Below are 57,671 nucleotides of genomic sequence, written 5' to 3'. Positions count from 1 at the left end.
CGTTTGCCTAAATGACCACGCGCGCCTTCAGCAAACAGCGTGTATTTGGCACGCAGCTCCATGCCCGGCATATAGCCATCTTTCGGCGTGCCGTCAGCGGCGACGCCCATATCGCCTATCAAAATGCCGCGTACGGCATCTTCTTCAATAATGACGTCCTGGGCGGCGAAGCCGGGGAAAATTTCAACACCCAGCGCTTCAGCTTGCTCGGCAAGCCAGCGGCACAGATTACCAGCACTGATCACGTAGCGCGTTTGATCACCGCCGGTATTGTGCATGCTTTTGGGGACCAGCGAATTGGGCAGCTTCTGTGCCTTTTGGGCATCTTTGAGCAGGTAAACATCATCGCGAATGGCGGGAGTGTTCAAAGGGGCGCCACGCTCTTGCCAGTCGGGAAAGAGTTCATTGAGCGCCCGTGGCTCAAACACCGCGCCAGATAAAATGTGCGCACCGACTTCAGAGCCTTTTTCCACGACACAAACGGTCAGTTCTTGTTCGGCTTCATTTGCTTGCTGCATCAGGCGGCAGGCAGCGGCAAGCCCAGAAGGACCCGCGCCTACAATCACTACATCAAAGTCCATGACGTCGCGTTCAACATTTTCCACCTGGTCTCTCCTTATTCTCATAAGTGCAGTGCCTTATAAAAACACGGCCTTAATATAAAACGGTCGTTTGCTTCTGGTTATGCTCCATGATAGGCATAATACCGTGGTCAGGTCACGCCTACGATGCTAAAAGCGCGTTTCATGCTCAGTGGCCCAAACGTAGCCCTGTTTGGTGATTGTTCGACTATAGCGGTAGCGAATGGGTATTGTTGCCATTGGGCAGGCTGTGGCAAATTAACAAGGTTTTGTAACTGCGTGCCTATCAAACGCTTGCATGAATCTCTTCGGCATCGTCATCGCGTATGGCGAGGCTGACTCTTTTATAAGCGGTGTCCGCTGGGCGGGTGCCGACTTTGGTTAACGGCTTTTGCCACCAGCCAAGCGAGGAACCTATGAAAGTACTCGTCGCGGTTAAACGCGTCATCGACTATAACGTCAAAATCCGCGTCAAAGCAGATCACTCTGACGTTGATCTTACCAATGTCAAAATGGCCATGAATCCCTTCTGCGAAATTGCGGTGGAAGAGGCGGTACGCCTAAAAGAGAAGGGCGTTGCTACTGAAGTGGTGGCCGTCACCGTTGGCCCCAAAGCCGCCCAGGAACAGCTGCGTACCGCGCTGGCGCTGGGTGCTGACCGCGCTATTCACATCGAAACCGACGAGCGAGTTGAGTCGCTAGCAGTTGCCAAGTTGCTGGCCAAGGTGGTTGACGAAGAGCAGCCCGGCTTGGTCATCCTGGGTAAGCAGGCGATCGACACCGACAATAACCAGACGGGCCAGATGCTGGCTGCCTTAACCAACTTGCCGCAAGGCACGTTCGCCTCAGAAGTGGCCATTGATGGTGATACGGTTAACGTTACCCGTGAAATCGATGGCGGCTTGCAGACTGTTGCGCTGACGCTGCCTGCCATTGTGACAACCGATTTGCGCTTGAACGAGCCACGCTACGCCAAGCTGCCGGATATCATGAAGGCTAAAAAGAAACCGATGGACGTCAAAACCCCTGCCGATTACGGCATTGAGGTGGCATCCAGGGTAAGCCTTTTGAAAGTCGAGTCCCCGGCAGAACGTAAAGGCGGTATTAAGGTTGCGTCGGTGGATGAATTGATCGATAAACTAAAAAACGAAGCCAAAGTTCTTTAAGAAAAGTTCTTTGAGATAAGTTCTTCAAGATAAGTGCTTTGAAAGGAGCTGATCTAATGAGCATTTTGGTACTTGCCGATATCAATGACGGCCAACTCGCCAGCGCCACCGCTCACGTGGTAGCTGCCGCCAAAGCCATCGGTGGCGATATTGACGTTCTGGTGGCTGGAGAGGGCGTCCAGGCTGCCGCTGAAGCAGCCGCCAAGCTTGATGGCGTCAGCAAGGTGCGGGTTGCAGATAACGCTGTTTACGCTTACCAACTGGCTGAGCCCATGGGCGCGCTGCTGGTGGAGTTAGCCAGTGGTTACACCCATGTGCTGGCGAGCGCCTCCACAACCGGTAAAAATGTGTTGCCGCGTTTGGCTGCCCTAAAAGATGTTAGCCAGCTTTCCGACGTCATTGGCATTGAGAGCGCTGACACCTTCCTGCGTCCCATTTATGCGGGGAACGCCATCGCCACCGTGAAAAGTGATGATGCGCTGAAAGTAATTACCGTACGCTCCAGCGCGTTTGATGCCGTTGCCAGCAGCGGCAGCGCTACGCTAGAAGCGGTCGATGTGGTGGTTGAAAATACCCAGTCAAGCTTTGTTAAAGAAGAACTTGCACAGTCCGACCGACCCGAGCTGGGTGGCGCCAAAGTGGTTATTTCAGGCGGCCGCGGCATGGGCAATGGCGAGAACTTCAAGCTGCTGGACGGTATCGCCGACAAGCTGGGGGCGGCCGTAGGCGCCTCACGGGCAGCGGTAGATGCAGGCTTTGTTCCTAACGACATGCAGGTCGGGCAAACCGGCAAGATCGTGGCACCTGATCTCTATATTGCCGTAGGTATTTCGGGCGCCATTCAGCATTTGGCGGGCATGAAAGACTCCAAGGTCATTGTCGCGATTAATAAAGACGATGAAGCACCGATCTTTCAAGTAGCGGACTATGGTCTGGTAGGCGATTTGTTCGAGATTCTGCCTGAACTTGAGAGCAAGCTGTAAGGCGTTTCTGGATTGACTTGGTTTACCCAAGCCGGCTTATTAAAAGCCGGCTTTTTTAGGAGAGTAAATTAGATAAACTGCCCGTAGTTGGCTAAAGTACGGGCAATGTGAGAAAGTGCCGCCAAAGCGGTTGAAAAAGGTGTGGGCTGACCACACCTATCATGATGAACGCAACGCAAGCCACTCAAGGAGATGATAATATGGCACATACACTTCCCGAACTGCCGTACGCTTATGACGCACTCGAGCCGCATATTGATGCGATGACCATGGAAATTCACCACTCGCGTCACCACCAAACGTACGTCAATAACCTCAACGCTGCACTTGAGGGCACAGGCCTTGAGGACGTTGCGATTGAAGAGCTCGTCTCAAACCTGGACCGTGTGCCGGAAGCCAAGCGTCAAGCGGTTATTAACAACGGCGGCGGCCATGCCAACCACTCCATGTTCTGGCAAATGATGTCGCCGAACGGTGGTGGTCAGCCTCAGGGCGATGTTGCCAATGCTATTGATAGCGAACTAGGCGGCCTGGACTCCTTCAAGGAAGAGTTCAAAAAGGCAGCCGTAGGTCGTTTTGGTAGCGGCTGGGCATGGCTCTCCGTGACTCCCGCGAAAAAGCTGGTTGTTGAAAATACGCTGAACCAGGATAACCCGTTGATGCACGGCAACACGCCGCTGCTCGTCCTGGATGTATGGGAGCACGCCTACTACCTGAAGTATCAGAACAAGCGTCCTGACTACGTTGCTACGTTCTTCGACGTCGTTAACTGGGAAGACGTAGAGCGTCGCTATCAGGCTGCTATCGCTTAATTTAGCGCTATGTCGGGCAGGATGCCAGCCGCTGGCGCCTGCACAATGCCGCCCCCTCTGTGGGGCGGTTTTTTTGTTTCCAGACCGTAGGCTGGGCATGAGCTGTCAATAACCTGTGGATGAAAAAATACTATATATGCTTGAATTGATTTTCCCATGGTCTATATATAGTATGTGTGATGTCTTCAGAGGGGGGGAGGTACTAGATATGCTCTGCCCGAAAAATACCGCTATGAAAAGGGGAAAATGACCATGGCAATCCAGATTTATAGCAAGCCTGCTTGTGTTCAGTGTACTGCTACCTACCGTGCTCTGGATAAACAGGGTCTAGCGTATACCGTTATTGATATCACCGCTGAGTCAGGTGCCCAGCAAGAAGTAGAAGCCCTTGGCTACCGCCAGCTTCCAGTGGTCGTTGCTGGTGATGATCACTGGTCGGGTTTCCGCCCGGACCGTATCCAAGCGTTGGCGTAAAATTGCTATGTTGGTGGACGCCGCCGCTGCAACACCCCAGGTCGGCAGCCTAATTTATTTCTCCACCAAATCAGGTAACACTCATCGTTTTGTACAAAAACTTGGTCTGGCCGCACAGCGTCTTCCGCTAGGGCGTGATGAACCGACGCTACATGCCACAGCACCTTATATATTAATCACGCCCACCTACGGGGGCGGCGAGGCAAAAGGTGCGGTGCCAGGGCAAGTTATTCGCTTTCTTAACGATGAGCAGAATAGACGCTTTATTCGCGGCGTCATTGCTGCCGGTAACACTAATTTTGGTGATGCGTATGGCCTGGCTGGTCGCGTTATTGCAGAAAAGTGCCGTGTGCCATTGCTGTATCGATTTGAATTATTTGGCACCGACGATGACGTGGCCAAGGTTCGCAAAGGAGTAGAAGAGTTTTGGAAACGACAAACCTAGTCACGAAAAACCAGGCTGAACCCAAACGGCCGGCTACGGGAGCTTCCGAAGCGCGTACTTTGGATTACCACGCGCTAAACGCGATGCTTAATTTGTACGGTGCCAACGGTGAGCTACAGCTGGATAAAGACCGTGAAGCAGCACGTCAGTACTTCCTGCAACATGTTAACCAGAACACCGTCTTTTTCCACTCGCTGGAAGAAAAGCTCGATTACCTGATGGAAGAGGGCTATTACGAAGCGGAGATGCTCGGCCAATACAGCTTCGCTTTTGTTAAAGCGTTGTTTGAGCAGGCGTATGCCTACAAATTCCGTTTTCCAAGCTTTTTAGGTGCCTTCAAGTACTACACCAGCTATACGCTAAAAACGTTCGACGGTAAGCGTTACCTTGAGCGCTATGAAGACCGCGTATGCATGGTGGCACTGACCCTGGCGCGCGGCGATGAAGCGCTGGCAAAATCCTTGGTTGATGAAATAATCAGCGGTCGTTTCCAGCCAGCGACGCCTACCTTCCTGAACTGCGGCAAGCAGCAGCGCGGTGAGTTGGTATCGTGCTTCTTGCTGCGTATTGAAGACAACATGGAGTCGATCGGTCGCTCGATTAACTCAGCGCTACAGCTTTCCAAGCGGGGCGGCGGTGTTGCCTTTTTGTTGAGCAATATCCGTGAGTCCGGCGCACCCATCAAGCGTATTGAAAATCAGTCGTCGGGTATTATCCCGATCATGAAACTCTTGGAAGATGCCTTCTCCTATGCGAACCAGCTGGGTGCTCGCCAAGGCGCTGGCGCGGTTTATCTGAATGCGCACCACCCCGATATCCTGAGCTTTTTGGATACCAAGCGTGAAAATGCTGACGAGAAAATCCGCATTAAAACGTTGTCGCTGGGCGTGACGATTCCGGATATTACGTTTGAGCTTGCCAAGCGTAATGACGATATGTACCTGTTCTCGCCTTACGACGTTGAGCGTGTTTATGGCGTCCCGTTTGGCGACGTCAGCGTTACCGAGAAATACCATGAGATGGTCGCGGACGCGCGCATCCGTAAGCACAAAATCAATGCGCGGGCATTCTTCCAGACACTGGCAGAGCTGCAGTTTGAGTCGGGCTACCCGTACATCATGTTTGAAGATACGGTCAACCGGGCGAACCCGATTGCTGGTCGTATCAATATGAGTAACCTGTGCTCGGAAATTCTGCAGGTCAACACACCTACCGAATACGACGATGATCTTGGCTATCGCCAAATGGGGCAGGATATCTCCTGTAACCTGGGATCGATGAACATCGCCAAGGTAATGGACGCCGGCAATATTGGCGAAAGCGTTGAGATCGCCATTCGCGGGTTAACCGCGGTTTCTGAAATGAGCAATCTACGTAGCGTACCCTCTATTGCCGAAGGTAATGCCAAGTCACGCGCTATTGGTCTTGGTCAGATGAACCTGCACGGTTACCTGGCTCGCGAACACATTTATTATGGCTCTGAAGAGGGGTTGGACTTTACCAACCTGTATTTCTACTGCATCGCCTTTCATGCCATCCGCGCATCGAACCGCTTGGCGATTGAGCATAACGATACGTTTGCAGGCTTTGAAGACTCCAAATATGCAACGGGCGAGTTCTTCGATAAATATACCGACCAGGAGTGGCTGCCACGCACCGATAAAGTACGCGGCCTGTTCGAGCGTAGCGACATCACGCTGCCTACTCAGCAGGACTGGCAGGAGCTCAAGGCTTCGGTAATGGCCCACGGCCTTTATAATCGCAACTTGCAGGCGGTGCCGCCCACGGGCTCTATTTCCTATATTAACCACTCGACCTCAAGTATCCACCCGGTAGCGGCCAGGATCGAGATTCGTAAAGAAGGCAAGCTGGGGCGTGCTTATTACCCTGCGCCGTTCTTGAGCGAGTCCACGTTTGATTACTTCCAGGACGCTTATGAAATTGGCCCTGAGAAGATTATTGATACCTACGCTGAGGCTTCCAAGCACGTTGATCAGGGGCTCTCATTGACGCTGTTCTTCCCGGACACTGCGACAACGCGTGATATCAATAAGGCGCAGATTTACGCGTGGCGAAAAGGTATTAAAACGCTCTATTACATTCGTCTGCGCCAAAGCGCGCTGGAAGGTACTGAAGTGGAAGGCTGTGTTTCCTGCACGCTTTAATACCCGTGCCTGGCAAATTGCCAGCATTTGATATTCTGTACTTGATGCGCCGTATGTAATACGGCGCTTTTAATGAGAGTTATTTCATGACTACCACGCAACGCTTATCGCGGGTGAATGCGATCAACTGGAACCGTCTTCAGGATGACAAGGATCTTGAAGTATGGAATCGCCTGACCAGTAACTTTTGGCTGCCGGAAAAAGTGCCGCTTTCCAACGATATTCAATCGTGGAACACACTGACCCAGCAGGAAAAGCAGCTAACCATTCGCGTGTTTACAGGCCTGACGCTGCTGGATACGGTCCAAAGCAGCATTGGTGCTCCGGTGCTAATGGAAAATGCTCGCACACCCCATGAAGAGGCGGTATACACCAATATTGCGTTTATGGAGTCGGTGCATGCGCGTTCGTACAGCTCGATTTTCTCGACGCTATGCGCCACGCGCGATGTGGACGATGCCTTCCGGTGGAGTGAAGAGAATCCCACGCTCCAGGCTAAGTCAGAACTGATTCTGGAGCGCTATCGCTCTGATGACCCGTTGATGCGCCAGGTGGCCAGCGTATTTTTGGAGTCCTTTTTGTTCTATTCGGGCTTCTATCTGCCCATGTACTGGTCCAGCCACGCCAAGCTAACCAACACCGCTGATCTTATTCGTTTGATTATTCGCGATGAAGCGGTACACGGTTACTACATTGGCTACAAATTCCAGCAAGCCTTGGCAGAAGCCACGCCCGAGCGTCAGCAGGAAGTCAAGGATTACGCGTATGAGCTGCTTCTTGAGCTGTATGATAATGAAGTGCGCTACACCGAGTCACTGTATGACGAAGTGGGGCTGTCGGAAGATGTGAAGAAATTTCTTCATTATAACGCCAACAAAGCGCTGATGAACCTGGGCTATGAGCCGCTGTTCCCCAGTAGCGTGACCGACGTTGACCCGACGATTATGGCGGCTCTGTCGCCCAGCGCGAATGAAAACCACGACTTCTTCTCAGGCTCTGGCTCCTCGTACGTTATTGGCAAAGCCATTGCCACTGAAGATGATGACTGGGAGTTTTAATAGTCTCATCCGGTAAGCGGTAAAAAGAGGGAAGGGCCATGCCAGATGTAACGCCAAACACGGCCAGTGTACTGAAAATCGCAGCGGCGGTTGTAAGTGACCTGGATGGTCGACTGCTGCTGGTGCGTAAACAGGGCACCGCTTTCTTTATGCAGCCGGGCGGTAAGATCGACCTGGGTGAAACGGCACTGGCAGCACTATGTCGTGAGCTTAAAGAAGAGCTCGGTTTGCATGTCACTGAAGACCGGCTGCTTCCTTTGGGCGTACAGAAGGCCCCGGCGGCGAATGAGCCTGGCATGACGATTGAAGCGCAGCTCTATGGGCTGGTGATTGATGAGCCGGTAGAGGCGGCCGCTGAAATCGCTGAAGCCAAATGGGTAAGCCGTGAGCAGGCGTGGGAGCTTCCTCTCGCGCCGCTAACCAAAGGCTATGTCATAAGGACCGTGTCATAAAGACATGTGCCATAAAGACATGTGTCATGTTGAACGTTTAAGACATCAAGCATCACCATTATAAGCGGGGCGCCATTTGGCGCCCTTTTTTATACCCAAAATAAAGCAAAAAAACGTCTTAATGTTAATGATAAATATTGTCATTTATTGAGATGGTGGTAGGCTAACGCGTAGAATTTAAACGCAAATCGTTCTTATACTTAATTGGTTTCTAGTGTGGCTAATGGTAAAGCTCGCTAGGCAGTAACGGAGAGTCGACGTGCTGAACAGGTCTTTCTTTGCCGTGCGTACGTGTTGCTTAGCCTTCGTGCTAGTCAGCGGTGGGCTAATGGCAAGCGATGAAACAGCGGGCCAGGCGGCCCAGAGCGTAGAAGCCCAACAAACCCAGGCGGCCCTGCAGCAGCAAATTGATGCAGCCGATGAAGAGACCCGGGGCGCGCTAGAAGAGTTACGTCGGCTAGAGCGTGAGACTCGCCAAATGGAGGCCACAAACGCGTCGCTAAGTGCGCGTTTGGTAGAAGAAGCCGAACGTCAGAAGCGTTTAAGTACTGCACTGAATACCCTGGAAGAGACACGCGCGGCGCTACCGCTTATCGAGCAGGATATGCAAGCACAGCTAACGCGCTGGATTGAGCAGGATATGCCGTTCTTGCGCGATGAGCGCTTGGCTCGAGTCGTGCACTCTGATGAGGCGCAGAGCAGCAACACCGTTGAGCGGATCAACGGCTTATTAGAAGCATGGCGAGTAGAGCTTGAATACGGCCGTGACATTGATAACTGGCGCGGACGTTTGCAAAGCCCTGAAGGCAATGCTCGGGAAGTAGATTATCTACGCGTCGGTAGAATTGGATTTTACTACCTGACGCCAGACGCTCGGGAAGGCGGTGTTTGGGATGCCGCCAACCATGAATGGCTACCGTTGGATGAGCGAGCACGGCGCGAAGTCCGCAATGGTCTGCGCATCGCCGCTGACCAGCGCACGCCGGATCTATTGAGGTTGCCGCTATCCATTACCGTTGCAGAACAGCAGAGAGGTCAGCCATGAGCGTCAATCGTCAACGTCTGCAACGCCTGGTAAGTGCTGGTTTGTTGGTGGGGCTTGTCGCCGTCAGTTTCGGCGTCTCGGCGCAAAGTGAGCCTGTTTCATCGCTACGCGAAGCACGCCAGGCCGCTGAGGCGCGTGACCAGGAGCGCTTGGCGCGCTTTTTGGAAGATCAGCAAGCGTTAAATGCAGCGCTTGAAGAGGCTCGCGCCGCCCACCAGTCAGCCGAGGAGCAGCGTGAGGCGCTGCAAGCCCAGCAAACCGAGCAGGCTGAGCAGGCCAGTGAGTTAACCGAGCGTCAGAACGAACAGGGTGAAGCGCTTTCCGGCTTGTTGGCAAACCTTGCGCGACACAGTACCGAAGTGCGCAACGCATTGGGTGAAGATAGCTGGTTAACCTTGCAAGAAGAGATACTGCCGCCTCGCCTGGATAGCGCGGAAGTGCTTGAACGTCGTCAGCTAGAAAACGTGGTCGACAGTTTGGCAACGCTGGCTGCAAAAACCGGGCAGGTTGAACGTTTGGAGCTTCCGGTCGCGGATTCCAGCGGCACGATCGCGCCCCGTAACGTGGTTCGATTGGGTGACTTCGCCGCGTTTACGGAAAATGCACTACTTCAGCAAGAAGGTGACGTCAGTCATTTGGCCGAAGCGCCGCGTACGCCAGACGAAATTCAACGTGTGCTCGCGGCTTACCATCAGGGAGAAAGCAGGGAATTCCTGATTGACCCCACTCAAGGCCCCGTTTTACAGGCGCTTTCTCAACGTCCTAGCCTGTGGGAGCGTTTCCAGCAGGGCGGGTACGTCGGTTATGTCATCGTCGTGCTGGGGGTGTTGGGTCTGCTGGTGGCGCTGGGGCAATATGCCTACTTGGTGCTACAGAGTCTTCGCGTGCGCCGCCAACGTCAGTCGCTTAATCAGTTGCAGTCGAATAACCCACTAGGCCGCGTGTTGCTTCGCTTTAAAGAGATGGATAAGCACCAAACCCCTGAAGCGTTAGAAGCACGTTTGGATGAAGCGGTACTGGCAGAGTTGCCGCGCATTGAGCGGGGTCAGCCCATTGTTAAGCTATTGGCTGCTATTGCACCGCTGCTGGGGTTGTTAGGTACGGTGACCGGCATGATTGTAACGTTTCAGGCGATTACCGTGTTTGGCACCGGCGATCCGCAGCTCATGGCAGGGGGCATTAGCCAGGCATTGGTCACCACGGTGCTGGGCCTCATTACGGCGGTGCCTTTGCTGTTTGCGCAAACGGCGCTTTCAAGCCGCAGCCGTCACTTAAGCCAGGTGATTGAAGGCGAGGCGAGTGCGACCTTGGCGGATCATTTGGAAGCTCAATCTACTGCTCATGCTACGTCGGTGAATTGATATGCCCACGCTACCTCTCTGGCTTGAACCGGTAGAGCGGTTAGTCGATGCCGGTGGTGCGGTTCTGGTCGTGCTAGCGTTGGTCGCGGTGCTGGTGTTCGGCATGGCGATAGAGCGCTGGTGGTACTACCGCATTACCTGGCGTTCCGCCCGTCGGCAGTTGATTCGTCGCTGGGCGGAGCGACGCGACCACCGCAGCTGGAGCGCGCGCACGCTACGCCACGTGTGGGCAGAAGCATTGGTGGCCAGGCTTCGTCGTCCGCTGCCCTGGTTAAAACTGCTGGTCGCGCTCTGCCCCTTGCTGGGCCTGCTGGGTACTGTTACCGGCATGATTACCGTATTTGATAGTCTCTCGATGAGTGATACGCATCAAGCGCGCGCGATGGCTGATGGCGTGGCGCGTGCAACGCTGCCTACGTTAACCGGTATGGCGATTGCGGTCGTGGGGCTTCTGTTTATTAGTCGTTTAGAGCACGTGATTCGTCGAGAAGATCAGCGGTTGCATGACCGGCTGGCACGTGCCTTGGAGGAGAGTGATGCGTAGACGCCGTTCAATGGACGCAAACGCAGAAAGCAATGAAGTCAACCTGACGCCCATGCTCGATGTGGTGTTCATTATGCTGATCTTCTTTATCGTAACGACCAGCTTCATTAAAGAGAGCGGTATCGAGATTGAACGCCCGGAATCGAGTGCGGCGAGTCCACGCCCGGAAGCGCAGGTGCTGGTGGCTATTACACCTGAAGGTGCTGTCTGGGTGGACGGTAAGCCAGTGGATGTCCATCACGTAGGGCGGGAAGTGGCCGGTATGTTGACCGAGCAAGGGTCTGCCGTGATCCAGGCGGACCGGGCATCGACGACCGGGCTGCTCATTGAAGTTATGGATCGCCTTAAAGAGGCCGGGGTAGGGCAGGTGGCCGTCGCTGCGAGCCGGAGTGCGCCATGATGCGTCATGCGGTGTCCTTTCTGGTGGGAATTACGCTGGCAGTGGGTCTGTTTTGGCTGCTGGCACTACTGGTAACGCCGCCAGAAAGCGAGCCTGAAACGCCGATAATGACCATGACCATGAATATGGTGGAAGCGCCAGAAGTGGCGCCTGAGCAAGAGGCGCCAGCGCCACAGCCTGCGCAAGCCACGCCTCAGCAGGCGCCGCCGCCCATGCCGACACCCGAGCCGCCTCCGGTAACCGATAGTGCTATTACGCTGCCTGATGTAGAGCTACCTGACGTACCCGTCGAGCCGGTGGAGATGGAGGATGAGCTGCCGGAGTTAACGGAAATAGCGCCCGAGCCTCAACCCGAGCCTCAGCCCGCACCGCAGCCGGAACCTGCACCTGAGCCATCCCCAGAGCCGCCGACGGAAGCAGCGCCAGTAGCGACGCCCACGGAGGCACCCGCTCAGCGTGAAGCGGCCCCGGTAGCCGAAGCGCCGCCTTCCAACGAGCCAGTAAGTGTCGGGCAGGTGGCGCCTACCAATCGTGTTAACCCTAATTATCCACCGCGCGCGCAGCGCAGAGGTATGGAAGGGTTCGTTGAGGTGGAATTTATTATTCGTCGCGATGGTAGCGTTGACCGGTCCTCCGTTCGAGTAACGAATTCTCAGCCACGGCGTGTATTTGATGACGCCGCCCAAAAGGCTATTGGGCAGTGGCAGTTTGCCAGCAGCCAGCAGATCCGGCGTGCCACACAGCGCATAGAGTTTCAATTGAGGTAACGGAATGCAGCGTTTAGCATGGATTCTAATGTTCAGTGTTTGGGCTTCTGCCGCTCAGGCCGATGCACCGCTTTCGGGTGACATCATTCGTGATTTGAAAACGCAGCAAGAGCAGTTGCAAAGTGGTGCGTTTGAGACCGTGGCTGAACGCGCCACCGCCCAGGCGAATCGATTGGCTGGAGGAAATGTTTCTGACCGTTGGGCCAGTGCGCTCTACCATCAGCTGGCGGCAAGCGCTTTGGCTCGCCAGGAAAAGCCTGCTCAGGCCGCTGATCATCTCGCATTGGCGCGTCAGACCAGCGGTGTGGGTGCAGAGCAGGCAGCGCGTTGGTTGCGTGAAGAAGCGTCGCTGCGACGTGTGGCGGGGCAAAATGAGCAGGCCATTGATTTATTGAGCGAATGGCTAGAGAACGAGCAGGATATCGCCGCGCTATGGCAGTTGGTGCGTTTGATGGCGCAAGAGGCGCAATGGGATGCTGCCGCTGAGCAGCTGAATCAGGCCGTTGAGCAAACACAAGCGCTTGATGAGAGCCAGCAAGCGCTGGCGCTTGCCGTACTACGACATTCAGGGCAAAGCGAACAGGCGCTTGGCTGGTTGGTTGAAGGCCTGGGCCCACAAAGCGATAGAGACGCGTGGCAGCAGGCAGCGGGGCTTGCCCAGCAGGCAGGCCAGCCAGGCGTTGCCGCTGGCTTGTGGGAAATGGCGTGGCAGTTGGGCAAGCTGGAAACAAAGGATGACTTTTGGCTACTGGTTCAGCTGCATCGAAGCGGAGGAACGCCTGCGCGGGCCGCAGAGCATGTGGAAAATGCCTTGGCGAAGGGGGAGCTTGAGCGAGATGAGCACTCGTTACGCTTGCTCGCCACGTCCTGGCAGCAGGCCAAGCACGTCGATAATGCGCTAAGTGCCTGGCAAACATTGGCTGAATATACCCAAGCGGCCAAGGACTGGCGCCAATATGGGCAGTTGGCTTATGCCTGGGGAAATGAAGAGCAGGCCGAGCAGGCGCTTTTCCAGGCAGCTGAGTTGGGCGATGAAGAAGCCAGCCAGTGGCTGGCCAATTTCAATTAACGTCAGAAGGACTGAGCGTAACCGCAAAATCGCTCCAGGTCGGTGCATGGTCGGAGGGGCGTTCCATCGCGCGCAGCTCATAATCGATCCCCGCTGCCTGAACGCAGTCGGCAAGCGGCTGTGTTACTAGAATATAGTCGATCCGTAGGCCACGTTTGGGCTCGCGGTCAAAGCCTTTGGAACGATAATCAAACCAACTGAACCACTCATTGTTCTCTGGGTAGCAAAGGCGATAGCTGTCGGTTAGTCCCCATGCTTTGATGCCCGCCAGCCATTCGCGCTCAATCGGCTGAAAACTTGCTTTGCCTTCACGCAGCCAGCGCTTGCGGCTTGCCTCGCCAATGCCGATATCCTGATCTTCAGGTGAAATGTTAAAATCACCCATAATCGCTAGACGCTCGTCCGCACGGTAATGTTCGTTGAGCAGACTTGTGAGTTGGCGGTAAAAGTGCGCTTTATGGGGAAATTTCGTCGGATGGCTAACGTTTTCACCCTGTGGGAAGTAGCCGTTCCAAACGGTGACTGATTCGCCGTCGTCAGCCAGCAAGCGTACGCCAATCATGCGCCGCTGCGCTTCTTCGCCATCATCGGGAAAGCCATAAAAGATGTCCTGGGGCTTTTGGCGGCACATTAACGCCACCCCATAGTGGCCTTTTTGCCCATGGTAATAGACGTGATAGCCCATGGCCTCTACATCGGCCAGGGGGAACTCGCTGTCCTGTACTTTGGTTTCCTGCAGGCCTATAACGTCAGGCTGCTGGGTATCAATCAAGGCCTGCAACTGATGAAGCCGAGCGCGGATGCCGTTGATGTTGAAAGAAACCAATCGCATTACGATTTATCCTCTGGCGTATGATCCGTCTCTTTGTCAGGATGGATGGCGATACTTTGGCCCTCCTGTTGGCGCGCCAGCTTGCGCTCTGCCTGAAGTTTACGCTGCTGCTGCTTTTTGGCGACAAAACGGCGTGAAGAGGTCACCTGGTCGGGGTTATCATGGCGCCACTGTTTATAGTCTTTGCGGCGCCCGGTGCGAATCGTCACCTTGTCAGCCAAAGAACGTGTTTTTTTCTTACGCGTCATGTCGCGCTCCTTATGTCGAATTAAGCCATATTCTAACAGGCTCTGGCCTACCTTCGACAGCAGGACGCGCTCTTAGCGCCAACCCCTGATACAATACGCGCTTCGTGATGCCTAACATTCACAGTAATGGACAGATACATAGCCTATGAGCGAGTCGGAACAGACCATAGCATCGGCCCAGAACCGCAAGCCGAAACGTCGCCGTCGGAAACCGCGTCGCCGCCAGTCTAGCTGGGATCTTCGTCAGTTTCAGGTGCCTGCCGTGGCTGGCAAGTGGCGCTTTCATGACTTTGATCTGCCGCTACCGTTGATGCGCGCCATTCATGCCCAAGGGTTTGAATACTGCACACCGATCCAGGCTGAAGCGCTACGTGCAACGCTGCTGGGTGGCGATATAGTGGGTAAAGCGCAAACCGGTACCGGCAAGACGGCTGCATTTTTGATCTCGGTAATGGCGTACTTCCTTGAAGAGCCTGCACCGGATGGTCAAAAGCCCGGTGCGCCGCGAGCACTGATTATTGCGCCTACGCGTGAGTTGGCCCTGCAAATCGAAAAAGACGCCAAGGCGCTTGCTCGCTTTACGCAGTTGAACGTGGCCAGCGTTGTTGGTGGGATGGACTATCAAAAGCAGCGCGAAAGTTTGGGCAAAAAGATTGATATCCTGGTCGCAACGCCAGGCCGCTTGCTGGATTTCCATCAAAAGCGCGATATCGACCTTTCTGAAGTGGAAGTGCTGGTATTGGATGAAGCCGACCGTATGCTGTCGATGGGCTTTATTCCTGACGTAAAGCGTATTATTCGCTACACGCCGAAGACAGAAGAGCGCCAGACGTTCCTGTTTTCTGCCACCTTTACCGACGATATTCTCAATCTGGCCAATCAGTGGACGGTTAACCCAGCCCACGTTGAGATTGAAGTCACGGTTGAAAACCAGGCGGATATTGACCAGCGTGTTTATCTCGTCTCGGACGACGATAAGCAGCGCCTGCTGGTAAACCTGCTTGAGCAAGAGAGCTTTGAGCGTGTGATGGTATTCGGTAATCGCCGCGATTTGGTTCGTAAGCTGGATGACCTGCTGAAAAAAGCCGGTATCAGTGCGGCCATGCTGTCGGGTGACGTACCGCAAAGCCAGCGCATCACTACGCTTGAGCGTTTCCGCGAAGGTGATATTCAAGTACTGGTTGCTACGGATGTGGCAGGCCGCGGAATTCACATTGAAGACGTAAGCCACGTCATCAACTACACGCTGCCTGAAGACCCGGAAGACTACGTTCACCGTATTGGTCGTACCGGTCGTGCAGGCGCCAAAGGCGTTTCCATCAGCTTTGTGGGCGAAGAAGATGCCTTCTCATTGCCTGAGATCGAACGCTATATCAACGGCAAACTGCCCTGCGAACATCCGCCGGAAGGTATGCTGTAAAGCACATGCTTGATGATGCCCTAAAAAGCGATATTCAGGACGCTTATCGTCGCGTGGTGGAAAAGCTTGAGCTGACGCCACGCTACGGGCAGCGCCTGATGATTGCTGAGATTGCCCGCACGTTAGGGGATATCGAAAGCGATAGCGAAGGCAAGCGCACCAGCGACAGCCATGTCTGTGTGCTGGAGGCGGGCACCGGCACCGGCAAAACGCTGGCGTATCTGATCGCTGCATTACCCATTGCGAAAGCGCGTGGTAAGCGGCTGGTCATTTCGACCGCTACGGTTGCTTTGCAAGAGCAAGTGCTGAATCAAGACCTGCCCGCGCTTGCCAGCCATAGCGGTATTGCCTTTCGTTACGCGCTGGCCAAAGGTCGCGGCCGGTATGTGTGTGTGGCCAAGCTGGACCAGGTAATGGAAGGCGCTGAGCCTAACCCGACGCTTTCGCTATTCGAGCAGTCGCTGCAAACCGAAAGCAGCGATTTTACCGTGCTTGCCACTGATATGACGGACGCCTATGGGCAGGGTAAGTGGGAGGGCGACCGCGATAACTGGCCCACCACCATTGATGATGCCCACTGGCGGCGGCTAACGGTAGACCACCGCCAATGCACCGGTAGGCGCTGTGGCCACTTTGGCGCCTGTGCTTTTTTTCGCTCGCGTCGTGATCTTGAAAATGCGGATGTTATCGTTGCCAACCATGACCTGGTGCTGGCGGATTTGGCGCTGGGAGGTGGGGCGATTTTGCCGGATCCTGCCGACTGCATTTTTGTCTTTGATGAAGGCCATCACCTGCCTGATAAGGCGCTTTCGCATTTCGCCCACCGGTTTGCCGTACACGGCTGTGTGCGTTGGTTAAACACGCTTAAAAGCAGTTTGACCGACCTGAATCAGGCGTTGGCGGTGCAGCCCACCATCGCGCGCTTACTGGCAAGCCTGCCCGAGGCCATCCATGGCCTGGAACCTGTACTAGGCGATGTGTTTAGCGTAGGGCACCAGCTGGCAGGGCGGCCCAATGGGCTGTCCGATGAAGAAAACACACTGCAATCGCGGTTTGAAAAAGGCCAGGTGCCTGATGCGCTGCGTGAACAGGCGCAGCAGCTACTGGTGATGTTTGCCACGCTCTCGCGCTGTCTGGAAAGCATCAGCGAGATTCTGCGTGAAAGCCTTGATCCTGATAAGCAGACCGGGCTTGATCGCGAACAAGCGGAAAGCTGGTTGCCACTGGTCGCCCTGCTGCATGGCCGCGCCCTGGAAGCCCACGCCTTATGGCAAGCGTTTAGTGAACAGGATGCCCCTAACGCGCCGCCAAGTGCTCGGTGGCTTACGCTAAGTCGGGTGGCGGGTGAGCCTGAGATTGAGTTTTCTGCAAGCCCTGTATCAGCGGCCCATACGCTTGCCAAGCATTTGTGGGGGCGCTGCCATGGCGCAGTGGTCACCTCGGCAACGCTGACGGCACTGGGTCGATTTGAACGCATTCAGGAGCGTGCCGGGTTGGCTAATCGGTACCGCTACCAGGCGTTGCCCAGCCCGTTTGATTATGCCAATGCGGTGCTGCGTGTGCCAAAGGAGGCGACGGACCCGGGTGATCGCGATGCACATGAAAATGCGATCGCTCAGTTTGTCACGCAATTGACCGAGAAGGAGGCGGCCCTGGTGCTGTTTTCTTCTCGTGCGCAGCTTCGCGCGGTAGAGAAAAGCCTGCCAGCGGCCATCAGAGAGCGGGTGCTTGCCCAGGATGCGCTGCCCAAAAGAGAGTTAATTGAGCGGCACCGCGCGGCGGTCGACAAGGGCAAAGGCAGTATTATTTTCGGACTAGCCAGTTTTGCTGAAGGGATTGATCTGCCTGGTGACTATTTGACCCACGTGGTGATCACGCGGCTGCCGTTTTCAGTGCCGGATGACCCGGTAGGGGCGACGCTTGCCGAATGGATCGAGAGCCAGGGCGGGAACTCGTTTATGCGCATTAGCGTGCCGGATGCCTCGATTAAACTGGTGCAGGCCTGTGGGCGACTGATTCGTAAAGAGAGCGACCAGGGGGTCATTACGTTGTTGGACAAGCGTGTGATTACCCGGCGCTACGGTCAGGCGCTACTGGATGCTTTACCACCATTCAGGCGCGAGATTCATCCATAAGTCATCTGTCATCCTCCCGCTATGGCTGACGCCATAGCGGGGCATGTGCGTGCGGTCGGGTTACTGCGCAATGCGCTTGGCAAGTACCGGTGCCAGCTTGTCGTTCATGCGGGTAAACGTTTCTACCGTCGTATCCCAGTCGATGCAGGCATCCGTAATGGAAACACCGTACTGCAGTTGGCTTAGGTCTGCGGGAACTTTTTGATTGCCCCAGCCGATATTGGATTCCACCATCAGGCCGATGATAGAGGTGTTGCCTTCAAGAATCTGGTTGGTCACGTTCTCCAATACCAACGGCTGTAAGGCCGCGTCTTTATTAGAGTTGGCGTGAGAACAGTCGATCATGATATTGGCAGAAAGGTTGGCTTTCTTAAGCTCTTTTTCAGCCAGCGTCACGCTAACACTGTCGTAATTGGGTTTGCCGTTACCGCCCCGTAGAACGACGTGGCCGTATGCGTTACCTCGGGTGCGAATAATGGCTACTTGACCGGCTGGGTTAATGCCCAGGAAGTTATGCGGGCTCGCCACGGACTGCAGCGCATTGATAGCGACGTCCAGGCTGCCATCGGTACCGTTTTTAAAACCGACCGGTGAGGAGAGGCCTGAGGCCATTTCGCGGTGGGTTTGTGACTCAGTGGTACGTGCACCAATCGCTGACCAACTGATACAGTCTTGCAGATATTGAGGCGAAATGGGGTCGAGTGCTTCGGTCGCCAGCGGCAAACCAATGTCCGCCAGGTCGACCAGCAGCTTGCGCGCAATATGCAGGCCTTCATCAATCTCAAAGGAGTCGTTGAGGTGCGGGTCGTTGATAAGGCCTTTCCAGCCGACCGTTGTGCGAGGCTTTTCAAAATACACGCGCATCACGATATAAAGACTATCGCTGACCTGGTCGGCCAGTTTGCGCAAGCGGCGGGCGTAATCCAGCGCTGCGTCTACATCGTGGATAGAGCAGGGGCCGACGACAACTAACAGGCGTGGATCTTTACCATCCAGAATATTCTGAATGGTTTGACGCCCTTCAATGACCGTACGTTCAGCGGTATCGGTAAGAGGAACCGCCCGCTTGAGTGCGTCGGGTGTGGTGAGGACATCCTGGGCGAGGACGTTAAGGTTATGGACCTGTTGTTCTGACATCTAGCTACCTATGCGTGCGCAGTGAGCGAAAAATAACGCCTACTATGGCGTGTCAGGGTGGTAAAAATCAATTCTTGAGGAACTTGAAAGCGTTGAGCAGTGTCAGCTTCAAGATTTTGCAAGTAGTGTGTAAGCGCTTGATGCCTCGTACAGAACGCGTAACACTTAGCGTTATGAATCATAAACACAGCGGCATATTGGTCGCCGCTGTCATCATTGTCATTAATTAATGCCCAAGGGACGCTATGCTGCTTGCTGTGAAGGCCCGCTCAAAAGGGGTGGCAGAAATAGGGCTCGACGCATGTCGTACGAGCTGGAGGGGCGTGTGAATGGGCACTCGGGAAACGGATCAACAGCTTGTCGAACGTGCCCAAAAAGGTGATACGCGCGCGTTTGATCTGCTGGTAAAAAAATACCAGCATAAAATTATTGGTTTGATCGGTCGCTACGTACACGATCACTCTGAGGTCCAGGACGTGGCCCAGGAAGCGTTTATCAAAGCCTATCGAGCGCTTGGTAAGTTTCGTGCTGAAAGTGCTTTCTATACCTGGATGTATCGCATTGCTATCAATACGGCTAAAAACCATCTGGTATCTCGGGGCCGACGGCCACCTGGTAGCGACCTGGACATTGTGGATGCAGAGCTTGTCGACCAGAGTGGCCGATTGGCAGATGCCGAGTCGCCAGAAGCTGCTATTGCACGTGATCAACTTGAAGCCGCCGTTTTTGAGGCGATTGAAAAGCTACCGGACGATCTACGTACGGCCATTACGCTGCGCGAACTGGACGGCCTTGCCTACGAAGATATTGCTCAGGTAATGCAGTGCCCAGTGGGGACTGTGCGTTCGCGGATTTTTCGCGCGCGTGAAGCGGTGGATGAACACATTCGACCGTTAGTGACGACTGCACGGAACAGTCGCGACGAATAGTGGTCGATAGAACTGAATAAACACAGTGCTGCTGGAAGTTGCAGGTAAAAGTTGCAGGTAACGGTCAGGACACAGAAAATTACGTTTTTCCTTTTTTTGTGAACTGTCTGGCAGGCAAGGCGTCATACTCATCAGTTGCTTTCGTTGAGCGGATGAGAACAAGCAGCCGTGACGCTTTAGAGCTACCATGTCGCATCAAGCGGCTGATGTACCAAAGAATGAGGCAGCATCATGCGAGGTGCGTTGCACTAAGCGAGTTGTTATCAGATCTTGGCCAGTGGAGTTGTTACAGCGGTCGCTGCTTATTTGCCGTGCTGCGGTAAGGCTTCATTTAACACAGTGTGAGGGTGTGAAGTATGAGTCAAAACACACGGGAATCGCTTTCAGCATTAATGGATAGCGAAAGTGATGAGCTGGAACTACGCCGAGTGTTGAAGGCACTGCCAAATGATGCTGATGCGGCAGATACGTGGCGACGTTACCACTTGGCTCGTAGCATGATGCAGCGTGAGCGGAGTGTTGATGTGAGCGCCGACCTTTCCGCCGGTATTATGGCGCGTTTACAGGATGAACCTGCTCCGATGATGGCTGACGCCCCAGCGTCAACCCCTGCTCGGTCAAGTAACATCTCTTTTGCTCGCGGCGCCGGTGTTGCAGCAGCGGTATCACTTATGGTGATTACTGGTGTTCAGTTCTTTGGTGCTGACGGTGAAAGTATTGAGCCAGGCAACACTGTTGCGGCAACGTCCTCGGCGGGCGGAGGTGCAGCGGGTCAGGTTCAGCCTGTCAACCTTGCCGCCTCGCAGCCAGCGTCAATGACCTCTGCCAGCATGCCGATGTTTGAACCAACGCCTTTTCGGGTTAATGGTCAAGCGCAAAACGGGCTAATGAACGTAAGCGAAACGGGCTTTGCTTCAGCCGCCGTGGCTCAAAGTGCTCCCGCACAGCAAGGTACCACTATTGATGTTGATCAGATCAGGCTTCTGCAGTCGTATCTGGAGCAGCATTCTCAGGGTGCCGCTTATGGCAATGGCGAAAGCTGGATGCCATTGATGCGTTCTTCTGTCACTGAACCGCTAGGCCAACGCTAACATGTTATGACAATGCTTTCTGAGTGAGGCACCTGAATACGCATTTTAAACACGTATTCGTAAGGTATAACTCGGGAAAATGCCTTGATTTCGAGATAGGCATTTGAAGGATGGCAGGTAACAGCAGGCTAAGAGTGGCTACCGATAGATATGGGAATAAACCCGCATGATGGTGACCTGGCGAAACAGGTGGATGGCTTCTGCTGCGTTATTGAGCATTAGCCTGTTGCCTTTACAGCTCTATGCACAAACTGATGAACGGGGCATGTGTGCGGATGTGCCCTCTGAAAATGCATCTGGCAATGTTCAGGTGTGGCTGGAAAGAAGTTTACAGGCGAGCCATTGTTATACGTTTCAAGCGCGGGCCGTGGCAATTAATGCCATTGATGTGCGCACGCTAGCGCTTTCTCATCGCATTCAGGATGGTGTTCGCCAGCAAGTTGTTCAGCAGCTTGATGGCCCCTCTGTAAGCGTCGAGCGTCGCTCCCGCGTAGGACAGCTGGCTTGGTCAGAAAAAAGCGAAAACGGTGCGTTCCCTTCTCTGGAAGGGTGGGTTGACCACGCTTCTCAGTTTTACGATATTTCGCTGGATGAAGACGTCCGAGTCGCGGGGCGCGAGGCGGCAACGCTTCGATTTGAGCCGCATGACCAGCAGCGTTATACCCATGAGTGGTGGTTGGATAATGCAACCGGGTTATTGTTAAAACATGTGTTAAGCGATTCAACGGGTCGTATTTTAGAAACCTTTCAAATAACACAATTAAATGAGCCCGAGCGCTATACAGGTGAGGTTGTCATTGATGCGTTGCCCGTCAGCACAGAGCCCGCTTGGCAGCCTTCATGGCTGCCCGAAGGGTTTGTCGCTCAGCCGACATTCTCCCAGGATGACGAGGCGCATCAGCGTTTGTATAGCGACGGTTTGGCCACCATTAGCATTTTTGCCGAGCCTCAAGCGGGGCCGCAAGAGTTGAATCGCGGCGTCCACCAAATTGGTGTTTCGTCGATAGCGGTTGACGAATATGCTGAAGGCGAGCAGTACTGGCAGCTCGTCGGTATTGGTGAAGTTCCCCCTTCAATGCTTCAGCGTATTGTTCAATCGGTTGAGTTTGACTAATTTTTCTTATTTACATTGTGCGCATGTTCTACAGCTCAATCAGTCCAGCCAAGGTATTAATGCGTTGATGAAATCTGAAAGTGATGCCTTGCTGCGTGCCGGTCGCGTTGTTGGCTACACCCCGCGAGGGCTGTTAGTCGATGTGTCGGTTAAAGAGAGTTGCCAGCAGTGTGCCCGGGGCCGTGGATGTGGCATGGGCGTGTTGGCGCGTCAGCAGCACCAGCGTATTGAAGTCAAAACCCCTTATGCCTCCCAACTTTGCGAGCACTACCCGCTTGGTACAAGCGTAACGCTTACTCTTGGCCGTTCCGATATTACCCTGTTAGCCTTGCTTGTCTATGCGCTGCCGTTATTGGTTGCGCTACTGTTATCAGGAGGGGTTGCAGCGTTAGGTGGGGCTGAGTGGTGGGCGCCCGCCAGTTTTTTTATGACGCTGTTCATTGGGTGTGTGATTTTAAAAAAATTGCTTAGCGGGCGAACGGAACGCTTTCGCCCTCAATTGGTCAGTTAGGCGTCCTGCATCTCATGGTGAGTTGCACTTCCTTCGTTTGATGTCTGCTTTATTAGGAGCTCTTACATGAAGCGCTTGGTTCTTCCTTCCGCATTATGGCTATGCATGGCCACATTATTGATGATAGGCCAAAATGCCTATGCCTATAATTTACCCGATTTCACAGAGTTGGTTGAAGAGGCCGCGCCAGGCGTTGTCAATATTTCAACCAGCCGTACCGTGCAACGCAGTAGTGGCCCTTCAATGGGTGGGTTCGGTGGGCAAGAGATACCTGAGATTTTCCGGCATTTTTTCGGCGATAGTTTTCCAGCCCCGCCAGGTAGTGGCGGACAAGGGCGTGGTGAAGAGCGTCAGTCGCTGGGGTCTGGGTTCGTGATTAGCGATGATGGCTATATCATGACTAACGCCCACGTTGTCCAGGATGCTGACGAGATATTGGTGCGCTTGAATGACCATCGAGAGCTTTCCGCTGAGTTGGTCGGTAGCGATGCTCAGACCGACGTTGCACTTTTAAAAATTGATGCCTCTGAGTTACCGGTCTTGAATCTTGGCAATTCTGACGATCTTAAAGTGGGTGAGTGGGTAGCCGCGATTGGCTCTCCGTTCGGGTTTGATCATTCCGTCACTGCAGGCATTATCAGCGCGATTAATCGCACATTGCCGCGTGATGCCTACGTTCCTTTTATTCAAACGGATGTGGCGATCAACCCTGGTAATTCCGGTGGGCCGCTGTTTAACCTTGACGGAGAAGTCGTCGGGATTAACTCGCAAATCTTTACCCGTAGCGGCGGCTTTATGGGACTTTCATTTGCGATACCCATTAATGTCGCCATGGACGTTGCTGATCAACTGCGTGAAGAGGGACGCGTTGATCGTGGTTGGCTAGGCGTCATGATTCAACCTGTATCTCAGGATTTGGCCGAATCCTTTGGTATGGAAAACGCAAGTGGGGCGCTCATTGCTGACCTTGACCCGGAAGGTCCTGCAGCGCAAGGCGGCTTGCGTGCTGGCGACGTGATTACTGGCGTCAATGGCGAAGAGGTTGATCGCTCAAGCACGCTGCCGCGCTTAATTGGCCGTGTTACGCCTGGAAGTGATGTGGAGCTTACCTTAATGCGCGATGGCGAAGAGGTAACGGAGACGGTAGCGCTGGGTCATTGGCCCGATTCCGAAGTAGCCACACAAGGTGATGAAAGCAACAATCAGGTGCGTTTGGGCATTTCGGTTGCCGAGTTGGATGACGCGATGCGTGAGCGCCTAAATATTGAGGGGGGCGTTGCAGTGCGTCAGATTGAGCCGGGTAGCGTTGCCGCTCAAGCGGGCCTCCACGTTGGCGATGTACTGGTAAGTGTTGATCACCGCAGCGTGTCTTCTCCGGATGAGTTGTTAGACATTGTTGAACAGCTACCCAGTGATCGGGCAATTCCAGTACGTGTTTACCGTGAGGGTCGCTCACTGTTTTTAGCTTTACGTCTGGAATAAGACCTTCTCTGCCTACCCAGTCCGGCGGTTCTCGCCGGACTGCTGTTCCTATCCCGCACATATCGCTACAATAGCGCTTATCTTTTTAACGGAAATAGGCAAAGTGGCCAACATGCCAGCTGTTTTCGGGCTTTAAACTCTCGAGGCGGCTGGTAATAAAGCCGCTTACGTACCACTAAGGCAGACCACTCTCGATGTCCCACGACGTTTCTAGCAGTAATTTAAAGAACATAAGAAACTTCTCAATTATCGCTCATATCGATCACGGGAAATCAACGCTCTCTGATCGCTTGATCCAAACCTGCGGTGGATTGACCCAGCGTGAGCTTAAAGAGCAAGTGCTCGACTCCATGGACATTGAGCGCGAGCGTGGTATCACCATTAAAGCGCAATCGGTGACGCTCGATTACACTGCGGCCGATGGCGAGGTATATCAGCTTAATTTCATCGATACGCCAGGCCACGTGGATTTCTCCTATGAAGTATCGCGCTCACTGTATGCCTGCGAAGGGGCGCTGCTGGTCGTAGATGCGGGCCAAGGGGTTGAGGCGCAGTCGGTGGCTAACTGCTATACCGCCATCGAGCAGGGCCTGGAAGTATTGCCGGTCCTCAATAAAATCGATTTACCCCAAGCCGACCCGGACAAGGTGGCGCAAGAGGTTGAGGAAATCATTGGTCTCGACGCCACAGACGCTTGTCAGGTGTCCGCCAAAAGCGGTATCGGCATTGAAGGACTGCTTGAACGTTTGGTGCGTGATATCCCGCCGCCCAAAGGTGACCGGAATGCCCCCCTGCAAGCATTGATCATTGACTCCTGGTTTGATAACTATCTGGGCGTTGTCTCGCTGGTGCGCTTGTTTGATGGCACGCTGCGCAAGGGCGACAAGATCCGTATCAAGTCAACGGGCCGCGACTGGAACGCCACTGAAGTGGGCATTTTTACTCCGTTGCGCAAAGAGACCAATATCCTGCGCGCGGGTGAGGTGGGCTTTATTGTCGCAGGCATTAAAGAGATTCACGGTGCGCCGGTGGGTGACACTATCACGCATACCAAGACGCCCGACGTGCCGCGTCTGCCTGGTTTTCAGAAGGTGAAGCCTCAGGTGTATGCCGGGATGTTCCCCGTCAGTGCTGATGACTACGAAGACTTCCGGGATGCGCTTGAAAAGCTCGCGCTTAACGATGCTTCTTTAGAGTATGAGCCGGAAAACTCGGATGCTCTGGGCTTTGGTTTTCGCGTCGGTTTCCTGGGCACGCTCCACATGGAGATTATCCAGGAGCGGCTTGAGCGCGAATACAATATTGACCTGATTACCACGGCACCTACCGTGGTATACGAGCTTGCGATGAAGAATGGTGATGTCACTTACATCTCCAACCCCTCCAAACTGCCGGATATGGCAGACGTGGATGAGATGCGTGAGCCCATCGTGAGGGCCAGTATTCTGGTGCCTCAGGAGTTTGTGGGTAACGTCATTACCGAGTGTGAGCAGCGCCGCGGTACCCAGAAAGACATGCAGTTCCTGGGTAACCAGATTCAGTTAGCCTATGAGTTGCCGATGTCGGAAGTGGTCATGGACTTCTTCGACCGTCTGAAATCCATCTCCCGCGGTTACGCGTCGCTTGAGTACAATTTCGAGCGTTTCGAAGCGGCCAAGCTGGTGCGCCTGGACGTGCTGATCAATAGCGAAAAGGTAGATGCCCTCGCGGTGATTATTCACCGTGATCATGCCCATAGCCGCGGTCGGCTGCTGGTCGAGAAAATGAAAGAGCTGATTCCGCGCCAGATGTTTGACGTGGCCATTCAGGCCGCTATCGGTGGTCAGGTAGTGGCGCGCTCTACCGTAAAAGCCCTGCGTAAAAACGTAACGGCAAAATGTTATGGCGGTGATGTAAGCCGTAAGAAAAAACTGCTGGAAAAACAGAAAGCCGGTAAAAAACGGATGAAGCAGGTGGGGCGCGTTGAAATTCCCCAGGATGCCTTCCTCGCTGTGCTCAAGGTTAACGACTAGGGAAGGTTTCCTTTATGGATTTTTCATTACTGCTGGTACTGGCCGTTGTAATTTCAGGGGTCGTTTATTTTATCGATGTGATTTGGCTGCGGCCTAAGCGTCGTGAGCGGTTGGCGAAAGCAGAGGAAGCCGCTGCTGGGAACATCGACGCACCAACACAGGAAAAACTTTTAAAAGAGCCTTGGCCGGTCGATTATGCGCGCTCTTTTTTCCCGGTACTTCTGGTGGTATTGGTAGTACGCAGTTTTATTGTCGAACCGTTTCAAATTCCATCGGGTTCAATGCGGCCTACGCTGGAAGTAGGCGATTTTATCCTGGTGAACAAGTTTGCTTACGGTTTGCGTTTGCCGGTGGTTCACAACCGTATTTTGGAGGTTGGTGAGCCTGAGCGTGGCGATGTGATGGTGTTTCGCTTCCCGGATGAGCCATCGGTCAACTTTATCAAACGGGTGGTAGGCCTTCCGGGCGACCGTATTCGCTACGAAGATAAACAGCTTTATGTGAATGGCGAACTGGTCACTAAAACGTTATTGGAAGAAGGCCCCGATGCCTCGCCACAAGAGCTATTATTAGAAGAGCAGTTGGGTAGCGTGCGCCATACTATCTACAACAACCCCCGCGACCCAGGGCCGCAAATGCGCGAAGTTGAAGTGCCTGAAGGTCACTACTTCATGATGGGCGATAATCGCGATCACTCCAACGATAGCCGTTACTGGGGGTTTGTGCCGGAAGAGAATATCGTGGGTCGTGCATTTGCTGTTTGGATGCATTGGGACGGCGGGTTGCCCAGCTTTAATACGGTGCGACGGATTGAATGAATAAGTTTATGTCAGCCCTGGTTAGTCATGTCACTAATAGTTAACGTCAATGACGTAGGAGCCTTGTGAGTAATCCTTTAAACGCTTTTTGCCGACGAATCGGCCATACCTTTGGCGACGAGACGCTCTTGGAACTGGCCATGACGCACCGAAGCTACGGTGGTCGTAACAATGAGCGCCTGGAGTTTCTGGGTGATTCAATTGTTAATTTCGTTATCGCAGAAGCCTTGTTTCAACGTTTCCCTCAAGCGCGGGAAGGGCAGTTATCGCGCCTTCGCGCGCGTTTGGTGAAAGGCCAAACACTTGCTGAGCTCGCCCGTGAAATGACCTTTGGAGAATGCTTGCGCTTGGGGTCGGGGGAAATGAAAAGCGGAGGGCATCGCCGTGAGTCGATTCTCGCCGATGCGGTTGAAGCGATAATTGGTGCCATTTACCTGGACGCCGGTATGGACGTTGTCCGGGAGCGCGTGCTTTCCTGGTACGCCGAGCGTCTAGAGAATATCTCGTTACAAGATACCCAGAAAGACCCTAAAACACGCTTACAAGAGTTTTTGCAGTCGCGTCAGTCAGCGCTGCCGCGCTATGAAGTGGTCTCTGTAAAGGGCGAGGCGCATGCCCAGACCTTTACCGTGGAGTGCTACATTGAGCTACTAAGCAAGCATACCACCGGTAAAGGCCCTAGTCGCCGCCATGCTGAACAGCAAGCGGCAGAAGAAGCGCTTTCGTACCTTGAGAAAAAACCAGGAGACAAATCATGAGCCAATCCTGCGGCTTTGTGGCCATTGTTGGACGGCCTAACGTAGGCAAATCAACCCTCATGAATCGTATTCTGGGGCAAAAAATCTCGATTACCTCGCGGCGTCCGCAAACCACGCGCCATCAGGTAATGGGTATTAAAACGGTTGAAGATACGCAGTTTATTTACGTGGATACACCGGGCATGCACATCATGTCCAAAGACCGTAATAAAGCCATCAACCGCTTTATGAACCAGGCGGCTACCCAAGCACTTCGTGATGTTGACTGTGTGGTCTTTATTATTGATCGTACCCGCTGGACTGACGAAGACCAGGCCGTGCTCAAGCGTCTTGAGCATGTTAAGGCACCGGTTATTCTGGCCGTCAATAAGGTGGATCGTCTACAGGATAAGGGCGATTTACTACCCTGGCTTGCTGAAGTGGGCGCGCGGCGCGAGTTTGCAGCCGTTGTGCCTATTTCAGCCAAGCACGGCACCCAGGTAGAAACGCTGGAAGAGGAAGTGGCTAAACACCTGCCAGAAAGCGTGCACTTCTTTCCGGAAGATCAGATTACCGACAAGAGCCTGCGCTTTATGGCCGCTGAGCTGGTGCGTGAAAAAGTCATGCGTCAGTTGGGTGACGAGTTGCCCTACCAGATGACCGTTGAAATTGAAGAGTTCCGCGAAGCCGGGCGCGTCACGCATATCAGTGCGCTGATTCTGGTGGAACGCCAAGGGCAGAAAGTCATCCTGATCGGCGAAAACGGTGACCGGATCAAGAGCATCGGCCGCGAGGCGCGCCTGGATATGGAGCGCGTGCTGGGTACCAAGGTCATGCTTAATATGTGGGTCAAGGTGAAGCGCGGTTGGTCCGATGACGAGCGTGCCCTGAAAAGCCTGGGTTACGACCTCGATTGAGTGTCGCAATGTCAGCGGAGCCCGCTTTTTTACTGCATCGTAAACCCTACCGTGAAACCAGCGCGTTAGTCGATTTACTGACGCTTAATAATGGCCGTATTCGCGCTGTTGCCCACGGAGGGCAGCGGCCGGGGTCCAAGTCGCGTCAACGACTACAGCCGTTTACGCCGCTGTTTGTTAGCTGGCGCGGCGAACGCGATTTGAAACGCCTCACCTTGATGGAGTCGCGTGGACAAACGGCATTACTGGCAGGAGAGGGGCTCCTATGCGGTTTTTACGCGAATGAAATCGCCACCCGGCTGCTGCCCCTGGAACTCGCTGCGCCCGATGTTTTTGCCTTCTATACGGCGCTGCTTGAAGCGCTGCCAATGCCTTCCAAGCGCGCTCTTGCCTTGCGGCGGTATGAGTGGGCATTGTTGGATGCGCTTGAAGCTACCCCGCGTTTTTGTACGCCAGATAATAACGTGCTGGACCCGCAAGCCCGCTATCGGTTTGATGCACAAAGCCGTGCTTTTCTTCCCGCAGAGCAGGGGCTTGAAGGGCGCGCATTGCGTTATATTGAGCAGGGTGACTGGCAACATGCGGGGCTAGCAAGCGTTCTTAAGTCAGTCATGCGGGCGGCACTAGCACCGCATTTGGGGTCTGCTGCACTGCGCTCTCGGGAGCTAATGATGGCACTGGCCCGCCGGCGTCAGCCATAGTTCATGCTTATGACTTTTTTGGAATGGAGATAGTTATGCATCCTCCGCGTATTCTACTGGGCGTTAATATCGACCATGTCGCCACGCTGCGTCAGGCACGTGGTACCCGCTACCCGGACCCGGTACAGGCTGCTTTGTTGGCTGAAGAAGCGGGCGCAGATGGCATTACGGTGCATTTACGCGAAGACCGCCGCCATATACAGCTTCGCGATGTCAGGCTGTTGGCGGACGTGTTGAATACCCGTATGAATTTAGAGATGGCAGTGACCGAAGAGATGCTCGCGTTGGCTGAAGAGGTGCGCCCTGCACACGTATGCCTGGTACCTGAGAAGCGCGAAGAACTTACCACAGAGGGCGGTCTGGATGTGGTCGGTAGTTTTGATGCGGTTGCCAAAGCGTGCGAGCGGCTGAAAAACGCAGGCTGTGACGTATCGCTGTTTATTGATCCTGATGAAGCGCAAATTGATGCGGCTCATCGCGCTGGTGCCCCAACGATTGAACTGCACACCGGTGCTTATGCAGAAGAGAAGCTGGGGAGTGACGCCGCAAATGCTGAGTATCAGCGCTTAACCGCAGCAGCGACTCAGGCCGTTTCCCTGGGGCTGGTGGTTAACGCTGGGCATGGCCTTCATTACCATAATGCAGAAGCGATAGCCGCACTACCTGGGGTGAATGAGCTGAATATCGGGCACGCCATTATTGCCCGCGCGCTGTTTGTTGGCCTCAAAGAGGCTGTTCAGGAAATGAAGCGGCTTATTATTGCAGGCCAGGAAGCGGGGTTGATGGCGGCTTTAGATGCTCACGATCATGAACATAGCCATGAGCATGCAGGTGAGCATACGCATGGTCATCATTACTGCTGTGGTCACTAACACATGATCGTGGGGATTGGTTCCGATATTGCCCGGGTAGCGCGTTTTACCCGGGCAGTTGAGCGTCATGGGCCACGTTTTGCCCAGCGTATTTTGGGAACTGACGAATACGCGATATGGCAGCAAAAAGGCGAACCGGTGGCTTACTTGGCGAAAAGATTTGCCGCTAAAGAAGCGTTTGTAAAAGCACTAGGGCTTGGCCTTCGAGGCGGCATGCAGTGGGGGGACATCCAAGTGGTTAATGACCCCTTGGGGAAGCCCTTTTTGCAGTTGAGCCATGAGGCCAAGCGGCTAATGCAGGCATCCGGCGCGACGACCAGCCATATCACGCTAAGTGATGAAGCGGAGTACGCGGTTGCCTTTGTCATTCTGGAGCGTTAGACCCATCGGCCAGCCTGCTTCGATGAGTACGCAAGCGTGCCATTGCGGTGTACAACGCTTCTAGGAGGCTCTCCACATGACTGAGCCCGCTGGTGCGTAACCGCGTCTCAAGGGTTTCTACCAATAGGGCTAGCTCAGGTGCGCCGCAGTAACGGCTTGCTCCATTGAGCCCATGCACCCAGTCAAGTAGCATCGCCAGGTTTTTCTGGGCATAGGCGGCACGCATTTGCGTTTCTGTTTCATCCAGGCTGTCAATCAGGCGTATAAGCTGTGCATAGGCAACGCTCTCTTTGCCGCCCGCAAGCTGTGTGCCCATGGTTAAATCGACGGCCGCGAGTGCTTCACTGGCAAATTCAGTAGTGCCTTTTCGTTGCAAGGCTGCCGTTGATGTCACGGTAGGCAGAGAAGGGGGGACGGCCAAAAAACGCAGCAACAGCTGTTGTAGCTGCGCCTCATCAACAGGTTTTATCAGTACATCATCCAGCCCAGCCGCCAGCCACTGCTGACGTTCACTGCTTAAAGCATGAGCGGTTACCGCAATAATAGGGCAGCGTGACCAGTGATTATTGATACGGCGCAGTGCCTGACTGGTTTCAACACCGTCCATACCCGGCATACGAATATCCATTAGCACCATGTCAGCCGTGTAATTAACTGCCAAGGCAAGCGCTTCATGCCCGCTATCGGCAAGCGTAATACGCAGTTGGTCTGTTTCAAGCAGCGCCTTAAGCAGCTCACGGTTGGAGGCATTGTCGTCAACAATCAAAATATCAATGACGGAAGGGTCCGTAGGCGGAGGCGCTTTTGATTGAGCGGACGCTATTTCTTTATCTGCAGGCTGCAGTAAATGGCGCAATGTCGTGACCAGCTGAGCGCGAGTGAAAGGTTTGCAGAGCATTTCCCCGCCATGAGGAAGCTCCCAAGGCGGTAAGTCATAGCTGGTGGTGTTTGCCAGAATCAATACGGGGCAGGCGGCTTGCTCAATCAAATCTCGCCAGTAGTCTCTCCTCTCTATTTCGAACTCATCTTGATCCAGGCATAACATCAGTAGGTCTTCGGGCTCATTAGCGGTAAAGGCGACGGGAATAGCCCCCCAGCGCTCTAGCAAGTACTCAAGCGTATTGCGAGTAGGCGTATGGGTTTCATAAAGACGTACGACTGGGCTTTTCAGAGTAAGCTCTGCGGGGCGTTCGCCGCTTTGGTTAGCCAAGAGTGGAAGGGTAAAGGAGAACGTTGAGCCGTGGCCTACCTCGCTTTCCACGCTGATAGTGCCGCCCATTCGCTCAATCAACTGGCGGCAAATCGATAAGCCCAGCCCGCTACCGCCAAATTGGCGTGAATGGCTGGGTTTTGCCTGGGAAAAAGCGCTAAAAAGCTGTTTTTGATGCTCTTCGCTCAAACCAATGCCGGTATCACTAACACCGATACGCAGTACCACGTGCTGGCCTTCCTGGGTGTCGAGCATCACACGAACAATAACGTCGCCTTCGTGGGTAAACTTGAGTGCATTGCCGACCAGGTTACTAAGCACCTGATGAATACGCAGCGGGTCGCCGCTAAGCGGCGTAGGCACATCATCGTAAATCATTGCCACCAGGTGCAGATGTTTACGTTGCGCCTCAGGCGCATGTAAGCCAATTACTTCATCCAAAAGCGATACAATATCAATGTCGACTTCTTCAAGTGTGAGGCGATTTGCTTCAAGCTTGGAAAAATCGAGCACGTCATTGACGAGCATTAGCAGGTTGTCGCAGGCGCGGTGAACGTGCTCTAACCACCCCTGTTGGCGGTTATCCAACCTGGAGCGGCTCAGTAACCGGCAAAAACCGATAATGCCATTGAGTGGCGTGCGTATCTCATGACTCATATTGGCTAAAAATTCGGATTTAACGGCATTCGCACGGAGCGCGCTGCGGTGGGCCAGGTCGAGCTTGATATTTTGCTCTTCAATGGTTTCCATTGATTCCTGCAATTCGCTGGTCGCCTGCTCAATCTGGGTCTGCATATCGCGTTGCGACTGCTGAAAGTGCTCAGCCAGGCTATTCACATGAACGGCTAGTTGGCGAAGTTCGCTTGGCCGTGCAGGCGTTAAATGCAATCGATAGTCGCCACGAGATAAGCGATATAAAGCCTGGTTAGCTTCCTCAATAGGCCGGGAAATATACCGACTGACAGCAAAGGCACCCAGAAACAGCAGTAGTCCTAACAGCATGCCGCCCAGGCTTAAACTGGCCAACAGTTTGTAGCGTTCAAGCGTCAAAGGGCGGGCGTTTGCCTCGGCTTCAAGCCAGCCCACCCCGGTCGGGTTTATGTTGGGGAGCACGCTATCAAGAGGGACTAGAAGTCGCCAAATATGCTCTTCTTCTTCTATCAGGGGAGCGCTGGGCGCTGTTAAACGTAGCTGAGGCGGGGTGGAGCGGCCTAACACGAACAAACGGTTACCTTGCTCATCGAAGAGGCTGACAGAACTAAGCCCATAGCGGTCCAACAGCCGTCGAGAAAGCCTCTCCATACGCTGGAAGTCTGCGTCTGCCATGGCGAGCTGGAAACTGGGGGTTAATAGCTCACCGGCATCTTTAAGTCGCTCGTGAAGCGCCGCACGTTCAGCCGTATCACTTTGCACCATGAGCAAAATAGCCATCATGGCGTACACCAGAAGTGGAAAGCCAAGTAGCGCGAACAGCAAACGCGTGTTTAAAGACATGGAAGAAACTCGTTGATTCAATGTGGTTGCCTGTCCAGCGTACGACAGCACCGATATAATGCAGCATAACGGTAATGATAAGGAACGTGTGATGAATTATCCCATGCTAGAGGATGTGGTTGGCAACACTCCCTTGGTGCGTTTGAAGCGGATCACTGCTGGGCGCAACAATACGCTGTTGGCGAAGCTTGAGGGCAACAACCCCGCTGGCTCGGTAAAGGATCGTCCCGCGCTTTCGATGTTGAATGAAGCGGAAGCGCGTGGAGAAATAAAGCCAGGCGATACCCTGATCGAGGCAACCTCGGGAAATACCGGTATTGCGCTCGCCATGGCGGCGGCTATCAAAGGCTACACCATGGTTCTGGTGATGCCTGAAAATGCCTCCGAGGAGCGTAAGCAAGCCATGGTGGCTTACGGTGCCACGCTGATTTCTGCCAGTAAGGCCGGTGGTATGGAAGAGGCCCGGGATATTGCCGATGCCATGATTGAACGGGGCGAAGGCAAGCCGCTGAACCAGTTTTCCAATCCAGACAACCCCTTGGCGCACTACCGTACAACGGGGCCTGAAATATGGCAGCAAACCCAGGGGGAGGTTACCCATTTTGTAAGCTCCATGGGCACAACGGGTACTATTATGGGGGTATCTCGCTACCTCAAGGAGCAGAACGACGCTATTCAGATTGTCGGCTTGCAGCCCTCCGATGGCGCCAGCATTCCCGGTATTCGCCGTTGGCCGCAGGCGTACCTGCCCGAGATTTTTGAAGCCCCGCGGGTAGATATTACGCTGGATATTAGCCAGCACGAGGCTGAAAGCAACATGCGCCGTTTGGCCCGTGAAGAGGGCATTCTGGCGGGTGTTTCATCGGGCGGCAGCCTTGCGGGTGCGCTGCGTATTGCTGAGCAAGTAGAAAACGCGGTCATCGTGTTTGTTGTGTGTGATCGGGGGGATCGTTACCTCTCAATGGGCCTATTCGGCCCGGAGCTATAAATGGCCATGCTGGGTAAGCGGCGCCCATCGCGCGCTGCATCAGGCAAATCAGGGCTGGTACGCCAGCCCGCTGCTAAATCAACAAGTGCTTCTGACACGAGTGATGCGCTGGTGGTTGAGCGATTGGCGCATGATGGCCGGGGAGTTGCGCATGACGCCACAGGTAAAACCGTGTTTATTGACCGGGCGCTTCCCGGCGAGCGTGTTGACGCTGCCGTGCATGTCAACCGCAAACGCTTTGATGAAGCGCATGTAAAAGCGCTGCTGCACCGTTCGCAACAGCGCGTTGAGCCCCCCTGCGTTTATTTTGGCCAGTGCGGTGGTTGCCAATTGCAACATATGGCGATTGAGGCGCAGCGCACGCATAAACAAGACGTACTGTGCGAGCTGTTTGCTCGTCAGGGTATTGAGCTTGGCACTCCCCATCTGCTTCATGGTAGTACGGAGCACTATCGCCGCCGAGCGCGACTCGGCGTCAAAATAGATGGGCAGGGTAACGTGTTGCTGGGGTTTCGCGCAGCCCATAGTCATCGGTTAGTCGATATTCATCAGTGCCACGTATTGGTGGAGCCCTTGCAAGCGCTTTTGCCTCCCTTGAGGGCCTTGTTAGCAAAGCTTGAGGCGCCGCGTCTGGTGGGCCACATCGAACTCTTGGCGACCGCGTCGGAATGCGTGCTGTTGGTTCGCCAGTTGAAAGCACATGCGCTGGATGCCGAGCGCTGGCAGGCGTTTGCCAAGCAGCAAGGGGTTGCGCTTGGCGCGTGGCTGGGCCGCGAGTCTGCCTGCCTACACTGGTACAGCGCTGAACCGGTGCTGGAAGAGACCCTGCAGATAGAAGGCCAACCACCGCTCACGCTCACCTTTGCTCCCGGTGATTTTTTACAGGTCAATGCTGACGTCAATCAACAAATGGTGGCGCACGTGGTGAAATGGCTGGCTCCTGCGCCTGGCCAGCATGTTATGGACCTGTTTGCCGGAATGGGCAACTTTAGCCTGCCCATCGCCTCGAGCGGTGCCAGGGTACATGCCGTTGAAGGTAGCGCTTCAATGGTGGCGCGCATCAGCAGCAATGCAGCGCGTAACCGGCTAGAGGTAAGTGCTCAACAGGCTGATTTAAGCGATAGCGCAGCGGTTGAAGCCTTGTTGAAAGCTCAGCAGCACTTGGACGCACTGGTGCTGGACCCACCGCGTAACGGTGCAGAAACAGTGTGCAAGGCACTGGGCCGTTACCCCGTGCCCAGGCTTGCGTATGTGTCGTGTGACCCGGCAACGCTTGCCCGTGATGCGGCGCATCTGGTTCGTGCAGGCTATCGTATTAAGCAAGTAGCAGTGGCGGATATGTTCCTGCACACTGCACATATGGAATCGCTTATGCTTTTCGAGTACGAAGGCTAGTCCGCCTATCGCATCAAGCCACGGTATTCGCCGTCAAGATGAATACCCTGAAGGGATGAGTAAGAGTCATGGTGAAAGTGCGTGAAGACCAGCCGCTAATGGATAGCGGCAGGGTAGACATACAACAATGGTTAACGCGCCTGCAAGAAGATGTGCGTCTAAGTGATCCTGAGCGCCTTATTGAAGCCTGCGAACTGGCAGAGCAACTCGAACGTGAGGCGCCTCGTACTCATCGTGAATGGTTATCTCCTGGTTCAAGCTTTCGTATGGGGCTTGAAATGGCAGACATTTTGGCAGACCTAACGCTTGACCAGGCGACCCTGGAAGCGGCAGTGCTCTATCGCGCCGTGCGCGAAGGTCTGTTGAGTCTGGAGGCCGTTTCCAAGCGATTTGGCAGTGAGGTTGCCAGGTTAATTGATGGCGTCCTGCAAATGGCCGCCATCAGCTATCCACTCGCTCCCAACCACGGTATGGCCCAGCATAACCAGCAGGAAAACCTGCGTAAAATGCTGGTCAACATGGTGAGCGATGTTCGCGTTGCGCTTATTAAAATCGCCGAGCGCACCTGTGCGCTGCGTCAGGTCAAGGATGCTCCGCTTGAAAAATGTCTGCAGGTAGCCCGCGAAGTCGCCGACATTTATGCGCCTCTCGCGCATCGCTTAGGGGTGGGGCAAATCAAGTGGGAACTTGAAGACCTGTCGTTTCGCTATTTGCACGAAGATGAGTACAAGGCGATCGCCAAGCTGCTTGCTGAGAAGCGCCTGGATAGAGAGCACTATATCCACGATGTGGTCGAAACGATTAAAACGTTGATGGAAGCTCAGCATATTACCCATCATGACGTGAGCGGCCGAGCTAAACATATTTACTCGATCTGGCGTAAAATGAAGCGCAAAGGGATCGATTTTTCTGACGTACATGACGTTCGTGCGGTGCGCATTTTGGTGCCAGAAGTCACCGACTGCTACACCGTATTAGGAATTGTGCATTCGCGTTGGCACCATGTTCCAGACGAATTTGACGACTATATCGCCAACCCTAAAAAGAACGGCTATCAATCGCTTCATACCGCAGTGGTCGGGCCTGAGAACAAAGTCCTCGAAATTCAAATCCGCACGTTCGCCATGCATGACGACGCAGAGCTTGGGGTATGTGCCCACTGGCGTTATAAAGGGCACGACACCAACGCGAAAAGCCGTAGCTACGAAGAAAAAATTGCCTGGCTGCGTCAAGTGCTTGAGTGGCAGGACGAAGTGGGTGATTTTGGTGATCTGCGCGAAGGGCTTTCAAGTGACGTGGCCCCCGACCGCAACTATGTCTTTACGCCTGACGGTCATGTGATCGACTTGCCGCGTATTGCCACCCCGATTGATTTTGCGTATCGGGTTCATACCGAAATTGGCCACCGCTGCCGGGGCGCCAAAATTAACGGGCGCATTGTTCCGCTGACCTATGAGCTTAAAACGGGCCAGCAGGTGGAAATTCTTACCGCCACCAAAGCCGGGCCAAGCCGCGACTGGCTCAATCCTAATCTTGGCTATGTGCGCACGTCACGAGCGCGCGCCAAAATTCAGGCATGGTTTAAGCATCAGGCCAGAGGCCAAAACCTGGAAGAGGGCCGGGTACTTTTTGAGCGAGAAATGCGCCGTCTTGATGTCGACCAGTTGGATCTCCCCAAATTGGCCGACGCGGTTAATTATCAAAACGCTGATGATATGTATGCCGCTATCGGGGCAGGCGACCTGCGTATTGGGCAGGTATTGCACCAGGCCCAGCAGTTATTTGGCGAGACTGACGATCAGGAACAGTTGGAACGTTTACTTGCCAAACCGCGCAAGCAGCCGAGCAAACCCTCTAAAAGTGACATTACCGTACTTGGCGTGGGCAATCTTAAAACCAGCATGGCTAACTGCTGCCGCCCCGTTCCGGGCGAGCCGATTGTGGGGTTTATCACCCAAGGGCGAGGGGTTACCGTACACCGTCAGGACTGCAACAATATCCTCCAACTGCGTATGGAAGAGCCCCAACGTATCATCGAAGTAGAGTGGGGCGAACGCGCCCATACGCGTTATCCAGTCACTATCGAAATCCAGGCCTGGGACCGCTCGGGCCTACTGCGCGATGTGACGGGCCTTCTAGGCAATGAGAAAGTCAATGTGCTGGCGGTGAATACGCTAACGGATACCAACGAAGGCATCGCCCGCCTGAGGATTACGTTAGAAGTGGATGGACTTGAATCTTTGGGGCGGCTCTTCTCACGTATTCAGCAACTGCCCAATGTGACCGAAGTGCGCCGCCTGCGAAACGCAGACCCTGAAAAAGGTGCCTAATATGGAGCGGCTTGATGCGCTATGATCTGGATGACCTGCTGACATTAATGCAGGTACTGCGCGACCCCGAGCAAGGGTGCCCGTGGGATATTAAGCAAGGCTGGGATAGTATCGTTCCTCATACGCTGGAAGAAGCCTACGAGGTTGCCGATGCCATTGAGCGGCGCGCCTTTGATGAGCTGCCGGGGGAGCTTGGCGATTTACTCTTTCAAGTCATCTATTACGCTCAGTTTGGTGCAGAAGAGCAGCGCTTTGATTTTCACGATATCGTACATACGTTGACGGCTAAAATGCTGCGCAGGCACCCGCATGTGTTTCCGGAGGGTACGCTTGGCTCGCGTAGGCCGCCAGGTGTTAGCGCTGAAGCGCTACAGACCCAACAGATTAATCAGCGCTGGGAGTCACTTAAGGCGGAAGAGCGCGCCCAACGTGTCATTGAGGCGCCTTCGGTACTTGATGACGTACCTTGCACGTTGCCCGCGTTAAGCCGTGCGAACAAGCTTTCAAAGCGCGCGGCCCGGGCAGGTTTTGATTGGCCCGATACGCAGGGCGTTCTGGATAAAATCCGTGAAGAGCTGGATGAGGTAGAAGAAGCACTGGCGACAGGGGATACACGCCATGCTCAGGAAGAAGTAGGTGATTTATTGTTTGCGGTAACCAACTTGGCCCGCAGCCTGGGTGCTGATCCTGAACAGTGCTTGCGTGGCACCAATCGTAAATTTGAACGCCGTTTTCGCTATGTTGAGCATGCCTTAAACGCGGCCCATAGACCGATAACGGAAGCCTCGCTGGACGAGATGGAAGCTCACTGGCAGGCGGCTAAACATCAAGAATAAAGCATAAATTGATCATTAATAATGACGCGACCCCGCTAGGAGGCCTTGCCAATGAGTCACGACCTGCACGAATCGCTGCGCGATAACGTACGCATTTTAGGAGATAGCCTGGGACGCACCATAGCGGACGACCTGGGACAGGCATTTGTAGATAAAATTGAGACGATCCGAGCGCATGCCAAGCAAGGTCGTCAAGGTGACTCACTCCAGCAGCGCGCACTTATTGAGTATTTACGCCAGTTACCTGAGCGTGACCTGCTACCCGTTACACGTGCTTTTAACCAGTTCTTGAATCTTGCCAATATTGCCGAGCAGCACTATCGCGCACGTTTTCGCCGTGTAGAAGACTACAAACCCGGCACCCAGCCGACTCTCAACGGGCTGCTTGAGCGGGCCCAACTGGCAGGTAATTCACCGCGTAAGCTGGTCGAAACACTCGCCAATATGCGGGTGGAGCTGGTGCTTACTGCCCATCCGACAGAGGTTATTCGCCGTACGCTAATCCAAAAATACGACGCAATTGATGAGTGCCTAACCGCCATCGAAGGTTCTGGCGACTATCCTGAGCGCGGTAAGCGCGCTCACGGGCGGTTAGAAGAACTGATTAGCCAGGCATGGCATACCGATGAAATTCGCCATGAGCGGCCAACCCCGGTTGATGAAGCCAAATGGGGGTTTGCGGTTATCGAGAACTCGCTATGGCAAGCCGTGCCTGACTTCCATCGTGATCTGGATAATTTACTGCTGGATACTGCCGGTGAGCGCCTTCCGCTGGATGCTGCGCCCATTCGCTATGCTTCATGGATGGGGGGCGACCGGGACGGCAACCCTAATGTTACTTCACGGATCACCCGGGAAGTGCTACTTCTGGGGCGCTGGATGGCCGCAGACCTTTACCTGCGCGACCTGGAACAGCTTAAAACCGAGCTTTCCATGTGGAAGGCCAATAGCGCACTTAAAGCAGAAGTGGGCGATGTCGCCGAGCCGTATCGCGAACTGCTTAAACGCCTTTTAGCCAAGGTGGAAGCAACCCGGGACTGGGCCAAGGCGAAGCTGGATGGCCGCAACTACGATGGCGGGCCGATTATTGAAACCCGCGACCAACTTTATGCGCCGCTGCTGGCCTGCTACCGCTCTTTATGCGATGTGGGTTTGGACACCATTGCCAATGGTGCCTTGCTCGATACGCTGCGCCGTGTCGCCGTGTTTGGAGTCACACTGACCAAGCTGGATTTACGTCAAGAAGCCAGCCGCCACGCCCAAGTGATCGAAGAGCTCACCAGCACATTAGGCCTGGGACACTACCAGGAGTGGAACGAAGCTCAGCGCCAGGCATTCCTGCTGGAAGAGCTGGCGTCTAGCCGACCCCTGATCCCACGCCGTTGGGAGTGTTCTGCCGAGTGTCGTGAAGTGCTGGATACCTTTAAGGTCATCGCCCAGGAGCATTCAGAGGCACTGGGTACCTACATTATTTCCATGGCGGGCGAACCGTCAGATGTGTTGACCGTTGCGCTGTTAATGAAAGAGGTGGGTGGCCAAGTCACGCTGCCCATTGCACCTCTGTTTGAAACCCTCAACGACCTGGATCACGCGGGTGCGGTTATCGAACAGCTCCTGTCGCTGCCTGGTTACCGAGCACTGATTAATGACCGTCAGGAAATCATGATCGGCTACTCCGACTCTGCCAAGGATGCCGGGCAACTGGCGGCGGCCTGGGCGCAGTATCGGGCTCAGGAAGCACTGGTGAATGTGTGTGAAAAACACGGCGTTGACCTGACCCTGTTCCACGGCCGCGGCGGCACCGTCGGTCGTGGGGGCGGCCCCGCTCACGCAGCGATCCTGTCGCAGCCGCCGGGCTCGGTAAACGGCAGTTTGCGGGTGACCGAGCAGGGGGAAATGATTCGCTTCAAGTTCGGCCAGCCGGATATCGCGCTGCGGTCAATGGAAATTTACGCTTGCGCGGTGCTTGAAGCCACCTTGCTACCGCCACCGGCGCCTGACCCCCGCTGGCGCGAAGAGATGGATAAGCTCGCCCACATTGCGCACGTCGGTTACGTGGGCGTGGTGCGCGAGGACCCTGACTTTGTGCCTTACTTCCGTGCGGTAACGCCAGAGGGGGCGCTCGGTAGGTTGCCGCTGGGGTCACGCCCCACCAAGCGGCGCCAGGACGGTGGCGTTGAAACGCTGCGTGCGATTCCGTGGATTTTCGCCTGGACCCAAATTCGCCTAATGCTGCCCGCATGGCTAGGCAGTGGCGAAGCGTTCCTGCAGCGCCTGGAAGAGCCCGGCGGACGCGAGCTGCTCCAGGACATGCGCGATCAATGGCCATTTTTTGGCACTTACCTGGATATGTTGGAAATGTTACTGGCCAAAGCTGATGTGGCCATTGCGGCGTACTACGAGCACCGGCTAGTGGATGAACCATCCTTAAAAGCCCTGGGCAAAAAGCTTCGCGAGCGTTTTGAGCGGTTGGAAAACGTGGTGCTGGAAATACTCGAGCAGGATGAGTTGCTTGAGAAGACGCCACTGATCCGCCAGGCCATTGATGTACGTAACCCCTACATTGACCCGCTGCACGGGTTGCAGGCTGAGCTTTTACAGCGTAACCGCGACGCCGATGGTGCGATCAGCGGCGACCTTTCCCGGGCGCTAATGGTGACCATGGCAGGTATCTCGGCGGGGCTGCGCAATACGGGTTAATTAGCGGCAACATTAGAAGTGCGTATACCGCCAGTACGGCTGGCGGCATTTATGTATGTTCTCAGGAGGCGGCAATGAATTTGGATGCTCAAGCGGTGTTGCAGTTCTGGTTTAATGAACTAACCCCGGCGCAGTGGTTTAAGAAAGACGCCGAGATGGACGCCGCTATCATGGCGCGTTTTGGAGAGCTGCACGGCCATGTTGCCCAGTGCGAATGTTATACATGGCGGGATACACCGCAGGGGCGTCTGGCCGAAATTATTGTGCTTGATCAGTTTTCGCGCAATATGTACCGCGATAATGCCCGCGCGTTTGCGTTTGATGCGCTCGCGCTTGCTCTCGCCCAGGAAGCCGTGGCAGCAGGTGCCGACATGGCGTTAACGCCTGAAGAGCGCAGCTTTTTATATATGCCCTATATGCATAGTGAATCGAAAACGATTCATGCCCAGGCAATGGTGCTGTTCGACCAGCCTGGGCTTGAAAACAATCTTGATTTTGAAGTTCGTCATAAGGCGATTATTGACCGCTTTGGTCGTTACCCTCATCGCAATATGCTATTGGGGAGAGCGTCCAGCGATGAAGAAATCGCCTTTCTAGAACAGCCTGGCTCCTCTTTCTAGCGGCGCTTTTATCCACTTTTAGCCTTACGGCGTGTTATGTCATTACGAAAATCGACTCGAATCAATAAATATATTAGTGAAAGCGGCCTTTGCTCGCGCCGTGAGGCAGACCGCTATGTAGAGCAGGGCAATGTCTGGATCAACGGCCGTCGTGCGACAACCGGTGACCAGGTAATGGCTGGTGACCGTGTAAAGGTGAACGGTCAGGAAATTGAGCCCCAGGAGGAAGAGGACTTTATTCTGATTGCGCTCAATAAGCCTGTCGGTATTGTGAGCACGACTGAATCGAGTGAAAAAGACAATATTGTTGAGTTTGTAAAGCATGGGACACGTATTTTCCCCATTGGTCGGCTGGATAAAGACTCCCAAGGGCTGATCTTTTTAACCAATAATGGGGATCTGGTTAATAAAATTCTCCGTGCCAACAACAATCACGAAAAAGAGTACCAGGTAACGGTTAACAAGCCGATTACGGAGGAATTTGTTGAGGGGATGCAAAAGGGTGTGCCGATTCTTGGCCAGGTCACCAAGAAGTGCCAGGTGAAGAAAGTGTCCACTTTTGTGTTTACTGTCACGCTAGTGCAGGGGTTAAATCGTCAGATACGCCGGATGTGCGAATACTTCGGTTATGACGTTACCCAATTAATACGCACGCGGATCATGAATGTGTCTTTGAAGGGGCTGGCACTGGGTGACTGGCGTGATTTAACGCCCAAAGAGGTGGAGACCATCATTGCCCTGACGGAGAGCGCTGACAGTAGTGCAGCGCCTCCTAAACCGGCTAAGCCGAAAGCCAAGCCTCGGGTACCTAATGGGCAGCGTCCACGTAAGGAAAAACCGGGAGCAGGGGAAAAATCCGCTAGCGCTGGCAAAGCGGCGGGCAGTAAAACGCGCTCAAACACCAAGGGCAAGCCCGGTACTTCCAAAGCTCACCCTAATGCAAAAACCGCAGCAGGGGGAAAATCTGCAGCCCAAGGCAAGCGTAGTAGTAAGTCTTTTGGTAAAGGGCAGCCCGGGGCAGGTAAACCAGCCGCGCGAGGAAAAGCGCCGCGCCCCAAAACGAAACGCTAGGCTTTTTAAGCGCTTGCATGGATTAGCCAGGAAACATTCAAAATAAGCGAAGGAGACTTGGGAATCAAAAAATTGCGATAAGGTAAAGTTGCTGAAAACACCTTGTCCCTTCGTGAAAGTGCCAACTAAGGTATTGATACTTGGATATCATTGGAGGACCTTATGATGGCAGAGCATAATCTTCAAGATGCCACCGTTTATACCCAGGACGGTAGTGCGCTAGGCACGGTTTCAGATGACAGTGCTGAAACAAAAGTTGAGATACTCAAGGCCGGGGGAAGCCGTATTTGGGTCGAACGGCATGACCTGAAAGAGTGTGATGGTCAGTGGACACTGGCTGAAAACTACACGGTTTACTCGGCTGATAACGTCAATGGCGACTGGACGGAAGGAGGGGTGGACGACACGGTTGATGACACCTTTCCAGCCAGTGATCCGCCCTCATTTACATTAGGCGATGAAGGTAAGGGGCGTTAAACCTCTCGCCAACATTAAAAAGCGGGAGACGTCATTAAACGGCCTCCCGCTTTTTTTGTGGCGTGTTTTAAGATGAATTATGCCAGCAAGAAGTTGGCAATCAGCTCTTTACCCCCTTCGGTGGCAAAGGATTCGGGGTGAAACTGAATGCCGTGGATCGGATAGTCGCGGTGTTTGACGCCCATCAGCTCGAACTCCCCAGCGGCTTCCCAGTGCTCTCGCTGTTCAAAGTGGGCCGCCTCCAGGCTACCCACCGCAGCGGTCACTTCCAGGCAGTCGGGTAGCGAACCTGCATCAGCAATTAGCGAGTGGTAGCGCATCACCTCAAGCTGGTCCGGCACGCCTTTAAATACCGACTGCTGAGTATGCGTAACGGGGCTGATCTTGCCGTGCATGGGAAGCGGTGCTTTCACCACTTGGCCGCCAAACACATGAACAATCCCCTGCATCCCCAGGCAGACACCTAACAGCGGAGTGGTCTTCCCCAGCTCTTTGATGACCTCTGCGCAGACGCCGAAGTAGCGTGGGTCGTCTGGCGAGCCAGGCCCCGGCGAAATAATAATACGGTCCGGCGCCATCGCCACAATATCGGTAAATTGAATCTGGTCGTTGCGCTTTACCACAATCTCAAAATCATTGACCGCGCCACGGTTTTTTTCTGTGGTGAGAATCTCGCCAATAAATTGGTACAGGTTGTAGGTGAACGAATCGTAGTTATCGATGATTAACACTTTCATGCCAGGCTCTCCGAATCCATAAAGGGGGCTAAGGCTTTACGCGTGCCGGCAAATTTACGGCGTATTTCTTCATACTCATCGGCGGCGTTACTATCAAACACGTTGCCACCACAGGTCTGCACATAGGCCCGCTCGCCGTTGACAAACACGGTACGAATCGGGATCGCAAAAGTGCAGTCACCGTTAAACGAAAACTGGCCAACCGCGCCGCCGTAAGGGCCCCGGCCATCGTTTTCCAGGTCATCGATAATTTTCATGGCTTCAATTTTGGGTGCACCGGTAAGCGTGCCCGCAGGGAAGTTGCTGGCCAAGGCGCTAAACATGTCTTCGCCCTCGGCAATAATGCCGACGATTTCGCTGGAAATATGTTGAACATGGCTAAAGCGCTTAATGTCCATCAGGCTGCGCACCTTGACCGTGCCAAACTGGGCAACCCGACCAATATCATTGCGATGTAGATCAACGATCATATTGTGCTCGGCAATCTCTTTAGGATCGTTAAGCAGGGTACGGGCCAGCTGAGTATCTTCCTGGGGCGTTTGGCCTCGGGTGGTGGTGCCTGCCAGCGGGAAAGTTTCCATTTCACCCTGGCGCAAGCGGAAGAGAAGCTCGGGACTTGCACCGACCAGCTTCTGATCACCAAACTTCATGTAGTACATCTGAGGGGAAGGGTTAATCGTGCGCAGCTGGTCGTACAGAGCGACCGTATCGCCCTCGATACGAAAGCGCTTTTTAAACCCGACTTCACACTGGAACACCTTGCCGTCGATAATATCCTGCTTGACCTTGGCGACCGCTGCGGCGTGTTCTGCTTGGCTCATGGTGTCGCCAAGCGCGGTAATTTTCAGGTCGTCGCTCTCGATATCCTCAGCGTCGATAAGCGTTTGCAGGAAATCAGAGCGGCTATGGTCGTAATAGAAGTAGGTTACCTCGCCGGTCATCTTATCGAGGATAAGCCCATCTTTATAAAGCCCAAAGCGAAACGTATCGAAGTCATCATTGGCTTTTAAGGAAAGCGTAGGCTCGAAATACTGCATCGCATCGTAGCCTAAATAGCCGCTTAGCCCACCGGCATATTTTCGCGAAATAATATTTTGCGGGATCAGGCTGCGCAGTAATTCATAAGGATTATCGCTTGAGTAGTGCTCGGCCTTGCCTGCACGACCCTCGATGGTCAGCGTTTGGCCATTCGCGTAAATGGTATATTCAGGATCAAATCCAATGATTGAATGACGGGCGATGTGGCTGTCTTCACCCAGCGATTCAAGCATGTAACAGGTATCGAACTGCTTCTCTATTTTTTTGAATAGGCCAAAAAAGTCACAGTCTGCGGCAAGCGTTACGTAGTGGGGCTTACGCGACAGAGTAAACGGACGCGGGCTAGCATCTGATTGGGCGTGGATAGTCATGATTCAGCGATCCAGTAATGAGTGAGAAGTGCCTAGCGCGCGCGAGCCGCGAGAAACCGTCGCAATGCCGACTCCCAGCAATTCAGCAATTTTGCGGTGTGGTACGCCATCACGCAGTAAATTAAAAATCTGCAGGCGTTTGCTGATTTCCTGGTACTCTGCAGGCGTCAGAAGGCTTTCAAGTGCTTCATTCATGGCCTCAGAACTATCAATGGCCACAAGGTAATTAATCAATTCAGTTTGGTAAACATCATCGGTAGAACTGGATATAGGCATGCGCGCACCAATAGTTGAATGCCGTACTAGTGTACTAGTACGATATATTGGTTGGCGAAGAAGTCAAGTCGTTCGAGGGGCAAGTCACTCAAAGAGCAAGTCGTTCGATGGAATAGCCCTACGAGTAATTTGGTGCAGCAAGGGCAGGGCACTGGCGTATCAAGTGCGAAGCATTAACGGGCGCTCATCGTCTAATATAGCGATATCTCGTTTAAGGAGTGCGGTATGACGGCCTATTTTATTCAAGCATTTATCTACCTTTTGGCGGCAGTCATTGCGGTGCCACTGGCCAAGCGGCTGGGTTTGGGGTCAGTGTTGGGCTATCTTATTGCCGGGGTTACCATTGGCCCGGTATTTGGCTTGGTCGGGCAGGAAACCAACACCATTCAGCACTTTGCCGAGTTTGGTGTGGTCATGATGCTGTTTCTGGTCGGTATGGAGCTTGACCCCAAAAGCCTTTGGGCGATGCGGGTTCGCTTGGTCGGCCTTGGTGGCTTGCAAGTAATCATTACCGCAGCGGCAGGTACGCTGATTGCCTGGTGGTTAGGTCTGGTATGGCAAACCGCGCTAACCGTCGGGTTGATTTTTGCGCTCTCTTCTACCGCTATTGTGTTGCAAACCCTCAATGAAAAAGGCCTGGCGAAAACCGAAGGCGGGCGTAGCGCGTTTTCCGTTCTGCTTTTTCAGGATATAGCGGTTATCCCGATGCTGGCGCTTATTCCGCTTTTAGCACTGCCCGAATTAATGGGGGCACCAGGTGGTGAGCCCGACCATGGTAGCTTCAATTTGGTCGCGCACCTGACTGGCTGGACCCATGCGCTAGTGGTGGTAGGCTCCATTGCTGCGGTGATACTTGGTGGGTATTACCTGGGGCCGTTGCTCTTTCGTTATGTGGTGGGCGCAGGGCTTCGTGAAGTATTTACCGCCACGGCGCTGATGGTGGTTATCGGTATTGCAGCACTTATGAGCCTGGTGAATTTATCGCCAGCACTGGGGGCATTCTTGGCCGGTGTCGTGCTTGCCAACAGTGAGTTTAAGCATGAGCTGGAAGCCAATATCGAGCCCTTTAAAGGTTTACTGCTGGGGCTATTCTTCATCACTGTTGGTGCAGGCATTAATTTCGATGTGCTGGCGGCCGAGTGGGCCACCGTCGTGTCGTTGGGTATTGCCGTCATTGCTGTTAAAGCGGTCGTGTTATTGGCGCTTGCCTGGTTGTTCAAGATCAAGGGAAGCAACTTTTGGCTCTTTGCGCTGAGCCTGGCCCAGGCGGGCGAGTTTGGCTTTGTACTGCTGACCTACAGCGTACAAAGCAGCGTGATACCAGCAGATACCGCGCAAGTGCTCTCGCTGGTCGTCGCCCTTTCAATGTTTTTAACGCCGCTCCTGTTTATTGCTTATGACCGCTTGGTGCTGCCGCACTATCTGGTTGCAAAAGAGGGCCGAGATGCCGATGCCATTGAGGAACAGGCGCCCGTTATCATTGCGGGAGTAGGGCGCTTTGGGCAAATCATCTGCCGCCTGCTGCGGGCCAATAATATCCCGATGGTAGTGCTTGATCTTGAGCTGGAGCAGATCGAAAACTCTCGTCGAATCAATATTAAAAGCTACTTCGGCGATGCCAGCCGTTCTGACCTGTTGGAAAGGGCGGGGATTGAAAGCGCCCGCCTTTTGGTGGTCGCCATTGATGATCGTGAGCGTGCTGTACAGATGACTCAACACGTAAAACACTACTATCCCAACGTGTGGGTGCTGGCGCGCGCTTTTGACCGTGGGCATGGTTATCAACTGCGTGAAGCCGGGGCCGATGATGTGGTGAGTGAAACGTATCATTCCGCACTAGAGCTTGGCGGCCATGCACTATCGGCCATGGGCGTACATCCCATGCGGGCCAAGCAAATGACTTGGTCATTTGTACAAAATGAAGAAGCCCATGAAGACGAACTGTTTGAGGCTTGGAAAGAGATCGAAGGCGGCATCAGCTTTAGCCCGCGTTATGGTGAGCTATTTATGAAACTGGAGGAGTCACTGAATAGCGCGATGCAGCAGGACTGGCAGGAACCCAAACGTGAGGATGTGCCGATTTGGACAGCACCCGATAAAAACGAGCATTAAGATAAGCGAAGAGACAGTAATACCCCCCATTTTAGAGGAGTTCAAAAGTAGGGATGGTCTGAGTAATTGCTAGTATTCACCCACTCTCATTTGAGTAGGCAAAAAAATGAAAATTCAGATGCAGTTGACGGTGGCATATTATCGCTGATGTCAGATACTTTTTTAGAGTCTCTTTAAGCCAATCTCTTTGTAAGACATTCGCTATGGCATTTGTAAGCAATATCGCAAATAGCCACTGATTTGTTGATATTAATAAGCATTCCTGTAGTTTCGTCTGGTCGATTTTAGGGGGTGTTCAGCGTTTGCTGTTCGGATTGGTTGCCTGCATTGAACAGTGCGATATCGTTTCCGCTTTGCACTGCCCTTACCGATACGAAAAGGATTTATTAGAGCGGCATCGCTTGGTGGTGGCGCTTACGCTCTGTTTAAGGAATCTCAGGCACATGCCTCTATTTTTTTCTATTATCACTGGTTTTCCAACCGTCATTTTTACCGTGCTGTTAAGCATTGCCGTTATTTATTGGCTTATTTCGCTATCCGGTATGGTCGATAGTGATGTGCCAGAGGGAGACTTGGGCGGTGATGGCGCCATGGGGGTCGGCGGTTTGCTGGCAACGCTGGGTCTTCAGGGTGTACCACTGCCGTTAGTGATTACGCTCGTCGCTTTAGGCGGCTGGTTATTTAGTTATTTTGGTGAGCTTCTTTTAGGCGCACACCTTAGTCCTGGTTTATTACTTTGGCTTTTTCATATTGTCTTACTTCTGGCTAGTTTTGCCATAGGCATCTTCGTCACCTCTTTTGTGGTTCGCCCTTTACGCCCTCTATTTAAACCTGCCCAGCATCTGTCTGCTGAGAAGCGCTTAACCGGTACGCTGTGTACAGTGCGTTCTGGCAGTGTTGATAGAGCGCGGGGCCGAGCCGATGCCTATATCGAAGGTGACCACCTGATATTACAGATTCGCAGTGATACGCCCTTAGCGCGCGGCGACCGCGCCATTCTAATTCACTATCTCGCCGACGAAGACGCTTACTGGGTAATGCCTGAGAAAGACTTTAAAACCGGCTTAGCCGATTAACTGCTTGGATGTAGGAGAAGAAAATGGACTTATCGTGGGTTATGCCGCTGTTAGTAGGCATTGGCGTTATTGTCGTCGCTATCATGGCGCTCTTATCACTGTTCAAGGCGTTTTACCGCAAGATTGATCAGGGCGAGACGCTGATCGTCAATGATCTCTCGACGACACCTAAGGTGTATTTCACCGGCGCGATGGTACTGCCGGTTATTCACCGTGCGGAAATCATGAAGATTTCCGTCATCACCCTTGAGCTAAACCGTACCGGTAAAGAGGGCTTGATCTGCCGCGATAACTTGCGCGCCGATATCAGCGTTGCCTTTTATCTGCGCGTGAATGCGACCGCCGAAGATGTGCTGCGGGTAGCCAAGTCGGTGGGCGTGAATCGGGCGTCTGACCGCGATGCAGTGAATGAGCTGTTCAATGCCAAATTCAGCGAAGCGTTAAAGACCGTCGGTAAAAAGATGGACTTCATGCAGCTGTTTGATGAGCGCCAGCAGTTCCGTGATGCCATCGTCGAAACCATTGGTCAGGATCTGAACGGCTATGTGCTTGAAGATGTCGCGATCGACTATCTGGAGCAGACGCCTAAAAACTCGCTTGATCCACATAACATTCTGGATTCTGAAGGTATCAAGTGCATCACCGAAATTACGGCGAAGCACAATGTTGAAACCAACCGTTTGGAGCGTGATCAGGAACTCGAAATTCAGCGCAAGAATGTCTCGGCCCGCGAAGCAGCGTTAGAGCTTGAGCGTACCCAAGCCGATGCGGAGGCTCGTCAGCGCCGTGAGATCGAAAGCCTGCGTTCGCGTGAAGAGTCAGAAGCCGAGCAGGTGCTTCATCAGGAGCGTTCCAAGAGTGAAGCGGCGCGTATCAAGACGGATGAAGAGCTGGCGATTGCCGACGAGAACAAGCAGCGGCAGATTGAAATGGCCTCCAAGGCGCGCGAGCGTGCCGTACAAATTGAGGAGGTGCGGATCCGTCAGGCCAGAGAGCTTGAAGACGTTAACCGCGAGCGCGCGGTAGAAATTGAGCGTATCGGCATGGAAAAAGCGCTGGAAGAAGAGCGCAAAGAAATTGCCGATATTACCAGCCAGCGTATCGCCGTTGAGCGGAATGTGGCTGAAGAAGAAGAGAACATCAACGATGTGCGCAACCGCGCCGAAGCCGAGCGTAAGAAAGTCACTAGCCTGACGGCGGCGCAGGCGGTTGCCGAAGAGAGCAAGCTCAAGGAAGTGCGCGCAGCCGAAGCGGCGTTTGAGCGTTCTAAACTTGAAGCCGAAGAGACCATCATCCGTGCTCAGGCGGAGCTGGATTCTGCCGAGAAGCGCGCTGCGGCCGAAGAGAAGCAGGCACGTGGTCAGCAGGCGTTGCTGGCAGCAGATGGTTTGGCCGAAGCCCAAGTACTTGAAGCCCGCGCTCACGCCCAGCGTAGCGAAGGCATGGCCTTGGCCGAAGTGAAAACCGCGACGGCAAAAGCCGATGAAGATGCAGGTATGGCGGAAGTGCGCGTGCTTGAACAGCGCCTAGAAGCGGAAGCAATGGGCGAAGAGAAGCTGGGTACCGCTAAAGCCCAGGCCCGTGAAGCGATGGCTAAGGCCGAAGCGAACGGCCTGGTCGAGAAACTGCGTGCTTACGACAACATGTCTGAAGAGGCGCGCCACTTTGAAGAATTCCGCATGAACCTGGAGGTTCATGAGAAGGAAGTCATGGCGCAAATTGAAGCACAGCGCACGGGCATGCTCGAAAATGGCAAGGTCATGTCGGCGGCTCTGCACAACGCCAAGTTCGAACTGATTGGCGGCGACGGCGATATCTTCGAAAAATTTGCCACCGGCCTTGGCTATGGCAAGACGGTGCAGGGGGTACTCGACAAGTCCCCGGCGCTTCAAGCCACGCTGGCAGGCCTTGCCAGCCGTGCTATGGGGTCGAGCAAGTCCTCGGAATCAGCCTGATAAAAGAGGCGGCTCATCAAGAGCCGCTTTGCTTGGCATGATGCAGCCGAATAACCCGTAGCCTTCCCAAGACCGCATGTTCATCACGCTGCGGTCTTTGCTATTTCGCTTGAGCACTTTTTTCAGGATGAACACTATGTCGAAGGACGCTATGTCGAAGGAGCCGTCGTCGGTCGAGAATATTGTTAGAGAAAGCACGGCATTCGAGACCATTCAACGCCGCCTGAGAACTCAGGGCAGTGAGCTGAATACATCCGTCGGTCAGTTGAACGAAGCGCGCGCAGACGTTTTTGGAAGCAGCAGCATGGCGCTGTTAGGCCGTGCCCGGGTGCGTACTGAAAACAACGCTATCGCTCGCGACATGGTGCGCATTGGTGACCAAATTTTATTTGGGTTCAACGTGCAGTTGGGGCTACGTAAAGCCTTGGATGCTAACGATATTTTTTCGCTTTACCATCTCAAGGACGATGAAGACGGATTAGAGCTGACAGAAGCGCCTCTCACGGACAGCTTTTTAACCGATGAGCAGTTCACTCGGGACTTTCGGGAACTGCAGCAGTACTACAGTCACGCCACGCTGGTGCAGCTGGTAACGCTAAATAACAAACTGCTGATTGCTTTTCAGATTGGTGAAAAGCTCAGTGATGTGCGGGTTTTTCGGTGGGAGTTGACGGCTCAGGGTGAGGTAAGCCGTTATATCGATAATCGCGGTGAACGCGATCTGGTGTTTCCAGAGCGGTTCGCTTTTGCCTGGCAAGAGGCGGGGCGCGATTTGCAGGAGCAGGGGCGCGCGCCTCACCTGAATATTCTTGATGCCGTGTTCGTGGATAATCTGCGCGGTAACATTACATTCAAAATCGAAAATAACACCAGTAGCGGCGAAGGCATCTTTACCGATCCGGTCGACTCTGACTCCCAGTCCCTGGACGATGCCACCTTTGAATACGCCGACCTGGGCGCGGTATTGCTTATCCGCATTCTGCCTTTTAGCGAAAAGCAGTGGCGTTACTATCTTTTTAACCGCGCTGAGCAACACGTTAAGCGTGTCGATGCCATGGCGGGGTCGGTGATTGAGCTGCCGGAAAATCATGGCCTGATTTTCCCATCGGGGTTCTACCTGAATACGGGCGAATTAACCACCTATGAAGTGCCTGAAGAGGATCTACGTTTCAAGCGCATGGTGCGCTCGCCTAATGGTGAAGATGTTCTTTACGTCTTCTATGCACCGCAAACCGGGCAGGTGGTGCTGTACCGCTATAACCTGATTCGTAAACAGGTGGATGCACCGATGGTTGGCCACGGAGTGGCACTGCTTGAAAACGGACACCTGGCGATATTCTATGCCGAAGAAGAGCCGACGCTGGTTCATCCCATCCAGGTCTGGGCCACGCCGTTTATGTCGGAGCGATTCCATGCGCAAGACGCGGTGCGTAACGATACGCCGCTTGGGCGAATCGGTAACCCGGAACTGGTGCGCGGTATCGCTGAGCTCAACAGCATCGTTCAGTTATCCAGCGAACAGCAGGCGACCGAGCGGCATTTCAACGCCATTATTCGCCGCGTCGACCGAACGCTGAATCAGTTTTACTGGATTGGCGAACCTGACTTTAGCGCTATCCATAAGGCGCTCGAACAACTCAAGCATACCGCTGAGTTGATGCTCGACGAATACGAAAAAGTACAGGCTATCCGCGCTCAGACCGCTCAAGCGCTTGATGAGGTAGGTAAACAGCAGGCCGATTTACTGCGTGAGCTGAAACCCAGCAGCTGGAAAGCGCCCGATGTCTTCGTGACCTATCTGAAGCGGTTGCGCGATCATCGTGGGCGGTTAATGGCGCTGCGAGAACGTCGTTACCTTGACGAAGAGCGCCTGAAAACGCTGGAACAAGCCTTGGACAAGGCTGAAGCATCGCTGACACAGCAGACCTTTACCTTTCTGGCTCAGCCTGAAGCGCTGGATGGCTACCGTGAAACCCTGGCAGAGCTTAAGGCGCAGGTGGGTGAGGCAGAAACCCGCCAGCAGTTGGCGGAATATGTCGCGCGTTATCGTGAGCTGACCTCAGGACTGGATATGATCCAAGGGCTGCTGTCTTCCATGTCGGGGGGCGATGCCATTGAGCAGACGCGCATTACCGAAAATATTTCGAGTATTTATGCGTCTATTAACCAGCAGCGTTCCGAAGCGGAGATTCGCCTGCGCGAGCAGGGCAGTGCCGAAGCCCAGGCGCAGTTTGCAGCGCAAATCCGTCTGTTCGAGCAAAGCCTTGCCAATGGGGTAGGGGCGTTACGCGAGCCGGACGATTGCGACCAGCTAATGACCCGTATGCTCGACCAACTGCAGGAGCTGGAGAGTCAGTTCGGCGAGTTCGATGAGTTTCTAACCACGATTCTTGAACAGCGTGAAAGCGCTCATGAAAGCATCGAAGGGCGGCGCCAACAGCTCCAGGATGAACGCCAGCGCCGTGTGTCCACCTTGGCCGATGCCAGTCAGCGCATTCTATCCAACGTTACACGCCGCACGGAGCGCTTTGAAACGCTGGAAGAGTTGCATAGCTTCTTTGCCGCCGATGCCATGGTGGGAAAAGTGCGCAGCATGGTGGATGAGCTGCGCAATATAGGTGCCAACCTTGAGGCGGATGATATCGCCGGGCGGTTGCGTGCGTCGCAGGATGCAGCGATGCGCAGTGTGCGAGACCGTGCCGATATTTATGAATCCGGTGGCAACGTCATTCGCTTGGGGCCGCGTCATCGTTTTAGTGTTAACCAGCAGAACCTTGATCTGACGCTGGTGCCCCGTGATGAGCGCATTATGCTGCATCTGACGGGTACTCAATATTACGAGCCTCTTGAAGATCCCCGCCTAACGGAGCTGCATGATTACTGGAACATGTCGCTGCCTTCGGAAAGCCGCGCTGTCTATCGCGCTGAGTACCTCGCCTATCTGTTTATGCAGACGCTGTCGACGCCGGGGGCCAAGCAGGTCAATGTCGAAGATATTGAAGAACTGCAGCGAAAAATCGCCAATTTTGCCTCCCCACGCTACCGAGAAGGCTATGAGAAAGGCATTCATGATCATGATGCTGCGCTGATCGTGCGTACGCTGTGGCCTGCGCGCCAAAGCGCGGGGCTGCTTGGATTTGGACCGCTGCCCAGGTCGTTGGCGATGCTCTTTTGGGCGGGTCGTCTGCGCGATGAAAACGCTGCGCGCAACCTAAGGGCACGCTGTCTGTCAGCCGGTATTTTGTGTCGGATCATGGATAACGACGATTTGATTCACGCCTTGATGCAAGAGGTTGAGCCGCAGTTGGAGGCGTTCCTTAAGACGCATCAGCTTGCTTACTCACCGAGCCAATTGGCCAGTGCCAATGAGTATCTAGTGCGCCAACTGGCAGAAGAGGGCGAGAGTTTTCCGGTTACGCAGTACGCTGCCAGTTTGGTGGAGAGCTTTATCACCACTATGCAGCGCCAAGGGCACTATGCGCATTTTCAAGAGGCATTGGCCGTTGTCACGGGCCAACCCGGCGCACGTTGGACGATCACATCGCACTGGCTTCAAGCCCATGCCCGGCAAGCCAAACAAGAGGCATGGCTGCATTACCTGCCCGAAGCCATTGCCATGCTCAACACCGCTGACCGGCTTAAAAGTGTTCCGCACAGCGTTGAGCTAGCCTTCACCGTTGAGGGCCTGCTGGGCCAGCACGAGCGGCTTGGCCAACAGCAGCTGGCGTTACAATTAGATGATTTTCAGGAGCGGTTACGTCACCACCAGCAGGTCGTTATTCGAGACTGGTCAGCGCTTCAAGAGCGGCGTCAGGGTATCCTCCGCGAGCAGCGCGAGCGCTTACGACTAGAAGAGTACACGCCCAAACCGCTCAACTCCTTCGTGCGCAACAAGCTTATTACCGAAAGCTACCTGCCGATCATTGGCGATAACCTTGCCAAACAGATGGGCACCGTGGGGGATAACCGGCGTACCGACAACAGCGGTCTGTTGATGATGATTTCTCCGCCCGGCTACGGTAAAACCACCTTGATGGAGTATGTTGCCAACCGCTTGGGGCTGATCTTTATGAAGATCAACTGCCCAAGTCTTGGCCATGATGTTACTTCGCTAGATCCTGAAGCTGCTACGCACTCCACTGCCCGCGCTGAGCTCGTTAAACTCAATTTGGCGTTTGAGATGGGTAATAACGTCATGCTCTACCTTGATGATATTCAGCATACACACCCTGAATTTCTACAGAAATTTATCTCACTATGCGATGGCAGCCGACGCATTGACGGTATATGGAACGGGCGCACCAAAACCTATGATATGCGTGGAAAACGCTTCTGTATCGCCATGGCGGGTAACCCATATACGGAAAGCGGGGATGTCTTCAATGTGCCCGATATGCTCGCCAACCGCGCCGATGTATATAACCTGGGTGACGTGTTAAGCGGTATGGAGGAGGTGTTCGCGCTCTCCTATATCGAGAACTCGATGAGCGCCAACACGGTGCTGGCGCCGCTGGCAACACGGGGGCTGGACGACTTCTACCGGTTTGCTGATGTGGCTGCAGGGCGCGAGGTTCCCAGCACCGATTTTGAACACGATTACAGCGCTGCTGAGCGTGAAGAGATCGTAGCCGTGTTGAAAAACATGTTCAAAGTGCGCGAAGTGGTTTTACGCGTCAATCAGCAGTATATCGCCTCCAGCGCCCAGGCTGATGAGTACCGTACCGAGCCTCCTTTCCGGCTTCAAGGCAGTTACCGGAACATGAATCGTCTGGCAGAAAAGATATCGCCTATTCTCAGTGAGAGTGAGCTTGAAGCCATCATTGACGACCACTACGTAGGTGAAGCGCAATTGCTCACTCAAGGGGCTGAAGAGAACCTTTTAAAGCTGAAGGAGCTGCGCAATACGTTGGACGACGAAGAGCGCCAACGTTGGGAGAGCATCAAGCGGGAGTTCCAGCGCCGACAGTTAACGGGCGGAGACGAGGAGACCGGTGCTCTGGTAGTGCGTCAACTGAGTTTGATTGCTGAAGGCATTGGGCAGTGGGGAAAGGCAAGGCCGGAGGAGAGCTAATGTCACTTAACCGTTTTACCTATACGTTTTTCTATTAGATTTAATCAATAAACGTCACCCTCGTCAGGAGCTCTATCATGAGTGGAAAGCCAGCCGCACGTGTTACTGATATGACCTCATGCCCTATACCAGGGCATGGCAAAAACCCATTGGTAAAGGGCTCGCCGGATGTTTTTTATGACAGTTTGTTTGCTGCAAGGCTAGGCGACGAATCCGCATGTGGCAGCCCAATTACTCAAGCAGTTTCATCCACCGTATTTGTCAACGGAAAACCCGCCGCGATGTTGGGTAGTGCTGGCTCCCATGGCAATACCGTTATCACCGGTTCAGGAACGGTCATTATTGGTCAATAACCGTCTCTTTAGGTAGAAGTGCTTATAGCGTTTTCGGTATTGGTCAGTGAACCTCAGAGTCTACAGTGACCGTGAAAAAGCTTAGTTTGGCGGCGATAGTGGTTAGTCAGGTGAAGTATTTCATTTCCCGTGTAAGCTAAGGCAAGGTAGCGCTCTTCCTCATCGAACAGCCTTACCACGGTCTGTTCCGGCGGCAAGTGGGCATAGTCTGGCCGATGGCAGGTGTCGGCCGCTCAACCAAAAGCCGTTGGTCTTCGCGAAGTTCACCATTGCGCGCCCACCGTTGATATGTCCGAGCACTCATGCCCAGTTTGCGGCAGGCGGCCGCTAAACGTGCACCTTGAGCACGGACATTATTGATTAGCGTAATGGCATATCGGCGATCAGGGGTGCTAATTATTCGTCCTCGCCCCCACCAGACCGCCGCTGCTTTTTTTCGCAGCGTTAACAAGACAGCTGTTTTGGCTAACGCACTGGGCTTACGAGTCAGTTCTTTCTCCAGTACTTTGATACGTTTGCGCTACTGTTTGATCTGTCTTACGCTGGCGTTCTGACTGTGACAGACAGGCCGCCTGATCAATGTTTAAGAAAGAATATCAGAGGGGGCGACACTTATCCTGACACCGGGGGACGCCAGCAGAACGCCATCAAGGTCTTGATAAGGATATTCTGGCCAAACGTCATGCCTTGTATCAGCAGGCCCGAGCCGCACAACCGGAACGTTGGTCAAAAGAGACGAGAAAATGGCAGCCTGTTGGGCCAGTGACACTCAACCCTGAAAGGCCTGAGGTAGCGCAGAAGGAAGCTGCATAAATGAATGGTCTACGCGACAACTACGTTGACAAACACCGCAGGGCTGCAACTGTTTATTGAATCCAAGTTTTGAAGCTATCATAGCTTAT

The 57,671-nt window shown here is 53.9% G+C and carries 49 protein-coding genes and 1 pseudogene (1 of these 50 running past the window's edge); 42 read left to right on the top strand and 8 right to left on the bottom strand.

Translation table 11 applies throughout. The features are described 5' to 3' along the window. A protein-coding gene (locus ACT3T6_RS07090) for an electron transfer flavoprotein-ubiquinone oxidoreductase (RefSeq protein WP_192526375.1) crosses the window boundary here: on the bottom strand, window positions 1-605 show its start. Its footprint begins 1,060 nt before the window's first position; the window shows 605 of its 1,665 coding nt (coding positions 1-605); its start codon is at window positions 603-605; the stop codon falls past the left edge of the window. A 392-nt stretch (window positions 606-997) separates the two neighbouring features. On the opposite strand from ACT3T6_RS07090, the gene ACT3T6_RS07085 reads away from it, so the two are divergent. The 14 genes from ACT3T6_RS07085 (at window position 998) to ACT3T6_RS07020 (ending at window position 13,322) form a co-directional block, all read left to right on the top strand. Next, window positions 998-1,747: an electron transfer flavoprotein subunit beta/FixA family protein gene (locus ACT3T6_RS07085; RefSeq protein WP_192526376.1), complete on the top strand. Its 750-nt coding sequence runs from the start codon at window positions 998-1,000 to the stop codon at window positions 1,745-1,747. 56 nt (window positions 1,748-1,803) lie between these two features. Beyond that, window positions 1,804-2,730 (top strand): electron transfer flavoprotein subunit alpha/FixB family protein, encoded by a 927-nt coding sequence (locus ACT3T6_RS07080; protein ID WP_172116385.1) that lies wholly within the window; start codon window positions 1,804-1,806, stop codon window positions 2,728-2,730. A 200-nt stretch (window positions 2,731-2,930) separates the two neighbouring features. Continuing rightward, on the top strand, window positions 2,931-3,542 hold the full coding sequence (locus tag ACT3T6_RS07075) for a superoxide dismutase (RefSeq protein ID WP_193053757.1): 612 nt from the start codon (window positions 2,931-2,933) through the stop codon (window positions 3,540-3,542). Between the two features lie 252 nt (window positions 3,543-3,794). Continuing rightward, window positions 3,795-4,016, top strand: a complete 222-nt coding sequence (nrdH, locus tag ACT3T6_RS07070) for a glutaredoxin-like protein NrdH (protein ID WP_087109257.1) — start codon at window positions 3,795-3,797, stop codon at window positions 4,014-4,016. A gap of 7 nt (window positions 4,017-4,023) precedes the next feature. Continuing rightward, complete coding sequence (nrdI, locus tag ACT3T6_RS07065; RefSeq protein ID WP_172116387.1) at window positions 4,024-4,461, top strand: class Ib ribonucleoside-diphosphate reductase assembly flavoprotein NrdI; 438 nt, start codon at window positions 4,024-4,026, stop codon at window positions 4,459-4,461. Then, a complete protein-coding gene (gene nrdE / locus ACT3T6_RS07060; RefSeq protein WP_253926942.1) occupies window positions 4,443-6,626 on the top strand; it encodes a class 1b ribonucleoside-diphosphate reductase subunit alpha in 2,184 nt (727 codons plus the stop codon). The genes nrdI and nrdE overlap by 19 nt, the downstream gene beginning before the upstream one ends. Window positions 6,627-6,712: 86 nt before the next feature. Beyond that, window positions 6,713-7,684: a class 1b ribonucleoside-diphosphate reductase subunit beta gene (gene nrdF / locus ACT3T6_RS07055; protein ID WP_193053756.1), complete on the top strand. Its 972-nt coding sequence runs from the start codon at window positions 6,713-6,715 to the stop codon at window positions 7,682-7,684. Between the two features lie 38 nt (window positions 7,685-7,722). Then, window positions 7,723-8,136 (top strand): NUDIX hydrolase, encoded by a 414-nt coding sequence (locus ACT3T6_RS07050; protein ID WP_193053755.1) that lies wholly within the window; start codon window positions 7,723-7,725, stop codon window positions 8,134-8,136. 259 nt (window positions 8,137-8,395) lie between these two features. After that, the gene (locus ACT3T6_RS07045; RefSeq protein ID WP_193053754.1) at window positions 8,396-9,181 is read left to right on the top strand and encodes a DUF3450 family protein; all 786 of its coding nucleotides are present in this window, start codon (window positions 8,396-8,398) and stop codon (window positions 9,179-9,181) included. Further along, on the top strand, window positions 9,178-10,542 hold the full coding sequence (locus ACT3T6_RS07040) for a MotA/TolQ/ExbB proton channel family protein (RefSeq protein ID WP_193053753.1): 1,365 nt from the start codon (window positions 9,178-9,180) through the stop codon (window positions 10,540-10,542). The genes ACT3T6_RS07045 and ACT3T6_RS07040 overlap by 4 nt, the downstream gene beginning before the upstream one ends. Window position 10,543: 1 nt before the next feature. Continuing rightward, entirely contained in the window at window positions 10,544-11,086 is a 543-nt protein-coding gene (locus ACT3T6_RS07035) for a MotA/TolQ/ExbB proton channel family protein (protein WP_192526382.1), read from the top strand. Further along, complete coding sequence (locus tag ACT3T6_RS07030) at window positions 11,079-11,486, top strand: ExbD/TolR family protein (protein WP_193053752.1); 408 nt, start codon at window positions 11,079-11,081, stop codon at window positions 11,484-11,486. The genes ACT3T6_RS07035 and ACT3T6_RS07030 overlap by 8 nt, the downstream gene beginning before the upstream one ends. Then, the gene (locus ACT3T6_RS07025; RefSeq protein ID WP_192526383.1) at window positions 11,483-12,253 is read left to right on the top strand and encodes an energy transducer TonB; all 771 of its coding nucleotides are present in this window, start codon (window positions 11,483-11,485) and stop codon (window positions 12,251-12,253) included. Before ACT3T6_RS07030 ends, ACT3T6_RS07025 begins: the two co-directional genes overlap by 4 nt. 4 nt (window positions 12,254-12,257) lie before the next feature. Next, the gene (locus tag ACT3T6_RS07020) at window positions 12,258-13,322 is read left to right on the top strand and encodes a hypothetical protein (protein ID WP_192526384.1); all 1,065 of its coding nucleotides are present in this window, start codon (window positions 12,258-12,260) and stop codon (window positions 13,320-13,322) included. Here ACT3T6_RS07020 and xthA read toward each other — a convergent pair. Both xthA and ACT3T6_RS07010 read right to left on the bottom strand, forming a co-directional pair. Continuing rightward, window positions 13,315-14,154 (bottom strand): exodeoxyribonuclease III, encoded by an 840-nt coding sequence (gene xthA, locus ACT3T6_RS07015; RefSeq protein ID WP_192526385.1) that lies wholly within the window; start codon window positions 14,152-14,154, stop codon window positions 13,315-13,317. The genes ACT3T6_RS07020 and xthA overlap by 8 nt on opposite strands. Next, the gene (locus tag ACT3T6_RS07010; RefSeq protein WP_192526386.1) at window positions 14,154-14,402 is read right to left on the bottom strand and encodes a hypothetical protein; all 249 of its coding nucleotides are present in this window, start codon (window positions 14,400-14,402) and stop codon (window positions 14,154-14,156) included. The genes xthA and ACT3T6_RS07010 overlap by 1 nt, the downstream gene beginning before the upstream one ends. A gap of 145 nt (window positions 14,403-14,547) precedes the next feature. On the opposite strand from ACT3T6_RS07010, the gene rhlB reads away from it, so the two are divergent. Together rhlB and dinG are read left to right on the top strand one after the other, a co-directional pair. Continuing rightward, on the top strand, window positions 14,548-15,822 hold the full coding sequence (rhlB, locus tag ACT3T6_RS07005) for an ATP-dependent RNA helicase RhlB (protein WP_192526387.1): 1,275 nt from the start codon (window positions 14,548-14,550) through the stop codon (window positions 15,820-15,822). Between the two features lie 5 nt (window positions 15,823-15,827). Continuing rightward, the gene (gene dinG, locus ACT3T6_RS07000) at window positions 15,828-17,957 is read left to right on the top strand and encodes an ATP-dependent DNA helicase DinG (RefSeq protein ID WP_193053709.1); all 2,130 of its coding nucleotides are present in this window, start codon (window positions 15,828-15,830) and stop codon (window positions 17,955-17,957) included. A gap of 60 nt (window positions 17,958-18,017) precedes the next feature. On the opposite strand, the gene ACT3T6_RS06995 is transcribed toward dinG, so the two are convergent. After that, complete coding sequence (locus ACT3T6_RS06995; RefSeq protein ID WP_192526389.1) at window positions 18,018-19,094, bottom strand: 3-deoxy-7-phosphoheptulonate synthase; 1,077 nt, start codon at window positions 19,092-19,094, stop codon at window positions 18,018-18,020. Window positions 19,095-19,423: 329 nt separating this feature from the next. Between ACT3T6_RS06995 and rpoE the strand changes: the two genes are divergently transcribed. The 12 genes from rpoE to acpS all read left to right on the top strand — a co-directional run bounded on the left by rpoE (window position 19,424) and on the right by acpS (window position 30,659). After that, the gene (gene rpoE, locus ACT3T6_RS06990) at window positions 19,424-20,023 is read left to right on the top strand and encodes an RNA polymerase sigma factor RpoE (RefSeq protein ID WP_172116400.1); all 600 of its coding nucleotides are present in this window, start codon (window positions 19,424-19,426) and stop codon (window positions 20,021-20,023) included. Window positions 20,024-20,379: 356 nt separating this feature from the next. After that, a complete protein-coding gene (locus ACT3T6_RS06985) occupies window positions 20,380-21,114 on the top strand; it encodes a sigma-E factor negative regulatory protein (RefSeq protein WP_192526390.1) in 735 nt (244 codons plus the stop codon). 193 nt (window positions 21,115-21,307) lie between these two features. Then, complete coding sequence (locus ACT3T6_RS06980) at window positions 21,308-22,228, top strand: MucB/RseB C-terminal domain-containing protein (protein ID WP_226911982.1); 921 nt, start codon at window positions 21,308-21,310, stop codon at window positions 22,226-22,228. A gap of 67 nt (window positions 22,229-22,295) precedes the next feature. Beyond that, window positions 22,296-22,739 (top strand): SoxR reducing system RseC family protein, encoded by a 444-nt coding sequence (locus ACT3T6_RS06975; RefSeq protein WP_192526392.1) that lies wholly within the window; start codon window positions 22,296-22,298, stop codon window positions 22,737-22,739. Between the two features lie 66 nt (window positions 22,740-22,805). Then, complete coding sequence (locus ACT3T6_RS06970) at window positions 22,806-24,221, top strand: DegQ family serine endoprotease (RefSeq protein ID WP_193053710.1); 1,416 nt, start codon at window positions 22,806-22,808, stop codon at window positions 24,219-24,221. A gap of 194 nt (window positions 24,222-24,415) precedes the next feature. Then, complete coding sequence (lepA, locus tag ACT3T6_RS06965) at window positions 24,416-26,233, top strand: translation elongation factor 4 (RefSeq protein WP_172116405.1); 1,818 nt, start codon at window positions 24,416-24,418, stop codon at window positions 26,231-26,233. A gap of 14 nt (window positions 26,234-26,247) precedes the next feature. Then, window positions 26,248-27,051 (top strand): signal peptidase I, encoded by an 804-nt coding sequence (lepB, locus tag ACT3T6_RS06960; protein WP_172116406.1) that lies wholly within the window; start codon window positions 26,248-26,250, stop codon window positions 27,049-27,051. A gap of 65 nt (window positions 27,052-27,116) precedes the next feature. Continuing rightward, window positions 27,117-27,809, top strand: a complete 693-nt coding sequence (gene rnc / locus ACT3T6_RS06955) for a ribonuclease III (RefSeq protein ID WP_087109215.1) — start codon at window positions 27,117-27,119, stop codon at window positions 27,807-27,809. Continuing rightward, window positions 27,806-28,705, top strand: a complete 900-nt coding sequence (gene era, locus ACT3T6_RS06950; protein ID WP_172116407.1) for a GTPase Era — start codon at window positions 27,806-27,808, stop codon at window positions 28,703-28,705. The genes rnc and era overlap by 4 nt, the downstream gene beginning before the upstream one ends. Before the next feature lie 8 nt (window positions 28,706-28,713). Beyond that, the gene (gene recO / locus ACT3T6_RS06945) at window positions 28,714-29,406 is read left to right on the top strand and encodes a DNA repair protein RecO (RefSeq protein WP_193053711.1); all 693 of its coding nucleotides are present in this window, start codon (window positions 28,714-28,716) and stop codon (window positions 29,404-29,406) included. Between the two features lie 35 nt (window positions 29,407-29,441). Then, window positions 29,442-30,278 (top strand): pyridoxine 5'-phosphate synthase, encoded by an 837-nt coding sequence (pdxJ, locus tag ACT3T6_RS06940; RefSeq protein ID WP_193053712.1) that lies wholly within the window; start codon window positions 29,442-29,444, stop codon window positions 30,276-30,278. A gap of 3 nt (window positions 30,279-30,281) precedes the next feature. Next, a complete protein-coding gene (gene acpS / locus ACT3T6_RS06935) occupies window positions 30,282-30,659 on the top strand; it encodes a holo-ACP synthase (RefSeq protein WP_193053713.1) in 378 nt (125 codons plus the stop codon). Here the strand turns inward: acpS and ACT3T6_RS06930 are convergent. Continuing rightward, on the bottom strand, window positions 30,643-33,363 hold the full coding sequence (locus tag ACT3T6_RS06930) for an ATP-binding protein (protein ID WP_193053714.1): 2,721 nt from the start codon (window positions 33,361-33,363) through the stop codon (window positions 30,643-30,645). The genes acpS and ACT3T6_RS06930 overlap by 17 nt on opposite strands. Before the next feature lie 91 nt (window positions 33,364-33,454). On the opposite strand from ACT3T6_RS06930, the gene cysM reads away from it, so the two are divergent. From cysM to ACT3T6_RS06890, 8 genes are all read left to right on the top strand, one after another. Beyond that, window positions 33,455-34,351 carry a cysteine synthase CysM gene (cysM, locus tag ACT3T6_RS06925; RefSeq protein WP_193053715.1) on the top strand — a complete coding sequence of 299 codons (897 nt, stop codon included), beginning with the start codon at window positions 33,455-33,457 and terminating at the stop codon, window positions 34,349-34,351. Further along, the gene (gene rlmD, locus ACT3T6_RS06920) at window positions 34,352-35,746 is read left to right on the top strand and encodes a 23S rRNA (uracil(1939)-C(5))-methyltransferase RlmD (RefSeq protein WP_193053716.1); all 1,395 of its coding nucleotides are present in this window, start codon (window positions 34,352-34,354) and stop codon (window positions 35,744-35,746) included. Window positions 35,747-35,814: 68 nt separating this feature from the next. After that, complete coding sequence (relA, locus tag ACT3T6_RS06915; RefSeq protein WP_193053717.1) at window positions 35,815-38,076, top strand: GTP diphosphokinase; 2,262 nt, start codon at window positions 35,815-35,817, stop codon at window positions 38,074-38,076. Between the two features lie 14 nt (window positions 38,077-38,090). Continuing rightward, window positions 38,091-38,912 carry a nucleoside triphosphate pyrophosphohydrolase gene (mazG, locus tag ACT3T6_RS06910; protein ID WP_172116415.1) on the top strand — a complete coding sequence of 274 codons (822 nt, stop codon included), beginning with the start codon at window positions 38,091-38,093 and terminating at the stop codon, window positions 38,910-38,912. Window positions 38,913-38,963: 51 nt separating this feature from the next. After that, entirely contained in the window at window positions 38,964-41,612 is a 2,649-nt protein-coding gene (gene ppc / locus ACT3T6_RS06905; protein ID WP_172116416.1) for a phosphoenolpyruvate carboxylase, read from the top strand. Window positions 41,613-41,686: 74 nt separating this feature from the next. After that, entirely contained in the window at window positions 41,687-42,232 is a 546-nt protein-coding gene (locus ACT3T6_RS06900) for a DUF924 family protein (RefSeq protein WP_193053718.1), read from the top strand. A gap of 36 nt (window positions 42,233-42,268) precedes the next feature. After that, window positions 42,269-43,303 carry a 23S rRNA pseudouridine(2604) synthase RluF gene (gene rluF / locus ACT3T6_RS06895; RefSeq protein ID WP_193053719.1) on the top strand — a complete coding sequence of 345 codons (1,035 nt, stop codon included), beginning with the start codon at window positions 42,269-42,271 and terminating at the stop codon, window positions 43,301-43,303. A gap of 162 nt (window positions 43,304-43,465) precedes the next feature. Continuing rightward, entirely contained in the window at window positions 43,466-43,780 is a 315-nt protein-coding gene (locus ACT3T6_RS06890; protein ID WP_172116419.1) for a hypothetical protein, read from the top strand. Window positions 43,781-43,857: 77 nt separating this feature from the next. Here ACT3T6_RS06890 and ACT3T6_RS06885 read toward each other — a convergent pair whose 3' ends face one another. From ACT3T6_RS06885 to ACT3T6_RS06875, 3 genes are read right to left on the bottom strand one after another with little or no spacing between them, the layout of a single operon-like run. Continuing rightward, window positions 43,858-44,517, bottom strand: coding sequence for an anthranilate synthase component II (locus tag ACT3T6_RS06885; RefSeq protein WP_193053720.1), 660 nt, complete (start codon window positions 44,515-44,517; stop codon window positions 43,858-43,860). Continuing rightward, window positions 44,514-45,926, bottom strand: a complete 1,413-nt coding sequence (locus ACT3T6_RS06880) for an anthranilate synthase component I family protein (RefSeq protein WP_193053721.1) — start codon at window positions 45,924-45,926, stop codon at window positions 44,514-44,516. Before ACT3T6_RS06880 ends, ACT3T6_RS06885 begins: the two co-directional genes overlap by 4 nt. Window positions 45,927-45,929: 3 nt before the next feature. After that, window positions 45,930-46,202: a Trp family transcriptional regulator gene (locus ACT3T6_RS06875; RefSeq protein ID WP_087109185.1), complete on the bottom strand. Its 273-nt coding sequence runs from the start codon at window positions 46,200-46,202 to the stop codon at window positions 45,930-45,932. Between the two features lie 225 nt (window positions 46,203-46,427). On the opposite strand from ACT3T6_RS06875, the gene ACT3T6_RS06870 reads away from it, so the two are divergent. The 6 genes and pseudogenes from ACT3T6_RS06870 to ACT3T6_RS06845 all read left to right on the top strand — a co-directional run. Further along, window positions 46,428-48,314: a monovalent cation:proton antiporter-2 (CPA2) family protein gene (locus ACT3T6_RS06870; RefSeq protein WP_193053722.1), complete on the top strand. Its 1,887-nt coding sequence runs from the start codon at window positions 46,428-46,430 to the stop codon at window positions 48,312-48,314. Between the two features lie 443 nt (window positions 48,315-48,757). Further along, the gene (locus ACT3T6_RS06865; protein WP_193053723.1) at window positions 48,758-49,390 is read left to right on the top strand and encodes a hypothetical protein; all 633 of its coding nucleotides are present in this window, start codon (window positions 48,758-48,760) and stop codon (window positions 49,388-49,390) included. 23 nt (window positions 49,391-49,413) lie between these two features. Then, window positions 49,414-51,345 (top strand): flotillin family protein, encoded by a 1,932-nt coding sequence (locus tag ACT3T6_RS06860; protein ID WP_193053724.1) that lies wholly within the window; start codon window positions 49,414-49,416, stop codon window positions 51,343-51,345. A gap of 136 nt (window positions 51,346-51,481) precedes the next feature. Beyond that, complete coding sequence (locus tag ACT3T6_RS06855) at window positions 51,482-56,416, top strand: DNA repair ATPase (protein WP_226911983.1); 4,935 nt, start codon at window positions 51,482-51,484, stop codon at window positions 56,414-56,416. A 77-nt stretch (window positions 56,417-56,493) separates the two neighbouring features. Then, complete coding sequence (locus ACT3T6_RS06850; protein ID WP_193053726.1) at window positions 56,494-56,769, top strand: PAAR domain-containing protein; 276 nt, start codon at window positions 56,494-56,496, stop codon at window positions 56,767-56,769. Window positions 56,770-57,399: 630 nt separating this feature from the next. Next, window positions 57,400-57,582: pseudogene (locus ACT3T6_RS06845) on the top strand (IS3 family transposase); the annotation flags it as partial. Window positions 57,583-57,671: the final 89 nt, after the last annotated feature.

The organism is Halomonas sp. 72, assembly GCF_052379785.1.
Taxonomy (GTDB): Bacteria; Pseudomonadota; Gammaproteobacteria; order Pseudomonadales; family Halomonadaceae; genus Vreelandella; species Vreelandella citrativorans.
Note: the sequence above shows the minus strand (reverse complement) of the source record. Positions and strands in the feature narration are given on the sequence as shown.

Coding starts and splice junctions, on each gene's coding strand:
- ACT3T6_RS07085 (WP_192526376.1), top strand. CDS start 998: ATGAAAGTACTCGTCGCGGTTAAACGCGTCATCGACTATAACGTCAAA.
- ACT3T6_RS07080 (WP_172116385.1), top strand. CDS start 1,804: ATGAGCATTTTGGTACTTGCCGATATCAATGACGGCCAACTCGCCAGC.
- ACT3T6_RS07075 (WP_193053757.1), top strand. CDS start 2,931: ATGGCACATACACTTCCCGAACTGCCGTACGCTTATGACGCACTCGAG.
- nrdH (WP_087109257.1), top strand. CDS start 3,795: ATGGCAATCCAGATTTATAGCAAGCCTGCTTGTGTTCAGTGTACTGCT.
- nrdI (WP_172116387.1), top strand. CDS start 4,024: ATGTTGGTGGACGCCGCCGCTGCAACACCCCAGGTCGGCAGCCTAATT.
- nrdF (WP_193053756.1), top strand. CDS start 6,713: ATGACTACCACGCAACGCTTATCGCGGGTGAATGCGATCAACTGGAAC.
- ACT3T6_RS07050 (WP_193053755.1), top strand. CDS start 7,723: ATGCCAGATGTAACGCCAAACACGGCCAGTGTACTGAAAATCGCAGCG.
- ACT3T6_RS07040 (WP_193053753.1), top strand. CDS start 9,178: ATGAGCGTCAATCGTCAACGTCTGCAACGCCTGGTAAGTGCTGGTTTG.
- ACT3T6_RS07035 (WP_192526382.1), top strand. CDS start 10,544: ATGCCCACGCTACCTCTCTGGCTTGAACCGGTAGAGCGGTTAGTCGAT.
- ACT3T6_RS07030 (WP_193053752.1), top strand. CDS start 11,079: ATGCGTAGACGCCGTTCAATGGACGCAAACGCAGAAAGCAATGAAGTC.
- ACT3T6_RS07025 (WP_192526383.1), top strand. CDS start 11,483: ATGATGCGTCATGCGGTGTCCTTTCTGGTGGGAATTACGCTGGCAGTG.
- ACT3T6_RS07020 (WP_192526384.1), top strand. CDS start 12,258: ATGCAGCGTTTAGCATGGATTCTAATGTTCAGTGTTTGGGCTTCTGCC.
- xthA (WP_192526385.1), bottom strand. CDS start 14,154: ATGCGATTGGTTTCTTTCAACATCAACGGCATCCGCGCTCGGCTTCAT.
- ACT3T6_RS07010 (WP_192526386.1), bottom strand. CDS start 14,402: ATGACGCGTAAGAAAAAAACACGTTCTTTGGCTGACAAGGTGACGATT.
- rhlB (WP_192526387.1), top strand. CDS start 14,548: ATGAGCGAGTCGGAACAGACCATAGCATCGGCCCAGAACCGCAAGCCG.
- dinG (WP_193053709.1), top strand. CDS start 15,828: ATGCTTGATGATGCCCTAAAAAGCGATATTCAGGACGCTTATCGTCGC.
- ACT3T6_RS06995 (WP_192526389.1), bottom strand. CDS start 19,094: ATGTCAGAACAACAGGTCCATAACCTTAACGTCCTCGCCCAGGATGTC.
- rpoE (WP_172116400.1), top strand. CDS start 19,424: ATGGGCACTCGGGAAACGGATCAACAGCTTGTCGAACGTGCCCAAAAA.
- ACT3T6_RS06985 (WP_192526390.1), top strand. CDS start 20,380: ATGAGTCAAAACACACGGGAATCGCTTTCAGCATTAATGGATAGCGAA.
- ACT3T6_RS06980 (WP_226911982.1), top strand. CDS start 21,308: ATGGCTTCTGCTGCGTTATTGAGCATTAGCCTGTTGCCTTTACAGCTC.
- ACT3T6_RS06975 (WP_192526392.1), top strand. CDS start 22,296: ATGAAATCTGAAAGTGATGCCTTGCTGCGTGCCGGTCGCGTTGTTGGC.
- ACT3T6_RS06970 (WP_193053710.1), top strand. CDS start 22,806: ATGAAGCGCTTGGTTCTTCCTTCCGCATTATGGCTATGCATGGCCACA.
- lepA (WP_172116405.1), top strand. CDS start 24,416: ATGTCCCACGACGTTTCTAGCAGTAATTTAAAGAACATAAGAAACTTC.
- lepB (WP_172116406.1), top strand. CDS start 26,248: ATGGATTTTTCATTACTGCTGGTACTGGCCGTTGTAATTTCAGGGGTC.
- era (WP_172116407.1), top strand. CDS start 27,806: ATGAGCCAATCCTGCGGCTTTGTGGCCATTGTTGGACGGCCTAACGTA.
- recO (WP_193053711.1), top strand. CDS start 28,714: ATGTCAGCGGAGCCCGCTTTTTTACTGCATCGTAAACCCTACCGTGAA.
- pdxJ (WP_193053712.1), top strand. CDS start 29,442: ATGCATCCTCCGCGTATTCTACTGGGCGTTAATATCGACCATGTCGCC.
- acpS (WP_193053713.1), top strand. CDS start 30,282: ATGATCGTGGGGATTGGTTCCGATATTGCCCGGGTAGCGCGTTTTACC.
- ACT3T6_RS06930 (WP_193053714.1), bottom strand. CDS start 33,363: ATGTCTTTAAACACGCGTTTGCTGTTCGCGCTACTTGGCTTTCCACTT.
- cysM (WP_193053715.1), top strand. CDS start 33,455: ATGAATTATCCCATGCTAGAGGATGTGGTTGGCAACACTCCCTTGGTG.
- rlmD (WP_193053716.1), top strand. CDS start 34,352: ATGGCCATGCTGGGTAAGCGGCGCCCATCGCGCGCTGCATCAGGCAAA.
- relA (WP_193053717.1), top strand. CDS start 35,815: ATGGTGAAAGTGCGTGAAGACCAGCCGCTAATGGATAGCGGCAGGGTA.
- mazG (WP_172116415.1), top strand. CDS start 38,091: ATGCGCTATGATCTGGATGACCTGCTGACATTAATGCAGGTACTGCGC.
- ppc (WP_172116416.1), top strand. CDS start 38,964: ATGAGTCACGACCTGCACGAATCGCTGCGCGATAACGTACGCATTTTA.
- ACT3T6_RS06900 (WP_193053718.1), top strand. CDS start 41,687: ATGAATTTGGATGCTCAAGCGGTGTTGCAGTTCTGGTTTAATGAACTA.
- rluF (WP_193053719.1), top strand. CDS start 42,269: ATGTCATTACGAAAATCGACTCGAATCAATAAATATATTAGTGAAAGC.
- ACT3T6_RS06890 (WP_172116419.1), top strand. CDS start 43,466: ATGATGGCAGAGCATAATCTTCAAGATGCCACCGTTTATACCCAGGAC.
- ACT3T6_RS06885 (WP_193053720.1), bottom strand. CDS start 44,517: ATGAAAGTGTTAATCATCGATAACTACGATTCGTTCACCTACAACCTG.
- ACT3T6_RS06880 (WP_193053721.1), bottom strand. CDS start 45,926: ATGACTATCCACGCCCAATCAGATGCTAGCCCGCGTCCGTTTACTCTG.
- ACT3T6_RS06875 (WP_087109185.1), bottom strand. CDS start 46,202: ATGCCTATATCCAGTTCTACCGATGATGTTTACCAAACTGAATTGATT.
- ACT3T6_RS06870 (WP_193053722.1), top strand. CDS start 46,428: ATGACGGCCTATTTTATTCAAGCATTTATCTACCTTTTGGCGGCAGTC.
- ACT3T6_RS06865 (WP_193053723.1), top strand. CDS start 48,758: ATGCCTCTATTTTTTTCTATTATCACTGGTTTTCCAACCGTCATTTTT.
- ACT3T6_RS06860 (WP_193053724.1), top strand. CDS start 49,414: ATGGACTTATCGTGGGTTATGCCGCTGTTAGTAGGCATTGGCGTTATT.
- ACT3T6_RS06855 (WP_226911983.1), top strand. CDS start 51,482: ATGTCGAAGGACGCTATGTCGAAGGAGCCGTCGTCGGTCGAGAATATT.
- ACT3T6_RS06850 (WP_193053726.1), top strand. CDS start 56,494: ATGAGTGGAAAGCCAGCCGCACGTGTTACTGATATGACCTCATGCCCT.